Raw genomic sequence first — 57,671 nt, forward strand, 5'->3', positions numbered from 1 at the left:
AACAAACTAGGTACGGTTTTAAGATAATTTTGAGACTGAACTATAAGAAATAGCTAGCTTAACTCTTTGGCGAATAAAACTTTTGAATCATGAACTGTGGATAAGAATGTTTCATATTCATTAATTAATTGAGTGGATTTTATTTCTAATTCTTCTTGTAGTTTGTAATATTTTTGTTCAGATGTAGCACTATGGTTTTTCCAGTGGTAAGGAGGTTGAGACCTAGTCAACGTTGGATCTTCGTTTGGACCTAGGAAATCATATGCTGTTTCTAACCAGTTATCAATGGACGATATTAAAGCTTTTTTCCTTTCTTCCAGTTTATGGTTGTACAATTTAGATTTAGGGCTATCAAAGTCAAGTTTTATGTTATCCAAGTCAAGAATAAAGGCAAGGGGTACACCAGTTATATGTGACTGTTCTAGAGATACTTTTATATTATCAAATGGTATTTTTTTTAATAATTCTTCTATGATATTTTTGTCATATATCTCTTCGGGTGTACTTTTATTAGTTATAGGTAAAGTTGACTTGTGAGGTCTCACGTAAGGGAGTATTCCAAAGACCCCTAAAAGAATAGATAACATTGTTTCTATTGTGCTGAATTCAAAGCCTGATTTATAAATCCGAAAAGAGCAATACAAGACGACGACAGCCCATAATACAGCACCTACAATTTTTGGTATGTTATTCATATTATGAACCATAAAGGTTTGAGTGTGTTAGATTATAAACTAAATTCCTTTCGCCATTTTGTGATCACTGGCTAAGAAAAAATACTTGTCAAAAATCGTCTTAATATATTGATTTAAAATCATAAACTTTGAAGGGAGGGGTTTTAATTCCTGACTAGTTGATTGGGAGGCAAATGCAACTTTGTACTCAATCATTATCTCTACCATCTTATATGTCACACGATGCTAGATATGTGAAAAAATAAAATGGGTGGACTCAAAGTGGACATTGGGCAAACAAAAAGGGCTACACTTTAGTGTAACCCCTTGATTTATTTGGTGGAGCTGGCGGGAGTTGAACCCGCGTCCGAAATTCCTACATCCTCGGTACTACATGCTTAGTCTAATCTTTACATTCGCTTGCCAGCTGCGGACAGACACGCTACTAACAAACTAGCCTGATTAGATTTAACGCTTCAACCCCAGGCAAGGCATCCACGCGATCTCTTTTGGGTTTGACCTCTCTTGATCCCCGTCCTAAGAGCGGAGGCTAGGGAGAGAGGGCGATATGCAGGTTATTAAGCTGCTATTGCGTATTGTTCGTCGTTTGCGACTATTTTTTTGCGGCTTTTTACGAGGCCAACCGCCCCTCGGCATGCACCTTGGGTTTCGCGAATCCCGTCGAATCCAGAATCAGCCCCAAGTATGTTAAAAACAAGTATATCAGAATATTAAACTATAATGCCAGAGATTATCGTCCGGCATTCTTCATAATACGTGCTTTGTCTAATTTCCATTCACGTTCTTTGATATCTGAACGTTTATCGTGCGCCTTCTTGCCTTTTGCTACGCCAATTTTGACTTTGCACCAGGCGTTTTTCCAATAGAGAGATAAGGCAACAACGGTATAACCTTCACGATTGACTCGACCATATAATGAGTCAAGTTCGCGCTGATTAAGTAAGAGTTTGCGTGAACGCATAGGATCACAGACGACATGGGAAGAAGCTACATTTAACGGAGTGATGGTGGCACCAAAAAGATAAGCGTCGCCATCTTTGAGTAAAACGTAACTGTCGCTGATATTTGCTTTACCAGCGCGCAGTGATTTGACTTCCCATCCTTGTAACGAGAGGCCAGCCTCAAATTCTTCTTCAATGAAGTATTCGTGACGGGCTCGTCTATTCATGGCAATGGTTGCCGAACCGGGTTTGTGTGCTTTTTTCTTTGTCATAGTGTATGCATTATACTGAATGCTTTGATGAAAGAAATCTTTTCCCGCAGCATATTTGCTGATTAATGAGTATTTATTGCATTATACGCTGACAGGTTTTTCTTTAATCACGTATAGGTGATATTATTTGCCACAATTGAGCCTTACAGGAAATGATATGCCACAGATTAGTCGCTCTGCGTTAGTACCGTACAGCGTGGAACAAATGTACAAATTAGTCAATGATGTGAGTTCTTATCCGGATTTTCTTCCGGGGTGTGTCGGCAGCCGTGTGTTGAGCATCAGTCGTCATGAAATGACTGCGTCAGTCGATGTTTCCAAAGCGGGTATAAGCAAGACTTTTGTTACCCGGAATATCCTGGCTGATAACCAAAGCATTAATATGCAACTGGTGGATGGGCCTTTTCGTAAGTTGATGGGAGGCTGGCAGTTCATACCTCTGAGTGAAGATGCTTGTAAAGTTGAGCTTCACCTTGATTTTGAATTTACTAATAAGCTGATTGAATTAGCTTTCGGCAAGATTTTTAAGGAGTTGGCCGGAAATATGATACAGGCTTTTACTCTGCGCGCACGTGAGGTTTATAGTGCCTGATATCAATATCGAAGTTGTTTATGCATTGCCTGACCGCCAATATCTGCGTACTGTGAAATTGTCCCAAGGGGCGACTGTAGAACAGGCAATTGTTGCATCAGGTCTGCTGACTTTGCGTAATGATATTGATCTGCAAAAAAATAAAGTTGGAATTTATAGCCGTCCCGTCAAGCTGACGGATATTTTGGAAGAGGGTGATAGGGTGGAAATTTATCGCCCATTGTTAGCCGATCCAAAAGAAATGCGTCGTAAGCGTGCTGAACGGGCTAAAAATAATGCTCAATAATTTGTCAATAGACAGCCAGTCATCTGTATTTTATGACTTGCTGTCTATATCTCTTTGATTATTGAAGATTCTCAGTAAGTGAGTTTTCGTTTTTAATGTCAGTCAGTACACCTTTACTGTCAAACGTCAGTGTTAGGGTTTGCTGAGTCACTTTTTCATGCCCAGGTTGCTGACGAAACACATAAAACCATGTTTGAGTACCAAACGGGTCTTGTAACATGGGTGTTCCTAATGTATAGGCTACCTGTTGCTGGGTCATCCCTTTGTGGATTTTTGATACATTAGCAGGTGTCAGATAGTTCCCCTGATTAATGTCAGGGCGATAAACAACCCGTTCCAGTGTAGAGCAACCCGCAGTCAGCATAACGAATGATACAGCAGCGGCAGTCAACATTTTACAGCGCATGGTAATTACATTCCTTTAGGAGTCAGGATGTTGATAATAATAGACCTTGACGAGATTGAAAACCTCTACAAGTTTTAGCTATGACCCCAAATATCCGTAAAAGTTGTGTCATATTATGCTGCCAGCAGCTCTTTTGCGTTCGCTAGGGTATTTTTTGTGACTTCACTACCTGCCAGAAGCCGCGCCAGCTCTTGTAATCTGGCTTTCTTGTCTAGTAATTGCATTTGAGTTTCAGTTTCTTCACCATCGGTCTGTTTACTGACATAAAAATGTTGGTGACCGCAACCAGCTACCTGGGGCAGGTGAGTGACGCACATGACCTGTGTAGATTCGCCTAATTCACGTAACAGACGACCGACAATTGCGGCTGTCGGGCCACTGATACCCACATCCACTTCATCGAATATCAGGGCTGAAGTTTCCATTTTCTTGGCCGTTATAACCTGAATTGCCAGTGCAATACGGGAAAGTTCACCACCCGACGCGACTTTTGCCAGTGATTGGTGTGGCTGACCAGGGTTAGTGGTGACATTAAATTCAACTTTATCTGCGCCATCAGCATTTAAGTGTTCCGGAGCAAAAGAGACATCAACGGTCAAGCGGCCATGAGGCATGGAAAGCTGATGCATACTGTTAGTAATTAGCTCACTTAACTCTTTAGCGTATTGTTGGCGAACCAGATGCAGCCTTTCTGCTACTTCTAATGCTTGTTTATGGTGCCTGTTAACCTGCTCGCAGAGATGAGCGCAATCATCTTCTTGTTGTGCCAGCAGTTGCTGTTCTTCCCGTAATTGTTGATGTAGTGAGGGAAGCTCTTCCGGTACAACATGGTGTTTACGGGCGACTCTGATTTGCTGCGAAATTTTTTGTTCCAGTTCAAACAGGCGATTTGGATCCATATCCAGTTGATCACCATAGTGGCGGAGTTCATCGCTGACTTCATTAATCTGGATGGATGCTTCTTCCAGCATAGTCAGCAGGTTACCGAATTTATCATCCATTGCGATGAGTTCTGCCAGTTCGTGTTTAGCGTGATTCAGCAGACTGATAATATTTTGCTCATCATTATCACTCAGTAGCAGGAGTGCATTCTGACTGACCGATAATAGCTGACCACGGTTTGCCAGCCGTTTGTATTCATTATCTTGTTCTTGATATTCACCTGGCTGCGGGGCTAATTCATTTAGCTCTTTTAAGTGATATTCCAGTAACTGTTGACGAGATTGCCGCTCAAGAGCCTGTTGCTGGAATTGTGCCAGATCCTGACAGCTTTGGTGCCATTTCTGATAGACCTGTTTCATCTCATTTTGCAGATTGAACTGATTAGCGTAAGTATCGAGCAGGCGTTTTTGGTGACCACTCTCCAAGAGTAATTGGTGGGCGTGCTGGCCGTGAATCTGGATAAGGTGAGCTCCCAGTTCACGTAATTGGGAAAGTGGTACCGCTGTACCATTGATAAAGCCCCTTGAGCGGCCATCTAAAGTTATGGTACGGCGCAGCAAGCATTCATTACTGTCATCAAGTTGACGTTCTTCCAGCCATTGACGGGCAGAAGGTGCATCAGAAAGAGAAAAATGGGCGCAAATATCAGCACGGGAAGCGCCGTTACGTACCATGTTGGTCTCACCGCGATTGCCCAGACATAAACCTAATGCATCAATTGCGATGGATTTACCGGCGCCGGTTTCACCTGTGATGGCTGTCATACCTGACCGGAAATCAATTTCAAGCTCACGAACAATGGCAAAGTTGCTAATAGTTAACTGAGTGAGCATCATGCTTCTCCTGTGTATAAAAACACCTCTGTATTTTCATACAGTATAAACTGGTTTTTTATACAGTAAAGTAGTGGAGCTTGTTTTTTTAGAACATTTTTTTAGACCAGCTTAGTTTTGTGCTTAATGTATTGAAGTAATTATAATCTTTAGGATGGATGAGATTGAGCTTCTGTTTGCTGCGGCTAATAATTACGTCCTCTCCATCCTGTATAGGCAGAACTATCTGGCTATCACAACTGACTTCATAATCGTTGCTGTTTTGGGAAAATTTCAGTCTGATGCTGCTTTCGCTACTGATGACCAATGGGCGGGCAGATAATGTATGCGGGAACATCGGCACCAGGACGATAGCATCCAGGTTAGGTGTCAGAATTGGCCCCCCTGCGGAGAGTGAGTAAGCAGTTGAACCCGTTGGTGTTGCGATAATCAATCCGTCAGAGCGTTGGGAAAAAGCAAAACGCTCATCAATATAAACTTCGAATTCAATCATGTGAGCCACTTTTCCAGGATGGAGCACGACTTCGTTGATTGCGGTACTGATACGGGGTTTCTGGCCGTTTCTTCTGACCAGTGCTTCTAGCAGGAAACGTTGTTCATTCCTGTATTCGCCATCCAGTACTTCAGAAAGTTGTTGCAGAGCATTGTCAGGATCTAAGTCCGTCAGAAAACCCAGATTACCTCTGTTAATCCCAATGACTTTAATATCATAACGGGAAAGAACCCGGGCAGCCCCCAGCATATTGCCGTCGCCACCAACAACCACGGCTAAATCAGCTTGTTTACCAATTTCAGTCAGGCCGCCGGTCTGTGCATCTTTTAAACCAATATCTTTGGCTACCTGGCGATCAACAATGACGCAGTAACCTTTGGACTTTAACCAATGATAAAGCATCTCATGAGTGGCGAGTGCTTCTGGATGACGAGGATGACCAACAATACCAATGCATTTGAATTTTTTATTCATCGTTGTAATTTTCCTTCAGCAAGAGGTTTTGTCCTCACAATATGACGGGTTCCCTTGAATCCCTAGTTTAGATCCCCATAATAAGCTAAGTAGCGAGATTAATGCCAAATACGCGGAGATATTCATGAATAGTAAAGAACAAAAAATGCCTGACGAGCAAGTCTCGGAAGATATGGAAGTTGTATCTGAACAGCAAAACAGTGCGGATAAAGCAGAAACATCAGAGACTGAAAGCGTTGTTGAGCCACGGGTCGCAGAGCTGGAAGAACAGCTCAGACAGGCGCAACAGCGTGAACGTGACGCCATTTTGCGTGCTAAAGCTGAAGTTGAAAATATCCGTCGTCGTACTGAGCAAGATGTGGAAAAAGCCCATAAATTCGCGCTGGAAAGATTTGCTAATGAACTGTTGCCGGTGATTGATAATCTTGAGCGTGCTCTGGAGGCAGCAGATCGCACTAATACTGAAATAGCGCCAATGCTTGAAGGTATTGAACTGACGCTGAAATCCTTCCTGGGGGCTGTTGGTAAATTTGGTATTGAAGTTGTCGGCGACACTGATATTCCTTTTAATCCTGAAGTTCATCAGGCCATGACCATGATGGAATCCGATCAGCATGAGTCGAATCGTGTCATGATGGTCATGCAGAAAGGGTATACCTTAAATGGCCGCTTATTGCGCCCGGCAATGGTAGCCGTATCAAAGTAATTTTAGCTCAGTGTAGATAATCAATGCCGTTCCAACCGGGGCGGCATTTTTTTACTGTAGCAACTCAGGTGTCCAGTTAATTGGCGCCATTCCTTGTTTTTCCAGTAATTCATTGGCTTTTGAAAAGTGTTTACAGCCAAAGAATCCTCTGTGGGCAGACAGCGGAGATGGATGAGGTGCTTTGAGGACATGGTGTTTATTGGCATCAATAAAGTTGCCTTTTTTCTGGGCGTGAGATCCCCAAAGAAGAAAAACTACGCCTGAACGATGCTCGTTAATCGCAGCAATGACTTTATCAGTGAAAGTTTCCCAGCCCAGATTGGCGTGAGAGTGAGCGTTACCACGTTCTACGGTTAATACGGTATTGAGGAGGAGTACCCCTTGTTTGGCCCAACCGATGAGGCAGCCGTGATTTGGGCATTGGAAGCCGGGTATATCGGATACCAGCTCTTTGTACATATTGACCAGTGAAGGTGGCGCAGGAATGCCAGGTTGGACGGAGAAAGAGAGACCATGTGCCTGATTCGGGCCGTGGTAAGGATCTTGCCCAAGTATCACAACCTTAATATCGGCCAATTCGGTGTAGCGGAATGCATTAAATACATCCTGTTGCGGCGGATAAATGGTTTTACCGGCCTGACGTTCTTTAGCGACATAAGCCAGTGTGTCGAGAAAGTAAGGTTGTTTTTTCTCGTTACCGATCACGTCGTGCCATGTGAGAGATGCGGACATAGCAAATCCTTTTTATATAATTACCAGATGGACGTTAGCTTACCGATTTCAAAATCAGAGGGAAACCTTTAATGAACACTAAAGCGAAATTTTTGATAAATATTTCAATGCCGTAAATTATTTTTGAAAATTTATCAAAATAATTTCTTTGTAGTTAGCTATAAAAAATTATTTAAACCATAAGGTTGCAATATATTTATAGTGACTATATGAAATTAATTGAGCTGAATCAATGGATATCCTCATTCATGTTGGTATACAAGCATTAGATATATTGGTTTGTTGCATGAATGTAGAGATAGAAATGATGACTGGTATCCAAGTTGCTGATAAATACTAGGTAGAAATTGATCTGATATCAGAGATAGAAATCACAATTCATTAATTTTATTAACAAAATTTAAACGTTTATTTAACCTTGAGTTATTTCCTGCCGATAGATTAATTGCACCAATTAAATAGCTAATTATTTTCAACTATCGTTAGGGAATTTTATGAGTTTATCAATTGGTATCAATCTATCAATAGGTTCAGATTTTCCTGTTTTAAATAATCTTCAACTTGTTACATCACCTTCTGTTCCAACCGAGAATATTAAGAAAGCGGCCCCTGAAGTCTCTTCGCTCTCAGAAACGACTAAAAAGAACAATAGAATTTATCAATCATTAGTTAATGAACAGAGTATTAACATCAATTTAAAATCAATGACAGGAATTAAAGCAGAACAGATTAATGGTAAGCAATCTCATGAAATTGATTATATGTTGGCTTTGATCTCTGATGATGTCTATATAAAAACCACTATGGGAATTGGTGATTATGTCCGTCTTTCTGATGGTGAGTTATTAAATGCAGGAATAGAACCGGCAAATTTGAGAAATGAAACAACGGGTTTTCAGGCAGGCATTTATCGTAATGGTGATCTCCATATCGTTGCTTTTGCGGGTACTAACGATTTGAAAGATATATTGACTAATTTACGTCAAGGTTTTGGGTTTGATGAAGCGCAATACCATCAGGCTGTTGATTTAGCTCGTACTGCCAGAATGGCGTTTGGGGAAAATATGTTATTTACTGGGCATTCTTTGGGGGGAGGATTAGCCGCAACCGCTGCATTATCAGTTGGAAAACCTGCGGTGATATTTAATTCAGCCGGTGTTTCCGACAAGATGATGAAAAATCTGGGGCTTTCACCACAAGAGGGCAGAAATAGAGCTGAGAATGGATTGATACGGCATTATGTTGTGGAATATGACGTGCTTGATTCATTACAACAGAAACTGCCAGTGTCCCAGCCGATAGGGCATAAAATTTTACTGAAATATAATGGTGATTTGGGAGAATCGAATAAATGGTTGCCTTCTTTGATGCGTGGATTCAATGCACATTCTCTTAAAAAGGTGTTGGAATTATTAACGATATATAAACCTTGGATATCTTTGAATAATGAACAGCAAGAAGAATCGTTGGTGATGATTAACGAACCAAATCTAAGCGTTTCTGTATGATTGCAAAGGGATATTATGAAAATCTGTGAAGTCGTTGAGTTTGAATCTGAATCGAATTTTCAGCAGGATGAAGAAAATATAAATCCGTTGCAATGGGCGATATTCAATCAGCGAATGAATGATATTAATACTTTGCTGAAAGAGGGAGCTGATCCTGCTCAACCGGGTTTACAACAAGAAAGTGCTTTACATACGGCTGCAAAAATCAGCAATCCTGATTATCTCAAATCTTTATTATCATTCTCGCCTGATGTAAATATTATTCATCCTGTCACTTTAGCGACACCTTTACATGCTGCGGTTCAGGTAGGAAGAAAAATACAGGCTGAATTACTGCTGATGGCAGGAGCTAACCCCAACTTGGCTAATCGGGTTGGGGATACTCCGTTACATATTGCTGCTAAAATTAATTCACCGGAACTGGCGTTGATATTGTTGAAGTCAGGTGCTGATCCTAAATTACAGAATAAGCAGCAGTCAACGTTCCAGATCTATTTCAATCTTACACCGCTAAAAGTACGCAGCCATGAGATGCAGGTTGAATATGATAAAGTTAATAATTGGCTGAAAGCTCAACAAATCAGCCGATATTATTTGAAATAAAATATAAACGGGCTGATCTAACTGGCCCGTTTAAAGATTTACTCATCGCTGCTGGTTGGCGCTTCAGATTTTGGATTATCAGAAGGTTTACGGCGCTTGCCGATATTTTTACTATCCCGATGGCGTATTTTTGCTTTTTTCTTCGATTCTTCCGCTTTCTTTTTCTCTTTGCGTTTAGCCAATACTTTTTTCGATGGCTTATTGCTGGTTTTCTCACTTGGTGATTTGGTTGTTGGGCGAAGTTCATCAACAATCCGTGACTTCAGTGGCTCGTTCAGATAACGGCTGATTTTACCCAATAAAACATGATCATGCGCTTCTACTAAGGTAATTGCGGTACCTTTGCGACCAGCACGAGCCGTCCGGCCGATACGATGCAGGTAAACATCGGCGGTGCGTGGTAAATCGAAGTTGAAAACATGGCTGATATCATCAATATCCAATCCGCGGGAAGCAACATCAGTGGCAACCAGAACATTGACACTGCCATCATTCAAACGCTTAACCGCTTCTGTCCTTTTAGCCTGTACCATTTCCCCTTCGAGGAACCAGGCTTTGATACCGGCTTGACGCAGTCCGTCTACAAGCTCATGTACACGTTCACGTTTGCGAACAAAAATAATGGATTTAGTGACATCCGATTGTTTCAGTAAATGGCAAAGCAGGGCTGTTTTGTGTTCCAGATTGTCTGCGCGGTAGTAGAATTGCTGAATTTTTTTGCGTTCACGACGTGACGGCTCTGCATCAATTTCAACCGGATCTTTCAGCAAGCGCTCTGCAAAATCACGGATGGCTTCCCCTTCCAGAGTCGCAGAGAACAGCATGGTCTGTTTGCGCCAACGGGTTTCGCCCGCGATGGTTTCAATATCATTGGCAAAACCCATATCCAGCATACGATCTGCTTCATCAAGGATGAGTGTTTCAACTGCCCGGCAATCAAAGTTTTCTTCTTTGATATATTGCAGCAGACGGCCGGTGGTGGCGACGACAATATCCTGATTCTCGCTGAAAACTTCTGCGTGGTTCATATAGGCCACACCGCCGGTAATCGTAGCAACATCCAGATTGGTATGTGCAGCCAGTTCTTTTGCCTGGTCCGCCACTTGCATTGCCAGTTCACGGGTTGGTGTCAGGATCAAAATGCGTGGCGGGCCAGATTTTTTGCGTGGAAAATCGAGTAAGTGTTGCAGAATTGGCAGCAAGTAAGCTGCGGTTTTACCTGTTCCAGTAGGCGCGGAACCCAGAACATCACGTCCATCCATTGCTGCCGGAATAGCAGCAGCCTGAATTGCTGTTGGGCGGGAGTAACCTTTATCATTTAGAGCATCAAGCAGGCGTTCATCAAGATCGAGCTCAGAAAAGTTTGTTGCAGTCATTATATACCTCTGTTTAGGCCGCCGATTATAAACAGGTTAGACGTATTGTTCATCTATTAAAGCTGTCAATAAGGCAGATAGCTTTTATCGGAACATAATAACCCTTATCCTATGGAGAAATTTTTTTGTGCTGACACAGATGTAGGTTATTAATTTGAAACAGAAACAATCTCTGCGCCGGGGAGGATTCACTTTTAAGCAATTTTTTGTCGGCCATGACCGATGTGCGATGAAAGTAGGAACCGATGGTGTTCTATTGGGCGCTTGGGCTCCGGTTAGTGGCAAAAAAGCAATTTTGGATATCGGCTGCGGTAGCGGGTTAATTGCTTTGATGTTGGCACAGCGTACAGATGAAAATAGCAAAATTGATGCAGTGGAACTGGATACTGATGCTGCATTGCAGGCTCAAGAGAATATAGAGCAATCTCCGTGGCAGAGAAAAATAAATGTTTATCGGCAGGATATCGGTGATTTTGCTGATCGGTATTCACAATGTTATGACTTGATTGTCAGTAATCCACCCTATTTTGAACCGGCTGTTGCCTGCCGGAATGAGGCAAGGGAACAAGCTCGTTATACCAGCTCATTAACGCATCAGCGGTTATTGCAATATGTCGGGAAGTTGATTACATCTGATGGTCTGTTTTGTGTGGTATTGCCGTATGTTATTGGTGAAATATTTGAAACAATGGCATATCAGATGGGTTGGTTTTCTCATCATCGGGTCAACATTCGCGACAGGCAAGGTAAGCCATTACACCGGATGTTGTTGGCATTTTCCCGCAAGGAAGAAACGGGCTTAATCAGTGAATTGATCATTCGTCAACCAGATGGTGTATATACACGGGAATTTCAGCAACTCGTCACGGATTTCTATCTCTATTATTGAAAGAACCACGCCGAAGCGTGGTTTATGCTGGCAAGAATTAAGGTGTCAAAATTGTTGGTTTCGATTCTGACAGTAAATCGGGATAATCCAGCGTGAAATGCAGGCCCCGGCTCTCTTTTCTTTCCAGCGCACAACGTACGATTAATTCAGCGACTTGCACCAGATTCCGTAATTCAAGTAAATTGTTAGAGATTCTGAAATTGGAATAATAATCATGAATCTCCTGTTGCAGCATATTAATACGACGCAATGCGCGCTCCAGGCGTTTGGTTGTACGTACAATACCAACGTAATCCCACATAAATAGACGTAATTCGTGCCAGTTGTGTTGAATGACGACTTGTTCATCTGAATTGTCAACACGGCTCTCATCCCAGAAAGGGAGTTCTGGCACTTCTTCAATTTTTTCAATTTGTTGTTGGATGTCTTCCGCAGCAGACCAGCCATAAACCAGACACTCCAACAGGGAATTGGATGCCATACGGTTTGCACCGTGCAGGCCAGTATAGCTGACTTCACCGATAGCATATAAGTTGTTGAGGTCAGTGCGGCCCTGATGATCGACGACTACGCCGCCACAAGTGTAATGCGCGGCAGGAACGATTGGAATGGGTTCTTTTGTCAGATCAAATCCCAGCGTCAGCAGTTTTTCATAGATCATCGGAAAATGCTGGATAATGAAATCAGTTGGCTTATGGCTGATATCCAGAAACATGCAGTCAGCACCAAGGCGTTTCATTTCATGGTCAATAGCCCGTGCGACGATATCGCGGGGCGCCAGTTCAGCGCGCTCATCAAAATCAGGCATAAAGCGACTGCCATCCGGTCGTTGCAGATAAGCGCCTTCGCCTCGCAGGGCTTCTGTCAGCAGGAAATTACGCGCTTGTGGGTGAAAAAGACAGGTCGGGTGAAACTGGTTAAATTCCAGATTGGCGATACGGCAGCCCGCGCGCCATGCCATTGCTATGCCATCACCGGATGAGATATCGGGATTTGTCGTGTATTGATAGACCTTAGCTGCACCACCGGTTGCCAATACAACAATCTTTGCGCGATAGGTTTCTACCTGTTCCTGCTGGCGGTTCCAGATATAAGCGCCGACTACCCGGTTATTACCATCGAATTGGGCTTTATTTGAAGTAATTAAATCAACGGCGTTGCAACGCTCTCTCACTGTGATATTCGGATGAGACATGGCTTTTTCAACCAGTGTGGTTTCGACTTCTTTGCCGGTTGCATCAGCGTGATGCAAAATACGCCGATGGCTGTGTCCACCTTCACGGGTCAGATGATATTGTTTTTCACCATCTTCACGGGTTTCTGTATCAAATAAAACACCCTGATCAATCAGCCATTGCACGCAATGACGAGCGTTGCTGGTGGTAAACTCAACAGCGCTTCTATCGCAAAGCCCTGCTCCGGCGATAAGGGTATCTTCAACATGAGATGTGATACTGTCTGTTTTATCGAATACCGCGGCGATCCCCCCTTGTGCATAATAGGATGCGCCTTCGCTGAGAATACTCTTACTTAATACAGTGACTTTATATTGTGAGGCCAGCCGTAAAGCCAGAGACAGGCCGGCTACACCGCTGCCTATGATAAGTACATCGCTGTAATGTTGCGGGAATAATGATTGCATAGTTGATGATGTATGAAGGAAGATGGGTAAAATCATGTTAGCCTATCAGATAGGATAAAGGCTATGATTGCAACAAAATGATGGCACAAATTGAACTTCGCAGAATTTTACTACTCAAAGCCATGCTTGCTTAGAAAAATGGGACATCATGGTTGGTTCAATAAATATAAATGTGGAGCTTTGCTTCAGGAGATTTAACCTCGGATGAGCGAGCAGTTAACGGATCAAATGCTGGTTGAGCGAGTGCAGAAAGGTGACCAAAAGGCGTTTAACCTACTGGTAATCAGATATCAGCATAAAGTAGCGAGTCTTGTATCCCGCTATATTCCGCAGGGTGATGTTCCTGACGTTGCGCAGGAAGCATTTATTAAAGCATATCGGGCATTGTCATCATTTCGTGGCGATAGTGCTTTTTACACTTGGTTGTATCGAATAGCAGTTAACACTGCTAAGAACTATTTGATTTCTCAAGGGCGGCGTCCACCATCCAGTGATTTGGATGTTAATGACGCAGAAAATCATGAAGCTTCAAATGCACTAAAAGAAATTTCGAACCCTGAGAATTTAATGTTGTCAGAAGAATTAAGGCAGGTGGTTTTCCGAACCATTGAGTCTCTTCCCGAAGATTTGCGAATGGCAATAACACTAAGGGAATTAGATGGGTTAAGCTATGAGGAAATAGCTGCTGTTATGGATTGCCCGGTAGGTACTGTTCGTTCCCGTATCTTCCGTGCAAGGGAAGCCATTGATGATAAAATTCAACCACTGATTTAAAATTAAAAATAGTGGAACAATACTGAAGGGTACTTTGGCATGCAAAGAGAAAAACTTTCCGCACTGATGGATGGCGAAGCTCTTGATAGTGAAGTCGTTAGTATTTTATCTAAAGATTCTGCTATGCAGAAACACTGGGAAAATTACCACCTGATACGTGATGCATTGCGTGGTGATGTGACTGAAGTATTGCATATGGATATTGCGAGCCGGGTCGCATTAGCGCTTGAAAAAGAGCCTGTTCATTTTAACCCTGGGGCTGTTCCTGAATCTCAGCCTCAGCCAGAGAGTTGGCAGAAAATGCCATTCTGGCAAAAGCTTCGCCCTTGGGCGAGTCAAATTACTCAAGTGAGTGTTGCCGCATGTGTTTCGCTGGCAGTATTGATAGGCGTGCAACAGTACAATAGTCACAATGTTGTGGATCTTGAATATCAATCTGATACGCCGGCATTTAACACATTGCCAATGATGGGATCCGCTTCTCCGGTGAGTCTGGGAGTGCCTTCCGGTGGTGATATGTTTGGCAATGATCAGCGTATGCAGGTGCAGGAGCGTAATAAACGCATTAATATCATGCTGCAACAATATGAGCTCGACCGCCGTGTGCATTTTGAACAAAATGATGGACGGAGAATTTCACCACCGGTTGCTATTCCGGTTCCCGGAACACAATCTTTAGGAACGCAACAGCAGTAATGAAACATATCTGGTTCTCCGTCTCTTTGCTGGCGGGCAGCCTGTTTACTCCTTTACAAGCCTCGGCGCAGTTCAGCAGCGCTGAGGCTTTGTTGCAGGAAATGGGTCATGCCACTCAATCCCTGACTTACGAGCTTGCTTTTATTAATCTCAGTCAGCAGGCTATTGTCTCAGTTCGTTATCGTCACGCCATTATCAATGGTATTCCAATTGCCCAAATCATGCAGATGGATGGTTCCCGCAGGGAGATTGTCCAGCGTGGTAATGAGATCAGTTATTTTGAACCTGGATTGGATGCTTTCAGTATTAATGGTGATCATATTATTGACTATTTACCTGCCGTTATTTTTGCTGATTTCACTCAGTTGAAAAAATACTACAATTTCATCGACGTTGGCCGTACTCATATAGGCGACAGACCTTGTCGGGTTGTACGCATCACTTCCAAAGATGAAGTGCGTTATAATTATATTTTACTGATCGATGAAAAATCGCATTTGCCGTTACGTATTGATTTACTTGATCGTGATAGTGAAACACTTGAGCAATTTCGGGTTGTTTCCTCCATAATAGGTGGCGATATAGATAATGCAATGAGTATTATTACCCATCTGAATATGCCACCCATGCTGGTCATTCCATCGTCAGAGAAAGTGGTATTCAACTGGAAAGTAGAGAAATTGCCGGATGGTTTCACCGAGGTTTCACGTAACCGGCGTAAACTGTCAAATACTGACTCGCTTGAATCCATCATGTTCAGTGATGGTTTATTCAGTTTTTCAGTGAATGTGACTAACGCTGATAAAACCGGTAAGTTGGAACATCCTCTCCGTCGCGGGCACCGAACGATCTATAGTGTAATACGTGGAGCTAATGAGGTGACAATTATTGGTGAATTACCACTGGCAACTGCCAAGCGTGTCGCCGCGGGTGTCGCATTTATAGGAGCTAACTGATGGTCAAAGAATGGGCGACAGTAATCCGCTGGCAACAGGGGAGGGCATTATTACGTTATGGTTCCTCTTCTGGTTGTGGCAGTTGCCAAGCACGCGCGACATGTGGTTCTTATTTACTGAATAAATTGGGGTCTGATGGTATACATCAGCTCGAACTTGAGATTTTACAGCCGTTGCAGCCAGGGCAGAAAGTGGAAGTCGGGATCCCTGAAGGGAGCTTATTGCGTTCAGCGTTGCTGGTTTATTTGACACCACTTATTGGGTTATTCCTGGGGGGCGCACTTTTTCAGTTATGGGTAACCAATCAATTATGGGTGTTTTGTGGTGGTGCTTTGGGAGGTGTGTTAGGGTTCTTCCTTGCCCGCAAAATTGCGACTTATTGGGATAATCAGCAGGAATATCAACCCATCGTTTTACAAATAGGCTTGCCTCCTGATGCAATTCATATTCAGCATTAGGAATAAATCTGGTTTAATCATCCAAAACTTTTAATTTACTGACTCATATTAAAGCCACAGGCATGACTAGGTTTTCGTAGATTTGGCATGTAGAATACAGCCTTTCCGGCCATTGGCCGGCCTATAAACCGTCGCTTTATGTCCCTCTGTGTGTCCATTAGGCGAATGATTCAGAAATATCAAGGCAGAAAAATATTTATAATGAAGCAAATACGAAATTTCTCCATTATTGCTCACATTGACCACGGTAAGTCGACGTTATCTGACCGTATTATTCAAATTTGTGGTGGTTTAACAGATCGTGAAATGGCAGAGCAAGTGCTGGATTCTATGGATCTTGAGCGTGAGCGTGGTATCACCATTAAAGCACAAAGTGTCACTCTGGATTACAAGGCGGATGATGGCCAACTCTATCAATTGAACTTTATCGACACCCCGGGGCACGTAGACTTCTCCTATGAAGTTTCTCGCTCGCTGGCTGCCTGTGAAGGGGCGTTGCTGGTGGTTGATGCCGGACAGGGCGTGGAAGCCCAGACGCTGGCTAACTGTTATACCGCGCTGGATATGGATCTGGAGGTTGTTCCTGTTCTGAACAAAATCGATTTACCGGCGGCTGAACCTGAGCGTGTGGCGGAAGAAATCGAAGATATCGTCGGTATTGATGCTACCGATGCCGTGCGTTGTTCAGCCAAAACGGGTGTTGGCGTACAAGACGTCATTGAGCGTTTAGTTAAAGAGATTCCGGCCCCGGAGGGTGATTCTGACGCGCCATTACAGGCACTTATTATCGACTCATGGTTTGATAACTACCTTGGTGTTGTCTCCCTGGTTCGGATTAAAAACGGTACCCTGCGTAAGGGTGACAAAATCAAGGTGATGAGTACCGGTCAGGTGTATAACGCTGATCGTCTTGGGATTTTCACACCTAAGCGTGTTGACCGCGATGTACTGGGGTGTGGTGAAGTGGGCTGGCTGGTGTGTGCGATTAAAGACATTCTTGGTGCACCCGTGGGGGATACATTGACGCTGGCCCGGCAACCAGCGGAAAAACCACTGCCGGGATTTAAGAAAGTCAAGCCACAGGTTTATGCCGGGCTGTTTCCTATCAGCTCTGATGATTATGAGGGATTTCGTGATGCATTGGGCAAGCTGAGTCTGAATGACGCATCTTTGTTCTATGAACCGGAAAGCTCGACTGCACTGGGTTTTGGTTTCCGTTGTGGTTTCCTTGGTCTGCTGCATATGGAGATCATTCAGGAACGTCTGGAGCGCGAATATGATCTTGACCTCATTACCACTGCGCCAACGGTTGTTTATGAAGTAGAAACGACCAGCCACGATATTCTCTATGTGGACAGTCCATCTAAACTGCCGCCACTGAATAATATTGAAGAGTTGCGTGAGCCGATCGCCGAATGTCATATGTTGTTGCCCCAGGAATATTTGGGGAATGTCATTACGTTGTGTATTGAGAAACGTGGGGTGCAAACTAACATGGTTTACCACGGTAAACAGGTTGCACTGACTTACGAAATACCGATGGCTGAAGTGGTTTTGGACTTCTTCGATCGATTGAAATCCACATCCCGCGGTTATGCTTCACTGGATTATAATTTCACTCGCTTCCAGGCATCTGATATGGTTCGTGTGGATGTGTTGATTAATGGTGAGCGGGTTGATGCATTAGCGTTAATTACTCACCGTGACAATGCGCAGTACCGTGGCCGGGAACTGGTAGAGAAGATGAAGGAGCTCATTCCTCGTCAGCAGTTTGATATCGCCATTCAGGCTGCGATTGGTAATCACATTATTGCTCGCTCAACCGTGAAGCAATTACGTAAAAACGTCTTAGCGAAGTGTTATGGTGGTGACGTCAGCCGTAAGAAGAAGCTATTGCAGAAACAGAAAGAAGGTAAGAAACGCATGAAACAAGTGGGTAACGTTGAGTTACCACAAGAAGCTTTCTTAGCCATTCTTCATGTTGGTAAAGACCATTAATAAGCTTGTAAGGAGTCTAAATGGCTAACACTTTTGCCCTGATCCTAACGCTGGCAACGTTAGTCACCGGCATTATTTGGTGTATTGATCGTTTCAAATGGGCGCCAGCGCGTAAGAAAAAACTTATCAGATTGCAGAAGCTGACTGAAGGTACAATGGATCAGGAGCATCTGGCTGAGACTATTAACAAGCCAACATGGGTAGATACTTGTTCATCTATTTTCCCTGTGTTAGCCGTGGTTCTGATCTTGCGTTCTTTTGTTTATGAGCCATTTCAGATCCCATCGGGTTCTATGATGCCAACTTTATTGATTGGTGATTTCATTCTGGTAGAGAAGTATGCATACGGATTGAAAGATCCCATCACGCAAACAACATTGATTAAGACCGGTGAACCAAAACGTGGTGATATCGCAGTATTTAAATATCCGTTGGATCCAAGTTTTGACTATATCAAACGGGTAATTGGCTTACCGGGCGATAAAATTATTTATGATCCGGTAAAAAAAGAGCTGCGTGTTTTCTCTGGTTGTAACAAAACAGAGAATTGTAAGGAAGAATTACCGGTTTCTTATGGTTCACTGTTCCCAAGTGAATGGACAATGCAGCAGTATGGCGTTAATTCCAAGGGTGAAAGCCTGAGAAAGATAGGTGTTTTCCAAATACCGGTTGAAGAAACATTACCACCTTACAGTCGGCGGCAAGGTGAGCGGATTGAGAATTTGGGAACGGCGACACACCATATTCTGGAGATTCCGGGTTTACTACCGATGCCTAATTTCCGTCAACCTGGGTTGCCAGAGGGCGTGTGGATTGTACCCGAAGGCCACTATTTTATGATGGGTGATAACCGTGATAATAGCGCGGATAGCCGTGAGTGGGGCTTTGTTCCTGAGAAAAATCTGGTTGGCCGCGCTTCAGCGATTTGGATGAGTTTTGAGAAACAGGAAGGGGAATGGCCTACTGGAGTTCGCTTTAGCCGCATTGGTGGAATTAATTAATATTTCTATATTAGCGAAGCATTAATTTTACTCACAGTGTAGAATATCCTCTCAAACTTAATAACTGGCTCCCCTAAGGAGCCAGTGCAAACGCAACAGTTTTGTCAGAATTTCCTGTAACAGGTCTGTTGCGTGTGCGTTTTTATTTGACGAATTCTGACCTATATTTGGTAGCACATGAATCCCATCGTAATTAACAGATTGCAGCGTAAGCTGGGGTACACTTTTGATCAGCATGATCTGCTGGTACAAGCGTTAACTCATCGTAGTGCCAGCAGTAAACATAACGAGCGGCTGGAATTTCTTGGTGACTCAATTCTGAGCTTTGTCATTGCCAATGCACTGTATCATCGCTTTCCTCGTGTAGATGAGGGGGATATGAGCCGGATGCGCGCCACATTGGTGCGTGGTAATACTTTGGCTGAATTGGCAAGGGAATTTGAATTAGGTGAATGTCTGCGTTTGGGGCCGGGTGAATTGAAAAGCGGCGGCTTCCGTCGTGAATCTATACTGGCTGATACGGTTGAAGCACTGATTGGTGCTATTTTCCTTGATAGCGATATTCAGACCATTGAAAGAATTATTCTGAGCTGGTACGAAACCCGCCTGAATGAAATCAGCCCTGGTGACAAACAGAAAGACCCGAAAACCCGTTTACAGGAATACCTGCAAGGGCATCATCTGCCCCTGCCATCATATCTGGTTGTTATGGTTCGTGGTGAAGCCCATGACCAGGAATTTACTATTCACTGTCAAGTGAGTGGTATCGAACAGCCGGTTAAAGGAACAGGCTCTAGCCGCCGCAAAGCGGAGCAGGCGGCGGCTGAGCAAGCATTAAAACAACTGGAGCTTGAATGAGCGAACAAGAAACCTATTGCGGATTTGTTGCAATAGTCGGACGGCCTAATGTGGGTAAATCCACATTGCTGAATCAGCTTTTAGGTCAGAAAGTATCTATCACTTCCCGCAAACCGCAGACTACCCGTCACCGTATTATCGGCATCCACACCGAGGGTGCTTATCAGACCATTTATGTGGATACTCCGGGATTGCATATTGAAGAGAAACGGGCGATTAACCGGTTGATGAACCGTGCGGCCAGTAGTTCTATCGGTGATGTGGAGCTGGTCATTTTTGTTGTTGAAGGGACTCACTGGACCTCCGATGACGAAATGGTCGTGAATAAACTGCGTAGCTTGCATTGTCCGGTTTTACTGGCTATCAATAAAGTGGATAACGTGACTGATAAAGCCACCTTGTTGCCACATATTGGTTTCCTCAGCAAACAGATGAACTTCCTTGATGTTGTACCGATGAGTGCTGAAAAAGGCATGAACGTAGATACGATCGCAAAAATTGCGCGCGGACATATGCCGAAAGCAACTCACCATTTTCCGGAGGATTATATTACGGATCGCTCCCAGCGTTTTATGGCGTCTGAAATTATCCGTGAAAAACTCATGCGTTTTCTCGGTGATGAATTGCCCTATTCTGTCACGGTTGAAATTGAGCAGTTCGTGGTGAATGAGCGCGGTGATTACAAGATCCACGGTTTAATTCTGGTTGAGCGTGAAGGCCAGAAGAAAATGGTTATCGGTAATAAAGGCAGTAAAATTAAAACGATTGGTATTGAAGCCCGCCAGGACATGGAAAGATTATTTGATGTTAAAGTCCATTTGGAACTGTGGGTTAAAGTTAAAGCGGGTTGGGCTGATGACGAGCGGGCATTGCGCAGCTTGGGTTACGTTGATGATTTGAAATAAGGGCTCACCTGTGGACGGTTGGCAGCGTGTTTTTGTTCTTCATGGGCGTCCTTACAGTGAAACCAGTCTGTTACTGGATCTGTTTACTGAAAATGAAGGACGGATCAGTGTATTGGCAAAAGGTGCACGCAGCCGTCGTTCCAATCTTAAAGGCTGCTTGCAGCCATTTACCCCGTTACTGGTTCGTTGGAGTGGACGCGGGGCAATTAAAACGCTGCGTGATGCCGATCCTATATCTCTTGCCCTTCCCCTTACCGGCAGCGTGTTATACAGCGGTTTATATATCAATGAATTGTTGTCAAGAGTGCTTGAACAGGGAACGGCTTATCCTGCTTTATTCTTTGATTATCTCCGGTGTTTGCAGATTCTTGCTGCCAGTGAATATACACCGGAACATGCATTGCGCCGGTTTGAGCTGGCGTTGTTGGCAAATCTTGGTTATGGCGTTGATTATCTTCATTGTGCGGGAAGTGGCGAACCCGTGGATGATACGATGACTTACCGTTATAGAGAAGAAAAAGGATTTATCGCCAGTCTGGTTGTTGATCACTACAGTTTTACCGGGCGTGAATTAAAATCACTGGCCGCCCGTGAATTTCCTGATTCGGTGGCATTAAAAGCAGCAAAGCGTTTCACTCGTATGGCTTTAAAACCTTATCTTGGTGGCAAGCCTTTGAAAAGTCGTGAATTATTTCGGCAGTTTGTATGTAAAAAGCCTGAAGAGAAAGAAAACTAATGAATTTGTTTCTCTTCATAATGGAAAGTGTAAACTTGTTATCCATTCAATATAACTACAGGAGATAAATATGGCTGAGGTATTGTTAGGTATTAACATCGATCACATTGCGACAGTACGCAATGCCCGTGGCACAGTTTATCCTGACCCTATTCAGGCTGCTTTTATTGCAGAGCAGGCGGGGGCGGATGGTATTACTATTCATTTACGTGAAGATCGCCGTCATATTACTGATCGGGATGTCGAACTGCTGAATGAAACTATTCAGACCCGGATGAACCTTGAAATGGCAGTGACAGATGAAATGGTGGACATCGCCTGTCACTTTAAACCTAAATTTTGCTGTCTGGTGCCTGAAAAACGTCGGGAAGTAACAACAGAAGGGGGTTTAGATGTTATTGGTCAGAAAGATAAAGTGGTTGAAGCGATTAAGCGTTTATCTGATGCGGGTATTCTTGTTTCGTTATTTATCGATGCGGATCACCAGCAGATTGATGCTGCTAGTGAGGTTGGTGCACCGTTTATTGAAATTCACACAGGTGCTTATGCAGATGCAGAAGATGAAATAGAACAAGAAAAAGAGTTCCAGCGTATTAAAGAAGCTGTTACTTATGCTGCTGGCAAGGGGCTGAAAGTTAATGCGGGTCATGGGTTAACCTATCATAACGTACAGCGTATTGCTGCTCTGCCGGAAATTTATGAACTGAATATTGGTCATGCAATAATCGGGCGTGCGGTATTCAGCGGCTTGGCTGCTGCTGTGGCAGATATGAAAACTGAGATACGGAAAGCTCGCCGTTAATGGCTATTATTGGGTTAGGTACAGATATTGTTGAAATTGCCCGTATTGAGGGTGTTGTCGGACGCTCAGGTGAGCGTCTGGCAAAACGCATTCTCAGTGAATCAGAATGGCAGCAATATCAGCAACATGAAAAACCGGTTCGTTTTCTGGCTAAACGTTTTGCAGTAAAAGAAGCTGCGGCAAAAGCGTTGGGAACCGGTATCCGTAATGGGCTGGCATTTAACCAGTTTGAAGTGCTTAACGATGATTTGGGAAAACCCATTTTGCGGCTCTATGGTGCAGCCGCAGAATTAGCACAGAAACTGGGGGTAACCTCTTTGCATGTCACATTGGCTGATGAGCGTCGTTACGCCTGCGCGACAGTTATTCTGGAAAGTTAATTTCAGATTTTATCGGCATGATGCAGTAGCACAAATTTATCCCACAATTGTTCTTCTGTTTCTTGGCGGTCTGGATCGGTAATAATCGTATTGTTTATCGGACAGACTGACTGGCAGGTTGGCGCATCATAATGGCCGATGCATTCAGTGCAACGGTCAGAATTGATTTCATAAATTTCATCTCCCATTGATATCGCCTGATTGGGACATTCTGGTTCACACATATCACAATTGGTACAGCTCTTTTTGATTAATAACGACATTTTAATAAATTAACTTATTTTTTGTTTTAAATCAGTGTGTTATTGATGGTTTTTATTCCTTGCTATTACACACTTCTTATATTTCTATACAGCATAAATTACATTGAAAAACCAAGTCTAGCAACACTAAACCACAACACATGAGATTTTTTATCTTAGAAAACCTTTATGTATGAGCTTTATTACCCGGTTAGCTATATACCCTTCATCTTTCAAGTTGCTGCTTTGTTGGCTGCGTTCACTTACCCCAGTCACATAGTTATCTATGCTCCTGGGGATGCGTTCACTTGCCGCCGCGCTGCAACTTGAAATCTATTGGGTATATAAAGGAATTTCAATAATGTGCAAGGTCACCAATATTTCATGGGCTAATAAGTCTTGGGGGAGAATAGTTCGAATTATAACAGAATATTTATGGCTGTAGTATTAGCAATAATAAAATAATTAAGACCGAGCACTATCCTGATCCCGGTCTTTTTGTTAATTACGATAATTTTGTAATTGACTAATAAAATTCCTATGCTTTATCAAGATAATTCTAAAGTCTGAGATAGATAACAACTATGAATGTTGAAAGTTAGTTATCTGATACCCCTACTACGAATATGCGTACAGGCGGAAGGCTTGTACTGCGAGATTGCCAATGTGATATTATTACTAGGTTTTCTTTATTGATTTTTAATATATCAGCTCCTTCACCATATTTAGCACCACCGGTAAATCCACCCATACTTGAAAGTATAGCATGAGGTTCATAAGAGTATGCAATTGGGTATGTGATAGTGAATTTCTCCTCGTTAGCTAAATTTTGAGCCTTTGTATATACAGATTGGAATAAGATATATTTTCTCTCTAATCCGTTCAAAAATGGAATTTTAAAAGTCATGAAATTATCCCCTTGTGTAAACAAAGGAGTACCTGCCAATAATAATTCCAATAAACCGAGATTTTTCACAAACTCATTTTTATTGGGAATATCTGCACCATTTTGGTTTTTGGCCAATCTGCCATTAGCATTATCATTTACATCGGAAACAAGCTTCTGAGTTGCTGTGAGTGTATTGCTATTACCAATCACATCTGTAAGCTGAATAATACCTTTCTGTGTTAATGAGGCATCAGGAATTTTTGTTGTCGTTTTTTGTTCCAATGCTCTATTCAATTGGGCGGTGAGTTTTTCTATATTTCCATCATCCAGAACATCATTGCCAGATTGTGTTGCGATAAAGTTAGCGACGACAGATGATATTGTTGATGACTGACGTAATGCTTTATTTAACACATGAATAGTAATACTTTCTGGTGGAAATCCAGTATTTAAAATTTCGTTCTCTTCATATCTTTCTTGGCTCACAACATTAGCATTATCACTAATAGAAAAAGCCTTAAAATCATTTTTTGGACTCATGTTTTTCCCTCAAATTAAATAGTGTATTCTATAATTAACATATTGAATTGTTATAAAGATAACTTTTAGAGGTTCATAGTCTAGTTCAGGAAAAGAATAATGAAATACTTTTATAACTTAGGAGATTAACTATTTATGTGTAGTTGATGATAATAAATTACCAAACCTTTTTAATCTGAAATATATCCCGGGCGCATTCTATTAATCAGGATAGGAAATTGCATGGTTGGGAAAAATATGAATATATTATTGGCATAGATAAAAATAGACTCGATATTTATAAGTGTACCAAAATGTGAGATTTTAATATTAATTTATTGATAATGACAAGTAATCAGGAAATGCCCGATCACTAATCGGGCATTATCATTAATTTTTCGACCAACGCACAATTAAAAGCTGGCATTAACACCTAAACTGAAAGAGTAGGTATGATTCTGAACATCTCCGTCATTGCGTGATATTGACGCAAAAGTGCCCCAATCCTTTGTAATAACAGCATTCATACCAATAGTGTATTCACGCCAATGGGTATCCTGTTTTTGGCTTTCGCTAACGAAAGAGGTCTGGGTTGAGTTGATAGCACTACGAATCTGATAACGCTTATCACCAAACTGGTGGTTGAACCGAACTTCGGCATAGGGGTTAAAATAGCCAAAATTAGTGTCAAGACGCCAGCCTAGCGTGCCAACCTGAGAGTCATAGCGCTGTTCACCAAAATGCATGGCAGTGCTGTTATTACCCGATTCACGATAACCTTTGACATAACTTTTATCCCAGGCGTATTGGATGATCGGGCTGGTCGTGACGGCAGATGTCAGTGGAATATCCCAACCGGCGGTAATACGTCCGCCCCATTGATGGCCGGAAGTCGAGGCATTTTCTTTACGTAACCAATCATTGAGCACGATACCACGAGTAATGTCCTCATATTTCATGTCCAAATAGTGAAGATCACCACTAATCCAACCTTTATCGTAGTAACGCCACAAGCCGTAAGCGGTGAACACATAGCCGCGACCATCATAGTGGAAATTATCGGCTGGAGAAGAATTATCCTGATAACGCGAGATCATGCCACCCAACAGAATATTATCCATGATCTGATAGTCACTACCCAATGTCAGCGTATGGTTGTGATTACCACTATAACCACCGAATACACCTAGTTTACCCTGTTCGTTACCCACATTACGCAATTGCTGTAAACGGCCGTCAAGAGAAGCAAGTGCCCCTTTGACGGGCACATTGTTAGCGTTTGTCAGTAACATAACCCGATATGGAGCATTGAGGACTGAAACAGTGTATTGACTAACTATATGATGTGCTTCTGGGGTTGGATGAAAATCATCAGCGAATAAAAAGGGTTTACTGGCATCAAAGCCGGTATCTTTAGAGCGACAGGAACCCGCATTAACACCCTGAGCGCAAGCGTAACCTATGGTGTTGAGAAAACCATAGCGTAGAGGATTAGCGATAACTTCATGTAAGAGGGCATTAACATCAACGCGAACAATATTGCCATTTTCTTGGCTAAGAGCCATATCTTCTAATTGATTATAGTTATCAACCAATTTTGAAGCGTTACTACTTAATTCGTTATAACCATCAATCAATTGCTTAGTGGTCTCCTCAGCTTTTTTGGCGTCACCTCCTGAAACATCGGATCCGATCTGTTTGAAAACACCATGGATAACTTGAAGACGGGTGTCTTTATCAATTGTGGGATACCCGTTGACTACTGCATGAATTTTAGCCAGATCCTTAGAAGTAGCTCCGCCTTTAGAGAGAACAAACTCCATAATCTTCGGAGTCATACCCACATCAGGAACCGTAGGCACGATCACCAACCCAGCTCCCGCATTGAGAAGCGCATGTACTTGTGATGAAGCCGCCATCGCGCTCTCAGTAATAATCTTTTGCGCATTAGCCGGATTTCGTAATGCAGCGTCAACATCATTGCCACCAATCCAATGAACATACATGCCATTAGGATCAGCACGGTTACCGTGGCTTGCCAGATAACCCATGATTTGATCCTGAGTGTTATGTTTATTATTTAAATCAGCAACAGCAGTCGCGCCACCGGCAGCGTAATTAGTGCCCCCTTTCTTGGAGTTGACCAGCTCAATCCCTAATTGTTGAGCGATAAAATCGTTATACAATTTACTTTCAGTACCATTAATACCATCTACTGTGTACCGACCATTATTTCCGCCATCGCTTAAGCTATCGCCAAAGACATATAGGTTGTTATAAGCGTGTGCGTTCGAAATTGCACTTATCGAAAGTGCCAACATACCTGGTGCAAATATAAATGACCTTTTCATTAATTATCCTCAAGAAATAATTTTATATTTATCATTGAACTGGCTGTTCAACTGAAATGATCAATCCAAATAGAAACTGCGTTCATAAGATATGACGCAATCCTACCCTTGGTTAACCAATACCTCATTATAGTTAGTAAGAGAGGATACTCTGTATTATTTTTTTTACATCTTTAAAGTTTCGTGCTATTTGACAGTTCAATTGACCAATTTGGTTAAAATTCAACTAACTATAAAAAGTAATATTAGACCAAATAGGCTCAACGCACTTCCTCGTTTCATGAAATAGATCACGAAACAGACAGAAGAAAATTCTGGGGAAGATAATTAGCTAGATCTGGGTAATATCTGAAGCGATTCATCACAATAAATGTGATAGAGTCAGTCCATTATCGGTTTAGAAAAATAGTTAAAATAAAAGATTAAGAAAAATGAATATAAAAATTCAGCAAGCAATAAAGACTGATTTCAGTAAATTGATCGAAATATGGGAAGCCTCTGTACGGGCAACACACGATTTTTTATCTGACGAAAATATTAATGAATTACGTCCACTGATTCTGCATACCTATCTGCCAACACTGGCTGTTTATAAAGCGATAAATGACAAAAACCAAATTGAAGGCTTTATGGGTGTTGAGCAGAATCGGATTGAGATGCTGTTTATCTCCCCTGATTCTCGTGGTAAAGGTATCGGCAAAGCACTCCTGAATTTTGGTATCACTGAATTAGGTATCAATGAACTGGATGTTAATGAACAAAATGCTCAGGGAGTGGGTTTCTATCAGCATCAGGGGTTTAAGGTTTTCAACCGCTCAGAAACTGACGGCCAGGGTAATCCTTTCCCGTTATTACACATGAGAAAACAAGCATGAGGAGTCTCCTCCTCAATGCAAATTAAACTCTATCGCTAAGGTATGATCCCTCGGTAGGCCAGCCGGTTTTACCCCTACAGACCGGGCTTGTTGGATAGCCGCAAGTGCAGCCCGATCCAATTCATCAGCGCCAGAACTCCGCACTAATTGAGGGTTCGTCAGATCGCCGCTGTCCAGTAAACTAAAGCTTACCTGAACAATACCCTGTTGTTTCATCTTCTTCGCCCGACGTGGATAGCGTTTGTGTTTTTCAATTTCACGACGTAAAGCAGACTGATAGCCTTGTAAATCATCAGCACCCAAACCCGTCATCGGTTGACTGGTTGTTGCCTGACGTGCGCCAGCTTGTGAATCCACAACATCTTTCCCTGCTACCTGAGAACTGTCCGTTGCTTGCTCCGTTTCCGGTTTACGCCCATGCTCCGCCAGTTTTGGCTGGAGATCTTTTACTGGCTCTTTTTGTGGCTTGTTCCTCGGTTTGGCATCTGCATGTTCTTCCGGCGGTTTCCGCTGTTCTCGTTTCCGTGGCCTGTCCACTGGCTTATTGAGCGCTATTTTCGCCTCAAGCGGCGATTCCGCTACCACCACTTCGGGGGGAGGCGGGAGAGGTTCCTGCTTCGTAGGCTGCTCCTGCCCAGCAGGTGCAGCCGAAGCAACCATTTCTATTGAGATACTGATTATTGGCGAATTTACTGACTGATTATTTGCGCTATCATCACGTAATAAATGAGATGCCATAAACACGATGACACTTGCATGTAACAGCAAAGAAGCAAACAAGCCAATATAAATACGATTTTTCATCATAATTCAAGCCACCTATCCGCTCGTTATCTGCGGAGATTAACCTTCTTACAGGCAGGTTAATCTCCCGTCAAGAGTCAGAACTGACTGGTGACACTAAGCTTAAACGTCCGTCCGGGCGCCGGCATCATGGAGCGGGTTAACGGGTCCAGATAATAGCGATCGGTTAAGTTAGTGCCGGATAATTCAACGACAACATTTGGTGCAACCTTATAATTAATATAAGCATCTACGGTCATTACCGGATTCCAGCGCATCGGGTTATTATTTATCCCTTTATAAGTGCCCGGCATTTTTTTCATCAACCATTTTTCATCCTTATTCTCTACACTACTGTGGTACAACACCCGGCTCCCTATTTCTAAATCTTCATCTAATAACCGGCCACCAATATTCAGATTAAGAGAATAACGAGGAGGAATAGTTGTTCTTAAAAAACCACCGGGAAAACCGCCATCAATACATTCTGGAACACCAAATTGATTGGTCGAATCTAACATACCCGCTGAGGTTTTATCACAAACTTTATTTTTAAGATTATAAGACAGGCCAAACTGGGTAAAGAATCCCCCGTTGTCATAACGTCCTTGTACTTCTAAACCCGATAATTTCTGTTTATCTAATTGAGTAAATTTAAAGTTACTATCACGGTCAAAAACATTCTCTATGACTGTATTGTAATAAGCGAATTTAATATCCGCATTATGCTCCGCCCCTAACAACTGACTTAAATCATGAACATAACCCACTTCAACCGTTTTACTACGTTCAGGTTTAAAAGCGCGGGCCGGTTTATCAGTAAAACCAGAGGAAAAGCCGACGGTATCTTCAAAAATACTCGGCATACGTACCGCTTCGGCATAACGCGCATAGATACGTACGTTATCACTCACATAAGCCGTTGCTGAAAATACCGGTGCCCAGGCATAATCCTTACGTTTAGGTTGTTTAGACCAACGTTCCTGTTCACTTTTTTGTTTATAAACTAAACCACCATCACCATTACTCAATATTTCCCCAGAGCTATCAATATAACGGCTATTAGATTGGGCATCACTATATTCATATTTATATACCTCTTGGTTAGTCATAGGATCAATAACACGCTCATTCATATCAAGCTCCCCATTAAAATAGGGGTTATCTTGTTTATATAACTTACCGTCATCACGATATTGCCAAAGTACATCTACCGGTATCATAGGACGAGAAATTGAATCTCGCTCTTTTGATTCAGAAAAAATTTTTTCGCTATATTCGTTAAATTCATCATCAGTTAAACACTCAAAGCATTCATTAAATTTTTTCAATAATTCAGCTTCGCGTTCGGTAAGTGTTCTCATATATTGCAAACCCATACCAATCTGTTTCTTATCCTTACTATACCGAAGATCACGGGCAGCTAAACGCTCATTTAAAAAATCATCCTTAGACCAATAGCTTACTCGTTTAGCACCAGCACTTAACGCCAACCACGAGGTAGGGCGCCAGTCGAAATTAAAGGCAATATTGTTTTCCTGACGGCGCCCTTTTCTTGGCAATGAACGAAAATTAGAGAAACTCTTTGCTTCATAATCATCATGCGAACCCAAACGTTCCCGTTGCAGATTGGCCGACAATGTTAAATCCAGATTTGCAGTCAGCGCAAAAGCATTGGAAAGATCAACGCCCCAGCGATTATTATGCGCATTGGTAGCAGCGGTATCAACCAAACGGCCATCTTTACTCGGATCTCTTTTCTGTTGATTCTTATCCCAGACTTCATCCCGATCCCGCGGTTCACGTGGATATCCCCCGGCAGTATTAGTATTGCTAATAGTACGGGTAATCCAGAATTTCATATCAAAATCAACCCATTTGTTCTCATCCGGCTTCCATTTATAATCCACATTAAATGCCTGCTGATGTACATTAGCTAAAGGCCATTGTGGTACAACATTATCCTCAGCCCGCACCCAGCCAAGACGCGAAGGCATAATCTCTCCGTAAATCGTTTTAGTATCGCGAATGCCAAACCCGATAGTCTGCTGATTAGCCAGACGCCAGGTATTTTTAAGTAACCAAGATTCCATTTCACTGGAAGTATTCGGCACCTCATTACCAGGACGATATATACGTGCCACAAAAGGCAGATAAGGATCATACGCCCTGGTACCGCCCTCAAGGATATCTTTATCCTTATCACTGATCGGCGCATCATAGCGATGAGCACCTCCTTTGCCGGCAAAATAGTTGCCTTTACTGCGATAACTATAGGCAGCCATTAAATCAAAATATTCCTGCCGGGTACCTATCGCCAGACGTATTGCATTATCTTTCAGACCAAGCAATTTATTATCTTTTGAGGTTTTTGGGGTAATTTCTAACGCGGGATCAACATAATTAAACCCCTTAGTAAAACCAGGAATATCTCGATAATCTTGTCCCAATTGCAGATTAGGTGCACGCTCCTTTACCGCATTACTACTGGTTTCTAATTTCAGGTTAATCCCGAAGCGCTCATCTGCCGGCACCACATCATCAATGCCCAACGTTTTTATTATTACTGCTCCACCTATCGAGCCTTTTACTCCGCGAGTCAGTGATGGGCCTTTTTCTATTTCAATGCTGCTAATCAAGTTAGGATCAATGTAATTACGATTATTAGCACCGTTATAACCCCGCCAGGTCGTAATCGCCTGTTCAGTACCATCAATGGTGACAGGAACCCGCCCTTGCCCCTGAATGCCGCGAATATTAGGATCTAATGCACCGCTGTTTCTGGAATCACCACTAAATACGCCGACTGCACTTTTTAAAACATCCGCAGGTGAAGCGCCCTTATAGCGCTCTACCAGATCCTTACCCAGGTAAATATTGGTAATATCTTTATCGTAAACTGCATCATAGCCTGCCTGATCTTTTTCGCTGGTAGCTGAAACGTTAATTTTGCCCAAGTCTGCCTTATTTTCAGCAGGCTGTTTCGGTGTATCTGCATCAACACGGTAAGGTATCATACTGTAAGTTAATACCATCACCAATGTTATTTTACTGTATTTATTATTTAATTTATGCATAGTGATTATCTGCCATAGTACGGATTTAAATAACCTATTACTTCAATCAATATCAAAAATATTTTTCAAACTTAATTAACACTTCGTTTTTGTTATATGAGTATAGCCAATCGACATTGCTATTGTTTTTTCTGTACCGATAAGTGATTACCGGAGTTAAGCCAAAAACATCAAATTTAGGCATACTGAGGATGGCCGAATAGAGTTGTTCATTGTCTTTACGGCGTGCACTTAATGGTACACTGTAATCTCCAAACTGCCTCTGTCGTAATGCGGTAAATACCACCGCATTAATTCCCGGATACAACTGGGTAGAAATACCCGCTCGTATGCCTTTCTGTTGATAATCATCCGTTTTCTCAACACTGGTTTTATTAACCCAATCACCACCAGTAAAGGTAATTGTCTGATCAGTTAAATAATAAGATAAGGTGGCATAAACAGAAGTCATATTACCGTCATTATGATTATAAAGTTTATGATAACGAAACTGTTTATATTCACCTTCAAGATTCAATGCCAGATTTTTTGATAGAATATTCATCCATTCAGTTTTCATTCCTGTGGTGCGATAACGAGAATGATTACCAACATGATTAAACTCAATAATTGGACCTATCAGAAAATCATTTTTCTGTGCCTTATAGTTATATCCCAAATAAGCGGAAGTTGTATTTTCATTTTCATCACTATGATTACGATAACTTTCACCATAAGTCATTGAGCGCAAGGATATACCATGGTGACCACTTAACTGATATATCTTACGTAACGTAGCATCATAACTGATACCATTTGCCTTCTTTGCCAAAGGCAACTTACGTTCAACTATACAACTGCCATTTTCAGCATATTCCTTGCAAACAGGAGGCTTATTTGGTGACATATTAGTATTGTCGTTAAAAATATATCCTACGGCAAAAGACCCACGCCAGGCATTACGCAATTCAATCGCATCCTGATAGCTGGTTATATTCTTAATGACTGCTGGTGGTAATTTATTTTCGTTGTCGTGATTTGCCGCAGAAATCTCATTAAACAGTAAACCTGCCTCTTTATTTTTCTGGTTCTCATAATAGACCCTGGCTAACTCCAATTTAGCACGGGTAAAATCAGGTTGCTGGTGCAAAATAGCCTGATAATGCTGTTCTGCCGCTACTAAATTACCCTGCGAACGGGCAAGATTCGCCTGAGCAAAATGTACCAATTGCATGTCATGCCTAGGTAACTTCTGATACATCAACAAAAAGCGCTCTACATCCTTCACTTGTTGATGATTAATAGATAAATACAGCGCCTGACCAACCTCATTCACATTATTCTCAACACTGAAAGTTTGACCATTAAGGACTATCGATAAATGATCAGTATTCTCATTCACAGTTTCATCAGTAACAAGTTCTTTTTCTTGATCCTGCAAATTTCGCTGTACGTTATGCCACAATCTTCTGCCAGCATCTTCATCTGCCAGAACCAAAGAGGGATAAATAAACAAGCAACTGATCAGTATGGTAAAACGGATAATGGGGATATTTAACATCGGAATATCACTGCTTAATAGTCGGACCAATAAATAAACAAAATAAGACAAAGCCCATATGAACTTTGCCTTATTCAATCAATACAAGCTCATATTATGGATTTTTAGTCCCACCAAAGGCGGTATCTTTACTATGATCCGAATTAAATTTAGCCACACCTGCTAAACTCGACGCATTATCACCAAAGAAGTGACCGTTGTTTGTACCGACAACATTTCCAGCGGTTGCCCTACCCACAAATGAGCCATCTGCTCTAATTCTGGAATCAATACCAACAGTCAATGCGCTATTCGCTATTGAACCAGAAAGTCTTTTCTGGCCGAAATCAGCAGTGAATGTCCCTTGCAGAGCATTGCTGCCACTATATTGGTTAATCCCTTTAACTGTATAGGTCGCTATGCCACCAGTTGGTAAATTGGTTGTCACGTCTTTACCGGAATAATAGGCAGTATGAGTCTTATCGTGTACCTGACCGGTTTGTGACCATTCACCAAAATAGACATCAGCATTAGCCACTTTGCTAAAGTTAAATACCCCCATGCCTTTATGGCTACTCGATCCAGGCACAGAAATCTTATGAATGCCATTCGCATCCGCCTCGACATAACGAGCAAGACTTGCAAAGCTGGTAATTTGACCTCTAGCAACAGATTGCACCCCAATTCCAGGCTCCCCACCTGGGGTCGGATGACCACCACCACGCGGTTCAGTTACACCGACTGTAATACTTTGATTCTTAGGATTAAAACTTTGGGTTTGTCCAGAACCAGGCGCAGCTATTGCTTGTGTTACTAATCCACATGTACCTAATACTGCAATTAACACTTTAACTTTGTTCATAGCATATTCCTTATGTTAACTAATTAAATGTTAGAGATTGCTTATTACATAGTTTTAGTACCGTCCGAAGACTGCCGCGCATATTAACGTACTTTTAATAAAAAATGAAATGATAATCATTATCATGAAATTATTATGTGAACTTGTATAAAATGGCAATAAATACACCTAACCATTTAATTATTAAATAAATATTTACCATAACCTTAGTATAATAAGGGAAGTAATCTTAGGTGGATAAAACTAATAATAAGTGTAAAAAAATTAATACACAGTAATATATTCATTAGTTATAATTTTATTTTGAAATTAATTTTCACATTACTATTTTATGCGTAACTAATATAATGCCAATTAGTGATCCAAAATTAATCAAAAAACATTTAACAATTTAAAACAAAAATCAATAAAAGATAATTTATCTTATTGATTTAAATAGGAATAAATTATTATAAAGAATTGAAATATAATTTACATAAAACTTTCACTAATATATTATTTACTAAAACCACTAAAATAGATATATTACCAACACGAATTAAAATATCATTACACCATTATCTCCCTCTTATAATGGGTTTAATAACCATAAATTTAAAAAGTAAATTTTTATTCACAATGAAAATTTTTTATGAAATAAATTTTCAAATGACAATATTGATACTATTTTTATCTTATATGAAAGAATTGAATAAGTTATTTACATAAGTTCATAAAATTCCCTACCTTTTGGTAGGGAATTTACGTAGGTCAGATAGCGTTTAGGCTGATATAAACATCATTCAGGCTCTTTGTATCCTTGCTGTATCAGTATTATGTCCCAATGCTCTAAAATATATTTAGATTCGTTATCTCCCATATCAGCCATTTTCTGAAAATATATTTTCGATTTCTCTAAGTCTTGTAGAACATTACCATCACCATGTAAGTAAGTGACAGCTATATTGTTATATGCTTTTATAAACCCCAAACTTCCTGCTCTTTCATAAAGTTCTATTGCCTTTTTTGCATCCTGTTTGTCACTATCTCCAGATGTATAAGTGCCACCCAACCAATATAAAGCCAACATATGGTTTTTATCCAAGCCTAAAGCTTTCTCATAATAATATTTAGCCATTTGATAATTTCTTTCAGATCTTGCTAATGCACTATCACTATATAGTCTCCCCAACAGAAAATTGGCATCCGCACTCCCTTTCTCTGCCTGTTTTTCTAAGTTATGGAACTCTTCAACGGTTCTAGGTGTTTTCAAAGTGATTTCCTTATCCTCATAATTCATTCCTGTAAACACCGTTTTCGGAATATATTTCTCTATATTTTCCGCATATACATTAGAAGCCAATAAAACCATCATCAAAATAATATACTTCATGATATTGTCCTAAATTATTTACTGGGATATTCTGTGGCTGAATGAGATCATTTTGAATATTTTCAGGAATAATATCTTCATTTTTAGCTGTGAAGTTTTCCCTCTGGTTGATTAATTTATTAATTTCATTATCCTGAGAATAATTCCTATTTTCCCCTTGTTTAAACCAAATATCAATAATATCTGTATTTCTACCATCACTCCAATTAACAGATGACGCTAAGCCATGATAGTTCCCTTCAGAATCAAAATGTTCAATTTCTCCATAGTCCAAATTAATGGACTCAATTCCAACCTCCTCCATACTTTTCAATTCGCCTTGGTCTGTATAAGCATCTTGGTTTTTATCTTGCCATATCTTTAGCGAAGACCACAATAAATCATTAGCATCCAACACACCATCTTTATTAGAGTCTAAATCCAGTAAAGCCTCAAAGCCATTTTTCGCTTTCTTACCAGAAGAAAGTATGGTCTCCTCTCCAAATAGCTCACTTCCATTGTTGATTATACCATCATTATTCTTATCAATAACCAATAAACCATCATTTTCATTTACCCAACCAGTTTTAGTTTTATCGCCATTACCTCCAAAATCAAATTCGATACCTGAATCAATGGAAATTGTCTTAACACCATCTCCATTGAGATCTATCACTATTGGTGTTCTGTATCCATCAGCAATATGCTTTATGTATTCAGCAACACCATTAGGAGTTGAAGACAAGCTCAAATTTATTCCAGCATTTTTAGCCAACTCTTTAACAAAATGAATACAGTTAAAAGCCCCGATATGATAATCCGGAGGCTTTATCTTACCTTCTTTATAATCTTTAACTGTTTGGTAAAGTCTGGTCACGTTTTGATAATGTGGATAATTTCCTGATATAATTGTTAGACTAGATGCTTCTGGATAATCAATACGATCATTGTAAGAAATATTGTCCTTTGGCGTCCAAACACTATCTCCAATACTTAACCCTATAGTGATAGATTCAAATCTATCGGTATTATCATTAAAACCCGTTACCGTCATAAAAACATGACCAAACTTTGATTCAGAGCCATCCTTTAATTTTGATCCTCTTGGGGCTGCATGGATAGTGACTGAATTAGGATAATAAATAGCTTGATCCAGAGAGTCTATCTGTGTAGTTATAGACATATCTTCTATTTTCTTAACAACATAATGCTTAGGGGTATAATTTTTCATTTTTGACATGTTTCTTTAGTCCTTAGGTTATTCTTTAAAAGAATAGTTTTTTGACGAAATATTATAAATAACTATTTATCACTTCATAATTTATAGCTCAAAATAAATTTACCATACCAAATTTCCTGCAAGTAGAAATAGCCAGACTTATTAATATTAAAACAATAAGTCCTATATGTCTTATATTTATTCCGAATAACGATTCTATTATCATCCAATCGTCTTCAATAAATTTTAAATTACTCCATAATAAGAAAATAAACATCCTATAAATAAATCATTTAATTTATTAGCCAACTATAAATCCAAATAAAAACATTAAAAAATCCATTTGCTATAAAAATAATCATTTAGACAATAAAGATTGATAATCACAGATGATAATAATAACCAGGAAATATAGACACGAGTCACCATAAAAGTGACTCGTAAGAGATAATCTAAAATCACAGTGAATATAATATACCCTAAAATATCATAATACATATTAAGAAGTTAATTGAGAAACTATCGTTCTCGTCCTCACCTTTAATATAATAGACAGTAAAATAGAGTTGACAAAAAGACCTAAAACCAAACCATACCAAAATCCTACAATCCCCATGCTATCGGTTACCCAGTTTGTTAAAGCCAAAACAAACCCTAGTGGTAAACCAACTAACCAATAGCCAAATAAAGGCGCGTAAAATACCGATCGGGTATCATGAAAACCACGCAAAATACCCGCTAAAGAGGCCTGAAAGGCGTCGAAGAACTGGAAAAAACAGAATAGAAAAGCCAGGCTAAGTGCAATTATTATAACTGAATCATCGTTAGTGTAGAGTGCAATCAATGGCGCCGCGAAAAAATATATTATAAAGCCAAAAATTGCAGAGACAGATAATATCAAAGAAATCGAAACTTTTATAACACCCATTAATGATGTCCTATCTCTCTGCCCAATATAGGAGCCCACTCTTACGGTCGTCGCGGTCGAAAATCCTGTGATGACGGTGTAAATGATAGTGACGATATTAAGCATAATATTATGTGCGGCAACAGTTTGAGTGCCTAAAGGTGCGACGGACACAGCAACCACATCGAGAAAAACCATTTCAACAAAGAAAGCCAATCCACTAGGAATGCTAATATAAAAAGTCCTCAGTAAATCTTGATATTTTGGGAATTTTAAACGAAACCGATATCGCCGATATTCCTTTTTCAGTAAAAAATAAACAACTAAACATACAGCACTTAGGTTATTAATAATTGCCGTTGTAATACCCGCACCAATACCGCCCATTTCTGGCAAACCAAATTTCCCGTAAATAAGCATGTAATTTAACGGTATATTCAGTAATAAGGCACCAGAAGATAGATACATAGCGACTTTCGTGTCTTCTAAGCCTTGCAAAAATGAACGAAAAACATTAAATATCATCACCCCGGGAACACTAAATGCCATAGCAAGAACATAGCCCCGTGTGATAGCTAAAATATCATCATCTAAGCCTATAAACGAAAATAGTTCGCTAATTAACATTAATAATAAAATTATTGGTATTGAAAGTATCATCGATAGAAACAAATAATTTCTAAGGCTTTCTTTGACCCCTTCTTCATTACCTTGCGCTTTGTGCTTTGCGACATCTGCCGCGAGCATGATAATAGTCCCGTATCCCAATACAAATATAGGGAACCAAATACTACTTCCTAACGTTACTGCCGCTAAATCAGCGGTAGCATAGTGACCAGACATCACTATATCAACCACACCCATTGCAGTACGTGCTATTTGCGCAATAATGATGGGAAAAGAAAGTAAGAACAGTTGTCTTAATTCCTGCCAGTTTGAAAATTTAGACATAAAAATACCGTTAATTTATTGATTAGCTCCAATGTTGATCATACTAACAATAAATTATAACTAAAATCATGCAGAAAAATTTTAAAAAATTTAAAATTATGGGCATACCCTCTATTTTTGTTCAGGAAATAGAGGAAAATAAATCAAGTAACCTAACGAAAACGAACTACTTCACAAGAAATTTTGTGATCTTTCTAAAAGATTAGATATTTATTTAAGTCTTTTGTTCTCATTTTCCATTTTAATAGTTAATGTTACTCGACTTAAGTAGCTTCTGTTTTTTGTGATAATGTCCACATAATTAAAAAATAGCGACACCCGATATATCACTGAGTTAGTAACATTTTTAAATTATTTATTTGATTAATAAAGAATTAGCGGAAATATAATGTCTAATAATAAAATCTTTATTGTTTTAGCGATACTAGCGATGGGGCTTTACACAACTTCAACCGATAAAACGGCTTCTCAACCTGTCAAAACTACGGTGCAAATTCATCCTCAGCTTGGTCAAATTTGCCAGGCAACCGCATCTATCCTATTTAGTCAAAAGACAGAAATCATCAAGATATCTTCTGGGGATAACGATAAGATGGCGTATATGCACTATATTCGACCCAGTGATAATTCCCTGTGGAAAGCTAAATGTCACTTAAATGGCGATCATGTCGCATGGGCTTCCAATAACGTCGATAACATTGGCTGTTGGAGAATTGAAGAAAATGACGAAAAAATCACATTTTCTATCACTGGAAATTCCCTTAAGCTGATAGATATCTATTCCGACGGTTCATCAATCAAACAAATGTACAAGTTAAATTCCTTGTGAACGGCAGTAAGTGGAGCTGTAGTTTTGATAAAAGCCGCTTACATCTATTCATCAAAGATACATGTAATCTTACCGATATAGAGAAGAGACCGAAAATGAAACCAGAAACTCTTGCGATCCACGGCGGATATTCACCCGATCCAACCACCAAAGCCGTTGCTGTCCCTATTTATCAAACAACATCCTATGCATTTGATAATACTCAACACGGTGCCGATCTGTTTGATTTAAAGGTCGAGGGAAATATCTATTCCCGCATTATGAACCCGACTAATGACGTACTGGAAAAACGGGTTGCTTTACTTGAAGGCGGGATAGCTGCATTGTCGGTCGCATCCGGTATGGCTGCTGTCACCTGCGCTATTCAATCCATTGCTGGAGCCGGGGATAACATTATATCTGTTGCCAAGTTATATGGCGGCACCTATAACCTGCTGGCTCACACATTGCCCCGGTTCGGTATTGAAACACGCTTTGCCGACCATGATGATATTGCAGCATTGGAATTACTGATTGATGACCGGACCAAAGCGGTATTCTGTGAATCCATTGGTAACCCGGCAGGTAATGTTGTTGACCTGAAAAAGTTCGCAGAAGTGGCTCACCGTCATGGCGTTCCTTTAATCGTTGACAATACCGTTGCCACACCTGCGCTTTGCCGGCCCTTTGAGCATGGCGCCGATATTATTATTCACTCCCTGACCAAATACATGGGAGGACACGGTTCTACTATTGGCGGCATCATTGTTGATTCCGGTAATTTCCCTTGGGAAAAACACAAGCAACGCTTTGCCATCCTGAATAACCCGGATCCCTCTTATCACAACGTCATCTATACCGAGCAGTTCGGTAAAGCCGCATTTATCGGTCATTGCCGTGTTGTACCGTTACGTAACATGGGTGCCGCGTTATCGCCTTTTAATGCTTTCCTTATTTTGCAAGGGTTGGAAACGCTGGCATTAAGAATGGAGCGTCATACTGAAAATGCCCTGAAAGTAGCTCATTACCTGCAAAATCATCCTCAAGTTAGTTGGGTGAAATATGCAGGATTGCCAGACCACCCGGAACATGAACTGGCACAGCAGTATATGAGTGGGAAACCATCAGCCATTCTTTCCTTTGGTATTAAAGGCGGACAGGAATCCGGCGCCCGATTTATTGACGCGTTAAAATTGATTGTGCGCCTGGTCAATATTGGTGATGCAAAATCACTCGCCTGCCATCCAGCCTCAACGACTCATAGCCAATTAAATGACGAGGAGTTAATTAAAGCAGGTGTACCACACGACATGATCCGCCTGTCAATCGGTATTGAACATATTGATGATATTATTACCGATCTTGCCCAAGCTCTGGATGCATCGAAATAATCTAGCGTTACAATATACCCCGTTCTGATGAACGGGGTTGTATTCACCAGCTATAACTATTTTTTTACTGTATCTATTTCAATTATTTTCCTTTAATCAATGTTGCTGATTTTTATTTCCTTTCATTTTCACCAACTAAAACAAAAAGCAGGGGATAACAAATTAAATCGGTCACCCTGTCGCTAATATTCGATAAAGTGACTTATCCCTACAAAAACGTGTAAAAACGTGTAAAAACGTGTAAAAACGTCCAAGTGTCAACTATTCACGTCAAAAAATACAAGGAAAATAGATGAAAGTTCAGCTAGCCTATATGTTGTTATTAAGCTCATTGTTCTGCGGGTACGCTTCGGCAAAAATCCCAAATGAATTTAGCCCCACGCCATCATTCGAAGATAATTTCAATGGCACAACACTCAATACCCAAAAATGGGATTACCGTGGTTTGGGTGTCAGAAATAATTGTATTAATACTCAATCAGCAGTTATTGTACGGGATGGATATTTAACCATAAAAACCTATTCTGATAGTTCTTCTGGCAAGCTACAAAATTATTGCGGCATGATTTCAACACAAAAAAGTTTCCTACAGTCATATGGCTATTGGGAAGCCGCTGTCAGATTTAACCGTGCCGAAGGTAATCAGGTCGCATTCTGGGTACAGTCACCGACAATGGGTAAGGATCTGACTAGTGCAGAAAAATCAGGCGTCGAAATTGATATATTTGAACACTTAGCTGAAGCTAAACAAGATCAATATAATCATGCTATTCACTGGAATGGTTATGGCAGCGCTCATAAACAATGGTCAAAGAAATCGTCTATGAGTAAACTTGCTGATGGTAAATTCCATAAATTTGCTGTGGCATGGACACCAAATGGTTACACATTTTATGTTGATGATGTTCCTCAATATTTGTCTGGTCTGGAGCAAGTCCCCATTTCAATCGCAAATCAATATATTATTTTAAGTTCTGAAGTACCGCGAAGTTATCCAGCTCAGGGTTACGATCCGATAAATAAAACAACCGCCACATTCGATGTTGATTATGTGAAAGTTTATCCGTATATAGGTAATAAGAAATAATAATCCCTATTGTATTATTTGCCTTGAATATTAAACAAGTATTGGCGTCCAGTTACTGGACGCCATTTTTTCATTAAAATGTTACATTCATTTTAGCCCATATCGTTCTGCCCGGTTCATTTACTGAGGTGTTTGATGAATAACCAAAGGTGCTATTACCTGCAAGGTTGAGGTGTTCGCTGTATTCTTTATTCAGAATGTTGTCGATACCTGTGCTGACTTTAACATTTTTGTTGATCTTATAGGCGACGTTTGCAGAAAGCACGCCGAAGCCCGGACTGTCTTTAAAATCTTTGCCGACAACATTTCCTTGATCTACAGCAATCCGATGCTGGCTGCTAACCAATCGCCACAAACCGGTACTGCTCCAATCACCACGTTCATAAGTCAATCCGAAACGGGCTTCCAGAGGTGGGATCTGAGGCAGTGGCTTGTTATCCGTGGTATTTTCACCCCAGGAATAAGCAAGGCTGGCATCCGTTTTCCAATGATCTGTCAGTTGATAGCCAAAGCCCATCTCTCCACCCATAACATTGGCATTAACATTATCAGCCTGGCTGATGCGGGCATTGGTTGGGCTATATCTAAACAAAATGAAATCATTCACACGCCCTACATAAGCTGACACCCAGCTATTAAAGCGTTCTCCCGTATATTGCGCCCCAATATCAAGCTGGGTAGTTTTTTCGCTTTTCACGCCATCAAAAGCACTGGCGCTGCCTGCCGGACCGAGTTTAGGCGAAAATAGCTCCCAGTAGTCCGGGAAGCGCTCGGTATAACCAATACCGGCATAAAACATCAGCGGAACATCAGCGACAGTATGCTCTAAACGCATAAAACCACTTGGCAAAGTATCATTTCGTTCTTTTTCGCTATTGCCGGCAAATTTTTTCACCAGACTGCGATCAAGACGGGCACCGGTTATCAACTCGCTCTGCTCTGTGGCGTACCAAGTCAACTCGCCAAACAAACCATAGTTACGGAATTGAGCATCCTTTTGCCACACGCTGCCTGATTTATTACGATGGGTATTAGTTTGAGTATCCGCACCACTTTCCAGCTTGAAATCTTGCCACAGCCAGGTGCCCATAGCTCTTCCTCCCACGACACGGCGATCCAGTTGCATCGACATACCGCTGTTCATATTCATGTGCATGCCACACATATGCTTACAGGTTGAAGAAGGCATACTCATGTTCGGAGAACGCAAGGTGATATTGTCCATAATATGGTTGGTGTAGTTGTAGTAAACCTGGGCTTCAACCTTATCAAGGACCTCACCGAGGTTAGATTTCTCAAAACGCACGCCGAGGCTTTCACGTTTAAATTGTGAACCATCCATACTACGCCCCGCATAGCGGGCTTCTCCATCACCTTTCCCGGCGGTCAATTCGAGCAACGTATCTTTATCCGGCGTCCACCCCAGCGCCAGATCACTATTCCACTTATCCCAACGTGAAGGGACACGATACCCACTGCCATCTTTATAATCATGTGAACGGGAGGTATTTCCCATTAAACGTAAATATCCCAATTCATTGCCGACACTGGCATCAACATTGCCATCCCAACGACCATTTGAACCGGTCAACCCGCTGGCATTGAACTTCACCCCCGGCTGATTAAATTTAGGATGTTCACGCTCAAACCTGATGGTCCCGGCGGAAGCACCTGGCCCCCACAACACGGTTTGAGGCCCTTTAATCAGTGTCAGCAAATCATAACTTTCCGGTGAAATATAAGATGAAGGCGCATCCATCCTGCCAGGGCAAGCCCCTTGCATTTCTGCGCCATCAGTCAGGATCTTAAGCCTTGAACCAAACATTCCCCGAAATACCGGATCACCATTGGTGCCTCCATTACGGATTTGTGAAAAACCGGGTATGGTTTTCAGATAGTCAGAGCCATCACTTGCCGGAACTGGCTGACGAGGTGTTTTTGGTGAAGTGACAATCGTCAAAGGTGAATATAAAGGTGCAGTGACGGTAATCACATCGCCATCATTGGTTTTTGGGCCATTCGCATGATCGTGCGAATCTGATGTGATTTCAGCCGCATATCCATTAAAAGCAGCCAGCAGAAAAAGCGGCATTGCTGAGCTAATACAACGGGCCAGCGTATTTTTTTTATAAAAAGAATTTTTTTCAAACATCATCTTTCCTTAATGTGCATCCGCGCTCCGAAGCGATATTGCTATCAAAAGCGGAATACGTTATAGAATCCAACCAAACAGTTTTTGGTATAAGCAAACTTTTCCTGGCTAAGAAATTAGCGGGACAAAGCGTTTTATTATGTTTAAACCGATGAAATTAGATCTGTTCAGGCGGAGCGCGAGGCAACGAATCAGAAAAGATGAAATGCGCAAGGAGGAGAGTTACAGGTTGAACCGGTGGTGACCGTGAAGTCAGCGAAGTTGACCAGAATAACGGTGTATTCGCCAAATCCAGCATCGGTACATGGATAAGAAAGACGCAGTATCCACAGGCAATATCATCCAGCATTGACATGCCGCCACCAGCATGCATACCCATCTGCATTCCATCATGATGGGTAGTGCCCGGTGATGCAGAAGAAATGTCAGAATGAGACATATCCTTGGGCATATCATCGTCAGATGACATCACCGTATGACAATCGGCCACTCTCGATGAATGAGACTCACCAATGCGCGCATGTTCCAGTGACCGGGAGATCACTGGTGCAATGGACAACATCAATATCGCGAATATACCAAGCCAGGCTGACAAGCGGCTCCGCGATGTGTAAATCTGGATCAGCGACAAACCAAGCCTATTCTGTAGAGAACACATTCAGGGAGGGGATTGTACGTATTTAACAGTCAAATGTTAAAACACTTTATGCAGGAATGTCGCTTTGGCGACAAAATTTGATGTTTCCGTACAATTTCTTTGGTTTTTTACCTGTAACGACTTCAAAACATGAACAGTTTGGTGAAATTGCATCCAACAAGCCAGACTCACATTAGCTGATCATCGACTGGTCAAAAAATTGTGTAACAGGATTATAGGTTAATTCCTGCATTTTCCAGAATTAATCCGTCACCGATATTATCGATAAATTACTAAGAAAAAATGGCATCAGGAACCTTGTTGATGTAGCACCCAGCGTAGATATTCCAGATTTCTCAATAAAGTGTTAATTACTTTGCTTGAAAAATGATATAAATAAAGCGGCTACCGCTGTTAACATTATTGAGCCAAAAACAACAAAATCAAGCCAGTTACAATCTAGCCCAATGGAACAACGAGACCTAATCTTATGAACGATCTCACTCGTACTTCCTGTGAAGATTATTATACTAACAATTATAATTGATTCATTACGTTGTCTCATCTTACTTAATTTTCTAATTAAAAACACACAAACAAGTAAAACCAGCACAGTGACAATTACATCAGGTAACATTTTTAATCTCAATTATTTAATATATAAATTCATTATTATCATATCCAGCTAAATTTCACCATGGACAGATAGTTTCATGCTGTTTTCTCGTAGCGTATTGCAATATGCCGATCTCCTTTAAGAAAACCGAAACAGCGTTCGAGAACATTACGGTCCCGATAAACCTGTTCATCAAATTATGCTCAATCATCAGAACTTCCTTTTATACGGAATAGTGCTCTTTATTCTCAATTTCCGCAGATAACCGAGGAATTTGCCTCCAGAATAGCCTTTATCTGTCAACTAACTATCTGATAACGTCCATTACAGTTACTAAGTGACGTCATTCCTTATAATTACAGTAAAACTCTCCTAAACTAATTCAGACTTGTTGACATTTACAAACTCAGTTTTTACAAAAGCTCAGGAGCTTATTTTCCTTTCTTAGGAGAAACTCCAACTAACCCTAATCCGCTTTTCTTAAGTATTTTAATTAGTTGATTCTATCCTAAATAACTTATCATCTTGAGATAGTCTGAGAGTGAAATACTTTTCTTGGTTAAGTTCTGGTGGTAGCTTGTCTTTCAAGATTGAAGCCACATATTGGACATGCTTATGCTCTCGCTCAACTAACATAGCAATTTTCGTTAGTTGATTGTCATGCATGAGCTCCTTCTTATCGTTTAGAAGAAAGTGATAGCATGGAATCCCCTCTTTATCCGCAAAAAGAGTATAGGCTATATCGAAACAGGTAATCTCACCCTGCTTTTTACCCGAACTAAAGTTTGTATTGAATGAACTGAATTTATATATTCTTTGCCCAGTTCGAGTAGTAGTTCGGTCAACCTTTAGTGCATATTGCTCTCCATAAAGCTCCTGAGAAATAGAAGAAAAGTACTTATTTAACTTATTAAGCTGCATTTGAATTGCAGCCTCAAAATCTACAGAAAATAATTTTTCATCAATTTCATTAAGAGATTTATTTAAATTTCTAAGGGTTGTATCAACAGTTAATATTTGCTCAACAATTGTCTCAAACTCCCCCATTCGCCGGTGTTTTTCATTTAACTCTATAATTAAGGATTCCAATTCTTCTAAAGAGCCGCTCTTACTAATTTTTGCGACTAAAGCCTGCTCTTCGTTTAATAAACTTGTTAACTCACTTTCCCTAACAATTAGTTCCTGCTCAAGTGCTGGAACCTCTTTAGCTATATAACGTACCTTCTCATCTACCATCCGATTATGAAATTCTAGCAAGTCCTCGAACGACTTTTGTATATTTGATAAACGTTCAGTTACCTCACCATAGAGCACTTTCAATTGATTAGTATCAATTTCAGTATGGCTGGAGGCTATCTCTCTGATTGCTTCATCAATCAAATTCCGACGAAGTTTTAGCCTACTAATAGCTGAACTAGATACATTAATTTTGTATTTAATCTCATCAAGTGTCTCAAGATCACTTTCAAAGTTAGGATTGATATAAAATGCCGACTTCTTCTCATTTAATTTATCAATCTCGGTAGAAAGCAAAGCCATAGAAGCTTCATATGCAGATCGAGTTTGTTTCGACTCAAGCCTGTTCTTAAAGGACATCTCCATACGAATGCTTGCTAGGAGATTCTGCTTTGTATCACCTTGATCAAAACTACATCCCAAGAGGAATAAATAAAGAGTTTCATATTCATCGTCACGAGTAAATTCACTCAAAGTACGAAGCGTGTTTGTAATGCTCAACTCTTTGTATCTAATATTATGAGAAATAATTTGTGCGAAAGTTGGCTTTTTACCGAAATGCCCAGGAAAAAGTTGCTCAGTAAGTGCCGCCTCAAATTCATCAGCAGTTTTTTGATGCCCATTGATCCTGCGAATAATTTGCTTACGCGGAAGAAAATTCCTCTCAATAACAAGCTCCTCAGCGAATGGGTTATCTAAGTCCGCAGTAAGAGTAAGAGTAACTAAGACAGCTGTGTTAATGAGAAAATTCTTAACAAGCGCATATTCGCTCTTACGATTTTCTGGGTCAGTATAAATTCCTTTACCGTTTGCCCCCAAACAGAAATCAATCAGCATTAATACTGTTGTCTTACCAACATTGTTCCCAGTGGTCTGCTCTGGCCCTGAGAGAGTCTCATCTACGATGAGATTTAAACCAGCGTGAAAAGGAATGTGACGAATTACACCTTCAGAGTTGGAAATTTGAAGTGATTTTAAGAACATGGCACAATATTTCCGTTATCGTTATATGAAATCAAGTCTGCAAGAAATAGCCAATCTAACGCTAAAACGAAAATCTGCATCGACATATCACGTAATTTGCGAGACTCCACAAAGAGATCCATCATACTAACCTCTTTATACTGTCTTACAGCCTGAAGCACATAAGCTCCATTAAAATAAAGGCTATTAGTAGGATGAATGTCTTTAGGCAACAACATTTTCTATGACCTTAGGATTCTTAAAAATACGGCATCTAATGAATGCATCAACAGCAATGACATTCACACAAAGTTCTAGCTCTTCCAGGGGCATTGATACATAATTAGCACTTTGCTTGACTACTGTGACAGCTTGATCAACTATCTTAAAGAATAGTTCATCAGCTGAGTATGTAGTACACAACTTAATGTAACTATTACGTAGCGAATCAAGAACAGATTTACTCTTATTTTGACCAGCCACATCAAACTCTGTATAAATACGGCTTAGTCTGCTGTGGTGAGTTTTGTACTCCTCGACAACCATAGCCGCTGTATTAAGATTGTTAAAAACCAATTTTTCATCAACATTAAATGGAATCGGTTTGTCCACACTCGGCATATCGGAAAGATTTTCTTTCGCTAATATATTTATCACAGCTGCAATGTTCGTTTCAGTGAGAGGATTCTTCACGTCTACCGATGACAATTCCTTGCTTAGAAATTCATAGACTGCTTGCTGTTTGACAATATCTAAATGGAGAATATGATCTAGTAGCGATCTGACATCATGTATGTCAAATATAGGTTCAAACACTAATGAATGAGGATTCTTATAGGAAAGTCCTCTTAACGCACTAGCATCCTTTGAAATAGAAATGAATTTAAAGTTATACCCTGTATATGTTATAAGGTTCTTGGATAGAGCAGACTCAATTTTTTGTTTAGTTGCCGTCGAAGAAACCTGTAACACAATTTTTCGAACAGAGTCAATCAGGTCGATACCTTCAACATTGTGAGTATACCGATTAACATTCTTCAGAGCATACCCAAAGAGCAGATTAAAAAAATGAACGTAAAAGCCTTCGCAATGAAGATGCAAATCGAGTAAGTTCAACTTTCCACGTAACTCGACTCGAGTACATAGAAATGAAAGCTTTTCTTCACACAAATTGAAGTAGGTTGAGCGATTCATAATCTATTGAATACTCCCGAACTTTTTAATGTTCCATGATTTTAATAAAAATCAGCATGTTACTATCAAGCATCCGCTGGTAGTCTGTGATTCTGACATTGAAGATGCTGGCGGGCAAGAGAAAACAACTTCTTGTGATTGCGTTGTGCTGGCCCATACAGCCTTTGCTGGCTGTAAAGTAGCTACAAAACACCCAGCATCTGTATGCTATATAAACAACGAAATACAATGACTCCAGTGAGCGATTTCACCACTCAATGATCCGTTCTTTATGTTGCATCCGCGATCACACGGAGTCTGTAACTCAACCTCCTTTGTTGCAAATGTGGCAGCTCAAGTAACTCAGGATAACGGTTTTGATATGTCTTAGACTTTACGCACCAAGTATTAACCAGAACAACAAATAAATACTACTTTCTCTAATGCCACAACAAAGGCAGCAGTCAGTGAGCAGGAAAGCGGTGATGGTACAAACGTAGATACCGTAAGTTAAGAGAAGTAATTCATAAAAGAAGCATCTCCATTTCCAAGAAATCAACAAGGAAAAAATAAAAGCATCTCAGTATTATGGAAAACTATTCACCGAAAAACAGCTTCCCGAATGACCTCCAGTGAAGCCGGATTTTCAATCAGAGAAATATCACCAGGCTCACGCCCTTCACATATTGCCTGCATAGTTCGACGCAACATTTTTCCTGAACGAGTCTCGGGAAGCTGGGACACGAAATATACCCGTGCCGGGCGGCCCACGCTGCCAATTTGTTTGTTCACCAAGCCCATCAAGGCCTTTTCCAGAGAGGAAAAATGTTCAGCATTCTGGATTTCCCTCCCATCCTTGAGAACGACAAAGGCAACTAGTGAATACTTTCTCACTATTCGTTTCTGTTGAAAGCATGATGAGCGCTTTGGCGTCAGGCTGGCTTTCCAGCCAGCGATCCAGTGCGTTGTAACATAGGTTGGTTTTTCCCCCGCAAAACCAGCGGGCAAAGGGAGGGTTACTGTGATCCAGAACCTGTTCAAAAGGTTGTTGCCAGAAAATGCGTTTAGCCTGTTCAGCCCAGAAAGAGTTGGGATCATCAATGGATTGCTGATAAAAAGTTTTGAATAACATAATCTCTCCTGGTACTGCGTAAAATGATAGAGCAGCACTCAGGGAGAGTGACCGCCGATGGCATTTCAGATTAGATAACGTACAAATCAAGGTATTCGTTTACCGGCATGTTTTCCAGTAGCTGACGGTCAAGGGAAACAGACAGAATTTTCCTCTGTTGTGTTTCAGGAAACTGGCGTGCCAGGTTGGTTCTGAATTTTTCCAGCAATAATGGCATGCCTTCTTTACGGCGGCGAGCATGGCCGATAGGGAATTCGACTTTGACTTCATCAAGCTGGCTGCCATCTGTAAATGTAACGGTTAATGCGTTAGCAATAGAGCGTTTTCCCGGATCGTGGTAATCACGGGTAAAATTGACATCTTCAACACACGCCATTTTTTCCCGCAGTGCATCAATACGGGGATCTGCCGCAACGCTATCTTCATAATCCGCAGCGGTGAGACGGCCAAAGATCAAAGGAACCGCAACCATATACTGAATACAGTGGTCTCTGTCCGCAGGGTTGTTTAACGGGCCTTGCTTATCAATAATCCGAATACAGGCTTCATGAGTACGAATAGTGATTTTTGCGATGTCATTGATGGTCTTGCCAGCGTCTTTCAGTTGTTGACGCAAGCTTATTGCCGCTTCCACAGCCGTTTGTGCATGAAATTCCGCCGGGAAAGCGATCTTGAACAACACATTTTCCATCACATAAGAACCATAGGCACGTTGGAATTTGAAAGGCCGCCCATTGAACAAGACATCATAAAATCCCCAGGTCTTTGCAGTTAATGCCGAGGGATACCCCATCTCACCCTTTTGTGCCATGAGAGCCAGACGAACCGCGCGGGATGTCGCATCACCCGCCGCCCAGGATTTACGTGAACCGGTATTAGGGGCATGACGGTAAGTTCTCAGCGACTGCCCATCAACCCAAGCGAGCGATACTGCACTCAGGATCTCTTCCTGACTCAACTCCAGCATTTCAGCAACAACGGCGGTCGAAGCCACTTTTACCAGAACGACGTGATCCAACCCGACTTTATTAAATGCATTCTCCAGTGCAAGGCATCCCTGAATTTCATGCGCTTTGATCATGCCCATCAAAACGGCTTTGATCGTGAGCGGCTTTTTGCCACAAGCAACCGCATTTCTTGATAACCAGTCAGCTACTGCCAATATGCCGCCAAGGTTATCGGATGGATGTCCCCATTCAGCCGCCAGCCATGTATCATTAAAATCCAGCCACCGAATCATCGTACCAATGTTAAACGCCGCCTGTACGGGATCAAGCTGGAACTGCGTTCCTGGTACACGCACACCATTAGGCACAACCGTCCCCGGTACAATAGGCCCCAGCAGTTTTTTACAGGCCGGGTATTCCAACGCCTCCAACCCACAGCCTAACGTATCCAGAAAACAGTAATAGGCCGTTTCATAAGCGATGGATGATGTGATCGGGTATGCCATAACATAATCCACGATATCCACAATCACCTGATCATATTCAAGACGGTTGTTTACAACAGAGGTAGACATAATAATTCCTTGTAAAAAAAACATGAATGCAGGAAACACCGCACCAAAAATAACGTTATCCACGCTCACCAATTGGCGTAAATACCCGATTTTCCGGCCCGGTATAATTGGCCGAAGGGCGGATAATTTTGTTATCAATACGTTGTTCAATGATGTGAGCAGCCCATCCCGATGTGCGAGCAATCACAAACAACGGTGTAAACATCGCCGTCGGTACGCCCATCATGTGATAGGAAACCGCAGAAAACCAATCAAGGTTCGGGAACATTTTTTTATTAGCCCACATCACAGATTCCAGTCGATCCGCAATATCAAACATTTTGGTTGTTCCGGCCTCTTTGGAAAGTTGCAGAGCCACATTTTTAATCACTTCGTGACGGGGATCTGAAATGGTGTAAACCGGATGACCAAAGCCGATAATGACTTCTTTCCTTGCCAGACGCTCAAGGATATCTGCCTCTGCTTCGTCAGGATTTTCATAACGCTGTTGAATTTCAAAAGAGACTTCGTTTGCTCCACCGTGTTTTGGCCCTCTCAGTGCACCAATCGCCCCGATAATGGCGGAGTAGATATCCGTGCCGGTTCCTGCGATAACCCGGCTGGTAAATGTCGAGGCGTTAAACTCATGTTCGGCATAAAGGATAAGGGATATGTGCATAGCTTCTTCCCATGATTCACTGGGTTTTTTACCATGCAGGAGATGAAGAAAATGCCCGCCTATCGACTCATCATCGGTTTCTACCTCAATACAGCGTCCGTTGTGGCTATAGTGATACCAGTAGAGCAACATGGAGCTAAGAGAGGCCAGTAATTTGTCAGCAATATCACGCGCACCCGCAAGATTGTGATCGTCTTTCTCAGGCAATGTGCAGCCAAGAACAGATACACCTGTACGCATGACATCCATCGGATGAGCGGCGGCGGGCAATGTTTCCAGTGCTGCCTTGACGCTACCCGGCAGACCTCGCAGTGCTTTTAATTTCGCTTTATAGGCGGCGAGTTCAGCACGGGAAGGCAATTTTTCGTGGATCAACAGGTACGCGACTTCTTCAAATTCACACTGGGTTGCAAGATCGAGAATATCGTAGCCACGGTAATGCAGATCGTTACCGGTTTTTCCAACTGTACAGAGTGCAGTATTACCCGCACTGATCCCCGAAAGGGCAACAGATTTTTTAGGCTTGAAAGCAGTTGACTCAGTAATCGTGTTCTGTTCGCTCATTGGTCTCACCTCTACTGTTTTTTATGCCATATAACGTGATGAAATTGGGTGGAACTGTCCGTCATTGAGATTTTTTCTGGGAGAAAAGCGCATCCAGTTTTTGTTCAAAATCGTAGTAGTTGATACTTTCGTATAGCTCGTTGCGAGTCTGCATCATGCTGATCACATTTTTCTGTGTCCCTTCGCGGCGAAGTGTAGTGTAAACCTGCTCGGCTGCCTTATTCATTGCTCGGAAAGCAGAAAGCGGGTAAAGCGCAATGGAAACATCCACACTTTTCAACTCTTCGGTAGTAAACAGTGGCGTCGCACCAAATTCAGTGATGTTGGCGAGTATTGGTACCCCGGTTGTTGACGCAAATGTTTTATACATGCGCAATTCCGTGATCGCCTCGGGAAACAGCATGTCTGCCCCAGCTTCGATATAGGCTTTAGCCCTGTCAAGAGCCGCTTCCAAACCTTCAACAGCCAAGGCATCAGTGCGGGCCATAATGACGAAATTCTTATCAATACGGGCATCGACTGCGGCCTTAATGCGATCAACCATTTCCTCTTTGGACACAATTTCTTTATTCGGGCGATGACCACAACGCTTCGCACCGATCTGATCCTCAATATGCAACCCCGCAGCGCCGGCTTTAATCATTGAGCGCACGGTGCGGGCCACATTAAAGGCAGAAGAACCAAAACCGATATCAGCATCCACGAGCAATGGCAAATCACAGACGTCCGTGATACGGCGGATATCTGTCAGCACATCGTCCAGCGTTGAAATCCCCAGATCAGGCATACCCAATGAACCCGCCGATACACCGCCGCCAGAAAGATAAATGGCTTTATAGCCCGCCCGTTTCGCCAGCAACGCATGGTTGGCATTGATGGCGCCAACGACCTGTAATGGAGATTCAGCTTCTATAGCCTGACGAAATGCCAAACCGGCAGAGGAAAACGGCATACATAACCTCATTGTTATTAGAATGAAATACATTTGTTATAAAGCAATGTGTGTGCCAACCAAGTAAAGAATGGCTAATAAATTTAAAAATAAAGATAAGATTGAAATTAACATATTGTTTTTAAATAAAAAACAACATTAAGCACATTGGTTAATCTTGTAGGAAAGCATCATTGATACAAAAATGTTCTTGTTTCATAATGAATCAATTTTGTTTCACAAAATATAATTGAAACATTTTTGAAACATAGAATTGTTCTGGTGGGAAAAATAAAAACAGCACACAAAATATTAGGAGACCGGAATGGCAGAAACATCATCAGCAGGGCGTGATAACAGCGACAAACCGATCATTTGGACGGTATCCATTTCCCGCCTTTTTGATCTATTCCGTGACATCACGCCGGAGTTCGATCATCAGGCGAATATCACGCCCATCCAACTTGGCTTTGAAAATGCGGTTCAGCATATTCGTAAACGGCTGACAATCGAACGTTGTGATGCAGTGATCTGTGCCGGCTCTAATGGCGCCTATCTGAAAAGCCGTTTATCAGTGCCTGTTATCATTGCAGAGGCCAGCGGATTTGATTTTATGCAGGCACTGGCCCGTGCACGACAAATCAGTTCCCGCATTGGTGTTATCGCCTATCAGAATACATTGCCTGTGCTGGAAGAATTTCAGCAACGGTTCAACTTGCGTATTGAGCAGCGCAGCTACATCACGGAAGAAGATGCTCGGACTCAGATCAATGCATTAAAAGCTATCGGTATTAAAGTCATTGTTGGTGCCGGGTTGATTACCGATCTCGCCTATGAGGCTGAACTTGTCGGCGTCTTTGTCTATTCTGCGGATTCTATTCGCCGGGCATTCCATGATGCACTGGATATCGCCAGAATGACCAAGTTTAGTCAGGCTTCAATTTCGGCTTATCCAATACAGGAAACCCTGCGCACCCGCCACACCCTCAATGATATCCGGGGAAATTCAGCCGTGATGGAGCACGTGCGCAACACCATCATGTTATATGCCCGCTCGCCTGCCACGGTTCTGATACAGGGGGAAAGCGGTACAGGGAAAGAGCTGGTGGCACAAGCTATTCACCATGAATATGCTCTCCGGTATGGTCCGGTTGCAGGTAAACATCAGCGCCCGTTTGTTGCCGTTAACTGTGGCGCCATTGCTGAATCCCTGCTGGAAGCTGAATTGTTTGGTTATGAGGAAGGGGCTTTCACCGGCTCACAGCGTGGAGGACGGGCAGGTCTTTTTGAAGTTGCCCATCGGGGCACACTATTTCTGGATGAAATTGGTGAAATGCCACTGCCTCTTCAGACGCGGTTATTGAGAGTGCTGGAAGAAAAATCTGTCGTCAGAGTGGGAGGACATCGCCCTATTGCTATTGATGTTCGGATCATTTGCGCCACACATTGCGATTTGGATACCTGGGTTCAGGAAAGGCGTTTTCGGACTGATCTATTCTATCGCCTGAGTGTATTGAGGATCAATATTCCCGCTCTCAGAGAAAGGGGCAACGATATTGGTACATTGGCGCTGGAATATTTGCGACGGGCGTTTGCCGCATTGAATTTGCCGGTATCGCAGTCAAGAGTACAAGAGCTTTCTGCTTGTCAGGAGGCATTGCAAACCTATCATTGGCCCGGTAATGTCCGGGAACTGCGTAATCTTATGGAGCGAATTGCGTTATACCTCAGCGCCCATACTGAGCATATATTGACACCTGAATTGATATTGGCTCTTTCACCGGAGCGCCAACCTGCACTTAAGCTGATAGAAAAAAGTACAAGGCCCTCTCTGGCGCTGCAATCTTCACTTGTTACCCCACCTTCAGCTCATGAAACCCTGAAACGGTTTTCCGGCAATCGCCATGCGGCTGCGGAATATCTGGGGATCAGCCGTACTACGTTGTGGCGACGATTGAAACAGGAAATGGCCGGGAATTAATGGTGATGCAAAACGAGAACTCAACATTTTTATCAAAACGCTATTTATAATATGCTTCTGCTATCCCTGACTGTTGTCTATTGAGTCGGCAGATCAAAGCAAATCTTATAGTTTGAATAACATCAGGGAATCGGGTTGTTTGAGGAGAGTTACCCATCGTAAAGTAACGAGACACCTATCATCATTACAGTTGGGATAGCCAATTCATCTAATTACGGAGCTAACAAAGCATGTCCCCAATATCGTTTTACATCGCGATTGTCATCGCACTCATGTCAATCTTTACGCTTATATTCCTCGCTAGGAAGTTAAAAACTATAAGACAAAGACTTTCTGCAAAAGATGCCATTATTGAAGAATATAAAATCCGCTTCAGTGACTACTTTGATGTTGATGAGGAGTGCAAAAAACTCATTTCCGATACCGAGAATGAGAGAAATCGCATTGAATTTGACGCAACTCAACGTCTAGCCAAGATCAATGATGATGTTTTTAAGGCTGAACACACCAAATCTGAAATTGAGACTGATATTCAGTCAATTCGCGATAGTTACCGCAGCAAGAAAGAAATCTATGACAACCTGGTGCGTCAGTTAGCTATCTATAATGAAGATTTTGAACTTGCTGAATTGGGTTTTTATCAACCCCATTTTGACTTCGATGCGAGTGAGAAATTTAAAGAAAAAATTCTCGACAATCGAGACAAACAAAAAAATATACTAAAAAACAAGGGGATATCCAGTGCAATTTATTGTTCAACTGAATGGACCGTTGGCGGTTCACGGGCAGAAGGTAAGAAGCTAGCTACCCGCGCAATAAATATTACAGCCCGTGCCTTCAACAATGAATGTGATGCAGCGATTGCCAACTGTACTTGGAAAAATGCTACAGCAATGGAGGAGCGTATACGTAAAGCTTTTGATGCTATTAACAAGTTGAACGAAACCAACCAGGTCCACATCAGCCGTAACTACTTGGCTCTCAAACTGGAAGAACTTCGCCTGACACATGAATTCCGTCAGAAAAAACAGCAGGAAAAAGAAGAGCAACGTGAATTACGTGCTCAAATGGCTGAAGAAAAGCGGGTTCAAATGGAGATCGAACGCGCGATTCGGGAAGCAGAGGCGGAGGAAGAGCGATACGAACGAGCGCTCGATAAAGCGCGTAAAGATCTGGCTAAAGCCAGCACTGAACAGCGAGCCAAATACGAAGAGCAAATTTCTAAATTGGAGGCCGAAATTAAAGAGGCAGAAGAAAAAGGTCAAAGGGCACTCTCAATGGCACAACAAACTCGCCGAGGTCACGTATATATCATATCTAACATAGGTTCTTTTGGTGAGGATGTTTATAAAATAGGTATGACTCGTCGCTTAGACCCACAAGATCGTATTGATGAATTGGGTAGTGCTTCAGTGCCATTCTTATTTGATATCCACGCAATGATTCGTTCTGAGGATGCTCCTACCCTAGAAAAAGCGTTGCATGATCGCTTTGATAGCCACCGCGTTAACGCTGTTAACCGCCGCAAAGAATTTTTCAATGCAAGCCTGAATGAGATCAAAGCTGCCGTGACAGAATTTGCTGGCAACGATGTAGATTTCGTCGAAACTGCTGTAGCTAAAGATTACTACGAAACAAAAGTAATGCGTGAACAAGAATTGATAAAATCTGGATCACAGGATGGTAAGAAAGTGACTAACACTAAAATCCCTGAATTCGCAGATGCTATCTGATCCATACTATTAAGAACCATGCTGGTGGTTCTAACCTCTTTATCAACGATAGAAACACCAGCTTGAACGCTACCTTAGATATAAAACCCAGAAACGGCAGTCAAATCTAATAATATGTGAGTAGACCTAATTGAGGCTGATTGAGGGACTGGAAGTCACTCTCAGTTATCTCAATGATATCGGGAAGCATAGCATCTATTTTTTCATGTGCGTCAGGTACAATGACAGCTATGATTTGAAATGTATCCGATCGCTCCCAATGCCTAGCATAAACAAGATAGTTATTGCTTACGCGCAGACTGCCTTATGTCCGAGCTCCAGAAGCCTTCTCCAGGTGCCTTTATGTGAATCTTGAGGATTCCTGATGATTGGGCATTTTGGTTTCTTTCAAAACCGCCATTTCTTCCTAACCTTCCCGAAACGGATCCTCCGTTTAGATAAAGCGACAGTTCCCTTGCATATCCTTGAATTGTTGTATTAGAGGCTAATGACGCGTGAATAGTGACGTTTGCCATTAACGCCACCCCGATGTTTTAATCCTAAGTAGTCTCCTAGACGCTGATAATGCCATAGCAAAACTTTCTTCAG

Annotated in this window: 52 protein-coding genes, 1 other RNA gene and 3 pseudogenes (1 of these 56 running past the window's edge); 23 read left to right on the forward strand and 33 right to left on the reverse strand. The window is 41.6% G+C overall.

Annotated features, from left to right (window positions below):
• Positions 1-53: 53 nt before the first annotated feature.
• The 3 genes from LGZ99_RS10185 to smpB all read right to left on the reverse strand — a co-directional run bounded on the left by LGZ99_RS10185 (position 54) and on the right by smpB (position 1,908).
• Positions 54-695 carry a hypothetical protein gene (locus LGZ99_RS10185; protein WP_152552744.1) on the reverse strand — a complete coding sequence of 214 codons (642 nt, stop codon included), beginning with the start codon at positions 693-695 and terminating at the stop codon, positions 54-56.
• Between the two features lie 316 nt (positions 696-1,011).
• Positions 1,012-1,375: a transfer-messenger RNA gene (gene ssrA / locus LGZ99_RS10190) on the reverse strand.
• Positions 1,376-1,425: 50 nt separating this feature from the next.
• Positions 1,426-1,908 carry an SsrA-binding protein SmpB gene (smpB, locus tag LGZ99_RS10195; RefSeq protein WP_015833415.1) on the reverse strand — a complete coding sequence of 161 codons (483 nt, stop codon included), beginning with the start codon at positions 1,906-1,908 and terminating at the stop codon, positions 1,426-1,428.
• 157 nt (positions 1,909-2,065) lie between these two features.
• On the opposite strand from smpB, the gene LGZ99_RS10200 reads away from it, so the two are divergent.
• Both LGZ99_RS10200 and LGZ99_RS10205 read left to right on the forward strand, forming a co-directional pair.
• Positions 2,066-2,500, forward strand: a complete 435-nt coding sequence (locus LGZ99_RS10200) for a type II toxin-antitoxin system RatA family toxin (RefSeq protein ID WP_021324740.1) — start codon at positions 2,066-2,068, stop codon at positions 2,498-2,500.
• A complete protein-coding gene (locus LGZ99_RS10205) occupies positions 2,493-2,786 on the forward strand; it encodes an RnfH family protein (RefSeq protein WP_036839363.1) in 294 nt (97 codons plus the stop codon). The genes LGZ99_RS10200 and LGZ99_RS10205 overlap by 8 nt, the downstream gene beginning before the upstream one ends.
• A 58-nt stretch (positions 2,787-2,844) precedes the next feature.
• Here LGZ99_RS10205 and bamE read toward each other — a convergent pair whose 3' ends face one another.
• The 3 genes from bamE to nadK form a co-directional block, all read right to left on the reverse strand.
• On the reverse strand, positions 2,845-3,192 hold the full coding sequence (bamE, locus tag LGZ99_RS10210; RefSeq protein ID WP_021324742.1) for an outer membrane protein assembly factor BamE: 348 nt from the start codon (positions 3,190-3,192) through the stop codon (positions 2,845-2,847).
• 113 nt (positions 3,193-3,305) lie between these two features.
• Positions 3,306-4,967, reverse strand: a complete 1,662-nt coding sequence (gene recN / locus LGZ99_RS10215; protein WP_023043484.1) for a DNA repair protein RecN — start codon at positions 4,965-4,967, stop codon at positions 3,306-3,308.
• A gap of 88 nt (positions 4,968-5,055) precedes the next feature.
• Entirely contained in the window at positions 5,056-5,934 is an 879-nt protein-coding gene (gene nadK, locus LGZ99_RS10220; RefSeq protein ID WP_023043483.1) for an NAD(+) kinase, read from the reverse strand.
• A 124-nt stretch (positions 5,935-6,058) separates the two neighbouring features.
• Here nadK and grpE point away from each other — a divergent pair, with 124 nt between their 5' ends.
• Positions 6,059-6,640 carry a nucleotide exchange factor GrpE gene (gene grpE / locus LGZ99_RS10225; protein ID WP_036839365.1) on the forward strand — a complete coding sequence of 194 codons (582 nt, stop codon included), beginning with the start codon at positions 6,059-6,061 and terminating at the stop codon, positions 6,638-6,640.
• Between the two features lie 51 nt (positions 6,641-6,691).
• Here the strand turns inward: grpE and ung are convergent, their stop codons facing one another.
• Positions 6,692-7,372: a uracil-DNA glycosylase gene (gene ung / locus LGZ99_RS10230; protein WP_036839373.1), complete on the reverse strand. Its 681-nt coding sequence runs from the start codon at positions 7,370-7,372 to the stop codon at positions 6,692-6,694.
• Positions 7,373-7,866: 494 nt separating this feature from the next.
• Between ung and LGZ99_RS10235 the strand changes: the two genes are divergently transcribed.
• On the forward strand, positions 7,867-8,880 hold the full coding sequence (locus LGZ99_RS10235; protein WP_021324747.1) for a Tle-like phospholipase domain-containing protein: 1,014 nt from the start codon (positions 7,867-7,869) through the stop codon (positions 8,878-8,880).
• Between the two features lie 15 nt (positions 8,881-8,895).
• A complete protein-coding gene (locus LGZ99_RS10240; RefSeq protein ID WP_021324748.1) occupies positions 8,896-9,483 on the forward strand; it encodes an ankyrin repeat domain-containing protein in 588 nt (195 codons plus the stop codon).
• A 38-nt stretch (positions 9,484-9,521) separates the two neighbouring features.
• Here the strand turns inward: LGZ99_RS10240 and srmB are convergent, their stop codons facing one another.
• Entirely contained in the window at positions 9,522-10,859 is a 1,338-nt protein-coding gene (gene srmB, locus LGZ99_RS10245) for an ATP-dependent RNA helicase SrmB (protein WP_023043480.1), read from the reverse strand.
• A 154-nt stretch (positions 10,860-11,013) separates the two neighbouring features.
• On the opposite strand from srmB, the gene trmN reads away from it, so the two are divergent.
• Positions 11,014-11,748, forward strand: coding sequence for a tRNA(1)(Val) (adenine(37)-N(6))-methyltransferase TrmN (gene trmN, locus LGZ99_RS10250; protein ID WP_128575532.1), 735 nt, complete (start codon positions 11,014-11,016; stop codon positions 11,746-11,748).
• A gap of 37 nt (positions 11,749-11,785) precedes the next feature.
• Here the strand turns inward: trmN and nadB are convergent, their stop codons facing one another.
• Positions 11,786-13,390 carry an L-aspartate oxidase gene (gene nadB / locus LGZ99_RS10255; protein WP_262979104.1) on the reverse strand — a complete coding sequence of 535 codons (1,605 nt, stop codon included), beginning with the start codon at positions 13,388-13,390 and terminating at the stop codon, positions 11,786-11,788.
• Between the two features lie 204 nt (positions 13,391-13,594).
• On the opposite strand from nadB, the gene rpoE reads away from it, so the two are divergent.
• The 11 genes from rpoE to acpS all read left to right on the forward strand — a co-directional run bounded on the left by rpoE (position 13,595) and on the right by acpS (position 22,954).
• Positions 13,595-14,164: an RNA polymerase sigma factor RpoE gene (rpoE, locus tag LGZ99_RS10260; protein WP_021324753.1), complete on the forward strand. Its 570-nt coding sequence runs from the start codon at positions 13,595-13,597 to the stop codon at positions 14,162-14,164.
• A gap of 39 nt (positions 14,165-14,203) precedes the next feature.
• Positions 14,204-14,860, forward strand: coding sequence for an anti-sigma-E factor RseA (rseA, locus tag LGZ99_RS10265; protein ID WP_021324754.1), 657 nt, complete (start codon positions 14,204-14,206; stop codon positions 14,858-14,860).
• Complete coding sequence (rseB, locus tag LGZ99_RS10270; protein ID WP_262979091.1) at positions 14,860-15,816, forward strand: sigma-E factor regulatory protein RseB; 957 nt, start codon at positions 14,860-14,862, stop codon at positions 15,814-15,816. The genes rseA and rseB overlap by 1 nt, the downstream gene beginning before the upstream one ends.
• The gene (gene rseC, locus LGZ99_RS10275; protein ID WP_036839377.1) at positions 15,816-16,274 is read left to right on the forward strand and encodes a SoxR-reducing system protein RseC; all 459 of its coding nucleotides are present in this window, start codon (positions 15,816-15,818) and stop codon (positions 16,272-16,274) included. Before rseB ends, rseC begins: the two co-directional genes overlap by 1 nt.
• A gap of 201 nt (positions 16,275-16,475) precedes the next feature.
• Complete coding sequence (gene lepA, locus LGZ99_RS10280) at positions 16,476-18,272, forward strand: translation elongation factor 4 (protein ID WP_021324756.1); 1,797 nt, start codon at positions 16,476-16,478, stop codon at positions 18,270-18,272.
• Between the two features lie 20 nt (positions 18,273-18,292).
• Positions 18,293-19,273, forward strand: a complete 981-nt coding sequence (gene lepB / locus LGZ99_RS10285) for a signal peptidase I (protein ID WP_036839378.1) — start codon at positions 18,293-18,295, stop codon at positions 19,271-19,273.
• Between the two features lie 177 nt (positions 19,274-19,450).
• Positions 19,451-20,131 carry a ribonuclease III gene (gene rnc / locus LGZ99_RS10290; RefSeq protein ID WP_021324758.1) on the forward strand — a complete coding sequence of 227 codons (681 nt, stop codon included), beginning with the start codon at positions 19,451-19,453 and terminating at the stop codon, positions 20,129-20,131.
• A complete protein-coding gene (gene era / locus LGZ99_RS10295; RefSeq protein ID WP_021324759.1) occupies positions 20,128-21,036 on the forward strand; it encodes a GTPase Era in 909 nt (302 codons plus the stop codon). The genes rnc and era overlap by 4 nt, the downstream gene beginning before the upstream one ends.
• A gap of 10 nt (positions 21,037-21,046) precedes the next feature.
• Positions 21,047-21,772 carry a DNA repair protein RecO gene (recO, locus tag LGZ99_RS10300; RefSeq protein WP_021324760.1) on the forward strand — a complete coding sequence of 242 codons (726 nt, stop codon included), beginning with the start codon at positions 21,047-21,049 and terminating at the stop codon, positions 21,770-21,772.
• 70 nt (positions 21,773-21,842) lie between these two features.
• Positions 21,843-22,574, forward strand: coding sequence for a pyridoxine 5'-phosphate synthase (pdxJ, locus tag LGZ99_RS10305; RefSeq protein ID WP_023043476.1), 732 nt, complete (start codon positions 21,843-21,845; stop codon positions 22,572-22,574).
• Complete coding sequence (gene acpS, locus LGZ99_RS10310) at positions 22,574-22,954, forward strand: holo-ACP synthase (protein WP_021324762.1); 381 nt, start codon at positions 22,574-22,576, stop codon at positions 22,952-22,954. The genes pdxJ and acpS overlap by 1 nt, the downstream gene beginning before the upstream one ends.
• Positions 22,955-22,956: 2 nt before the next feature.
• Here acpS and LGZ99_RS10315 read toward each other — a convergent pair whose 3' ends face one another.
• The 3 genes from LGZ99_RS10315 to LGZ99_RS10325 all read right to left on the reverse strand — a co-directional run bounded on the left by LGZ99_RS10315 (position 22,957) and on the right by LGZ99_RS10325 (position 26,955).
• Positions 22,957-23,217, reverse strand: a complete 261-nt coding sequence (locus LGZ99_RS10315; RefSeq protein ID WP_036839380.1) for a YfhL family 4Fe-4S dicluster ferredoxin — start codon at positions 23,215-23,217, stop codon at positions 22,957-22,959.
• A 577-nt stretch (positions 23,218-23,794) separates the two neighbouring features.
• On the reverse strand, positions 23,795-24,625 hold the full coding sequence (locus LGZ99_RS10320; protein WP_235184760.1) for a phage tail protein: 831 nt from the start codon (positions 24,623-24,625) through the stop codon (positions 23,795-23,797).
• A gap of 392 nt (positions 24,626-25,017) precedes the next feature.
• Positions 25,018-26,955, reverse strand: a complete 1,938-nt coding sequence (locus tag LGZ99_RS10325) for an autotransporter domain-containing esterase (RefSeq protein ID WP_036839382.1) — start codon at positions 26,953-26,955, stop codon at positions 25,018-25,020.
• Between the two features lie 437 nt (positions 26,956-27,392).
• On the opposite strand from LGZ99_RS10325, the gene LGZ99_RS10330 reads away from it, so the two are divergent.
• On the forward strand, positions 27,393-27,830 hold the full coding sequence (locus tag LGZ99_RS10330; RefSeq protein WP_036839444.1) for an acetyltransferase: 438 nt from the start codon (positions 27,393-27,395) through the stop codon (positions 27,828-27,830).
• A 12-nt stretch (positions 27,831-27,842) separates the two neighbouring features.
• On the opposite strand, the gene LGZ99_RS10335 is transcribed toward LGZ99_RS10330, so the two are convergent.
• From LGZ99_RS10335 to LGZ99_RS10365, 7 genes are all read right to left on the reverse strand, one after another.
• Positions 27,843-28,637 (reverse strand): energy transducer TonB, encoded by a 795-nt coding sequence (locus tag LGZ99_RS10335; protein WP_036839384.1) that lies wholly within the window; start codon positions 28,635-28,637, stop codon positions 27,843-27,845.
• Positions 28,638-28,711: 74 nt separating this feature from the next.
• Positions 28,712-31,690 (reverse strand): TonB-dependent receptor domain-containing protein, encoded by a 2,979-nt coding sequence (locus LGZ99_RS10340; protein WP_036839386.1) that lies wholly within the window; start codon positions 31,688-31,690, stop codon positions 28,712-28,714.
• 52 nt (positions 31,691-31,742) lie between these two features.
• Positions 31,743-33,230 (reverse strand): surface lipoprotein assembly modifier, encoded by a 1,488-nt coding sequence (locus tag LGZ99_RS10345; RefSeq protein WP_036839389.1) that lies wholly within the window; start codon positions 33,228-33,230, stop codon positions 31,743-31,745.
• A 94-nt stretch (positions 33,231-33,324) separates the two neighbouring features.
• Positions 33,325-34,071 carry a Slam-dependent surface lipoprotein gene (locus LGZ99_RS10350; protein WP_036839390.1) on the reverse strand — a complete coding sequence of 249 codons (747 nt, stop codon included), beginning with the start codon at positions 34,069-34,071 and terminating at the stop codon, positions 33,325-33,327.
• Positions 34,072-34,849: 778 nt separating this feature from the next.
• Positions 34,850-35,443: a tetratricopeptide repeat protein gene (locus LGZ99_RS10355; protein WP_021324772.1), complete on the reverse strand. Its 594-nt coding sequence runs from the start codon at positions 35,441-35,443 to the stop codon at positions 34,850-34,852.
• Entirely contained in the window at positions 35,403-36,662 is a 1,260-nt protein-coding gene (locus LGZ99_RS10360; RefSeq protein ID WP_051769487.1) for an SPM autocatalytic domain-containing protein, read from the reverse strand. Before LGZ99_RS10360 ends, LGZ99_RS10355 begins: the two co-directional genes overlap by 41 nt.
• Before the next feature lie 478 nt (positions 36,663-37,140).
• Positions 37,141-38,499 carry an MATE family efflux transporter gene (locus LGZ99_RS10365; RefSeq protein WP_023045960.1) on the reverse strand — a complete coding sequence of 453 codons (1,359 nt, stop codon included), beginning with the start codon at positions 38,497-38,499 and terminating at the stop codon, positions 37,141-37,143.
• 388 nt (positions 38,500-38,887) lie between these two features.
• Between LGZ99_RS10365 and LGZ99_RS10370 the strand changes: the two genes are divergently transcribed.
• The 3 genes from LGZ99_RS10370 to LGZ99_RS10380 all read left to right on the forward strand — a co-directional run bounded on the left by LGZ99_RS10370 (position 38,888) and on the right by LGZ99_RS10380 (position 41,785).
• Positions 38,888-39,328: a hypothetical protein gene (locus tag LGZ99_RS10370; protein ID WP_023045961.1), complete on the forward strand. Its 441-nt coding sequence runs from the start codon at positions 38,888-38,890 to the stop codon at positions 39,326-39,328.
• Positions 39,329-39,423: 95 nt separating this feature from the next.
• Complete coding sequence (locus LGZ99_RS10375) at positions 39,424-40,698, forward strand: bifunctional O-acetylhomoserine aminocarboxypropyltransferase/cysteine synthase (protein WP_036839391.1); 1,275 nt, start codon at positions 39,424-39,426, stop codon at positions 40,696-40,698.
• A gap of 292 nt (positions 40,699-40,990) precedes the next feature.
• The gene (locus LGZ99_RS10380; protein ID WP_023045963.1) at positions 40,991-41,785 is read left to right on the forward strand and encodes a glycoside hydrolase family 16 protein; all 795 of its coding nucleotides are present in this window, start codon (positions 40,991-40,993) and stop codon (positions 41,783-41,785) included.
• 73 nt (positions 41,786-41,858) lie between these two features.
• Here LGZ99_RS10380 and LGZ99_RS10385 read toward each other — a convergent pair whose 3' ends face one another.
• The 11 genes and pseudogenes from LGZ99_RS10385 to prpB all read right to left on the reverse strand — a co-directional run bounded on the left by LGZ99_RS10385 (position 41,859) and on the right by prpB (position 53,390).
• Entirely contained in the window at positions 41,859-43,940 is a 2,082-nt protein-coding gene (locus tag LGZ99_RS10385) for a TonB-dependent copper receptor (RefSeq protein WP_262979092.1), read from the reverse strand.
• A gap of 154 nt (positions 43,941-44,094) precedes the next feature.
• Entirely contained in the window at positions 44,095-44,532 is a 438-nt protein-coding gene (locus LGZ99_RS10390) for a DUF2946 domain-containing protein (RefSeq protein WP_262979093.1), read from the reverse strand.
• 756 nt (positions 44,533-45,288) lie between these two features.
• Positions 45,289-45,384: pseudogene (locus LGZ99_RS10395) on the reverse strand (IS5/IS1182 family transposase); the annotation flags it as partial.
• Between the two features lie 295 nt (positions 45,385-45,679).
• Positions 45,680-47,410: a DUF2326 domain-containing protein gene (locus tag LGZ99_RS10400; RefSeq protein WP_262979094.1), complete on the reverse strand. Its 1,731-nt coding sequence runs from the start codon at positions 47,408-47,410 to the stop codon at positions 45,680-45,682.
• Positions 47,401-47,628: an ABC-three component system middle component 6 gene (locus LGZ99_RS24680; protein ID WP_315903491.1), complete on the reverse strand. Its 228-nt coding sequence runs from the start codon at positions 47,626-47,628 to the stop codon at positions 47,401-47,403. The genes LGZ99_RS10400 and LGZ99_RS24680 overlap by 10 nt, the downstream gene beginning before the upstream one ends.
• The gene (locus LGZ99_RS10405; RefSeq protein ID WP_262979095.1) at positions 47,615-48,583 is read right to left on the reverse strand and encodes an ABC-three component system protein; all 969 of its coding nucleotides are present in this window, start codon (positions 48,581-48,583) and stop codon (positions 47,615-47,617) included. Before LGZ99_RS10405 ends, LGZ99_RS24680 begins: the two co-directional genes overlap by 14 nt.
• Before the next feature lie 579 nt (positions 48,584-49,162).
• Positions 49,163-49,438 (reverse strand): annotated as a pseudogene (locus LGZ99_RS10410) (AMP-binding enzyme); the annotation flags it as partial.
• Between the two features lies 1 nt (position 49,439).
• Positions 49,440-49,694, reverse strand: a pseudogene (locus LGZ99_RS10415) (acetyl-coenzyme A synthetase N-terminal domain-containing protein); the annotation flags it as partial.
• A gap of 70 nt (positions 49,695-49,764) precedes the next feature.
• Positions 49,765-51,216 (reverse strand): bifunctional 2-methylcitrate dehydratase/aconitate hydratase, encoded by a 1,452-nt coding sequence (locus LGZ99_RS10420; RefSeq protein WP_262979098.1) that lies wholly within the window; start codon positions 51,214-51,216, stop codon positions 49,765-49,767.
• A 55-nt stretch (positions 51,217-51,271) separates the two neighbouring features.
• On the reverse strand, positions 51,272-52,438 hold the full coding sequence (gene prpC, locus LGZ99_RS10425; RefSeq protein WP_262979099.1) for a bifunctional 2-methylcitrate synthase/citrate synthase: 1,167 nt from the start codon (positions 52,436-52,438) through the stop codon (positions 51,272-51,274).
• A 61-nt stretch (positions 52,439-52,499) separates the two neighbouring features.
• The gene (gene prpB / locus LGZ99_RS10430; RefSeq protein ID WP_036839409.1) at positions 52,500-53,390 is read right to left on the reverse strand and encodes a methylisocitrate lyase; all 891 of its coding nucleotides are present in this window, start codon (positions 53,388-53,390) and stop codon (positions 52,500-52,502) included.
• A gap of 304 nt (positions 53,391-53,694) precedes the next feature.
• On the opposite strand from prpB, the gene prpR reads away from it, so the two are divergent.
• Together prpR and LGZ99_RS10440 are read left to right on the forward strand one after the other, a co-directional pair.
• Positions 53,695-55,350 (forward strand): propionate catabolism operon regulatory protein PrpR, encoded by a 1,656-nt coding sequence (prpR, locus tag LGZ99_RS10435; protein WP_036839410.1) that lies wholly within the window; start codon positions 53,695-53,697, stop codon positions 55,348-55,350.
• 230 nt (positions 55,351-55,580) lie between these two features.
• Entirely contained in the window at positions 55,581-57,083 is a 1,503-nt protein-coding gene (locus LGZ99_RS10440; protein WP_023044727.1) for an SNIPE associated domain-containing protein, read from the forward strand.
• 106 nt (positions 57,084-57,189) lie between these two features.
• Here LGZ99_RS10440 and LGZ99_RS10445 read toward each other — a convergent pair whose 3' ends face one another.
• The 3 genes in view from LGZ99_RS10445 to LGZ99_RS10455 are tightly spaced (each overlapping or abutting the next) and all read right to left on the reverse strand, a layout consistent with a single transcriptional unit that may run on beyond the window.
• Positions 57,190-57,381, reverse strand: a complete 192-nt coding sequence (locus LGZ99_RS10445; protein ID WP_152552747.1) for a type II toxin-antitoxin system YafO family toxin — start codon at positions 57,379-57,381, stop codon at positions 57,190-57,192.
• On the reverse strand, positions 57,365-57,598 hold the full coding sequence (locus LGZ99_RS10450) for a hypothetical protein (RefSeq protein WP_051769493.1): 234 nt from the start codon (positions 57,596-57,598) through the stop codon (positions 57,365-57,367). The genes LGZ99_RS10445 and LGZ99_RS10450 overlap by 17 nt, the downstream gene beginning before the upstream one ends.
• Positions 57,598-57,671, reverse strand: partial view of a hypothetical protein gene (locus tag LGZ99_RS10455; RefSeq protein ID WP_023044728.1) — the end only. It continues 517 nt past the right edge of the window; only the last 74 of its 591 coding nucleotides appear in the window; its start codon lies off the right edge, out of view — the gene reads right to left on this strand; the stop codon is at positions 57,598-57,600. Before LGZ99_RS10455 ends, LGZ99_RS10450 begins: the two co-directional genes overlap by 1 nt.

The organism is Photorhabdus temperata (assembly GCF_025384845.1).
Classification (GTDB): Bacteria; Pseudomonadota; Gammaproteobacteria; order Enterobacterales; family Enterobacteriaceae; genus Photorhabdus; species Photorhabdus temperata.

What these genes read in the sequence shown, in the direction of transcription:
- LGZ99_RS10185 (WP_152552744.1), bottom strand. Translation starts at nt 695, where the DNA reads ATGAATAACATACCAAAAATTGTAGGTGCTGTATTATGGGCTGTCGTC.
- smpB (WP_015833415.1), bottom strand. Translation starts at nt 1,908, where the DNA reads ATGACAAAGAAAAAAGCACACAAACCCGGTTCGGCAACCATTGCCATG.
- LGZ99_RS10200 (WP_021324740.1), top strand. Translation starts at nt 2,066, where the DNA reads ATGCCACAGATTAGTCGCTCTGCGTTAGTACCGTACAGCGTGGAACAA.
- bamE (WP_021324742.1), bottom strand. Translation starts at nt 3,192, where the DNA reads ATGCGCTGTAAAATGTTGACTGCCGCTGCTGTATCATTCGTTATGCTG.
- recN (WP_023043484.1), bottom strand. Translation starts at nt 4,967, where the DNA reads ATGCTCACTCAGTTAACTATTAGCAACTTTGCCATTGTTCGTGAGCTT.
- nadK (WP_023043483.1), bottom strand. Translation starts at nt 5,934, where the DNA reads ATGAATAAAAAATTCAAATGCATTGGTATTGTTGGTCATCCTCGTCAT.
- grpE (WP_036839365.1), top strand. Translation starts at nt 6,059, where the DNA reads ATGAATAGTAAAGAACAAAAAATGCCTGACGAGCAAGTCTCGGAAGAT.
- ung (WP_036839373.1), bottom strand. Translation starts at nt 7,372, where the DNA reads ATGTCCGCATCTCTCACATGGCACGACGTGATCGGTAACGAGAAAAAA.
- LGZ99_RS10235 (WP_021324747.1), top strand. Translation starts at nt 7,867, where the DNA reads ATGAGTTTATCAATTGGTATCAATCTATCAATAGGTTCAGATTTTCCT.
- LGZ99_RS10240 (WP_021324748.1), top strand. Translation starts at nt 8,896, where the DNA reads ATGAAAATCTGTGAAGTCGTTGAGTTTGAATCTGAATCGAATTTTCAG.
- srmB (WP_023043480.1), bottom strand. Translation starts at nt 10,859, where the DNA reads ATGACTGCAACAAACTTTTCTGAGCTCGATCTTGATGAACGCCTGCTT.
- nadB (WP_262979104.1), bottom strand. Translation starts at nt 13,390, where the DNA reads ATGCAATCATTATTCCCGCAACATTACAGCGATGTACTTATCATAGGC.
- rpoE (WP_021324753.1), top strand. Translation starts at nt 13,595, where the DNA reads ATGAGCGAGCAGTTAACGGATCAAATGCTGGTTGAGCGAGTGCAGAAA.
- rseA (WP_021324754.1), top strand. Translation starts at nt 14,204, where the DNA reads ATGCAAAGAGAAAAACTTTCCGCACTGATGGATGGCGAAGCTCTTGAT.
- rseB (WP_262979091.1), top strand. Translation starts at nt 14,860, where the DNA reads ATGAAACATATCTGGTTCTCCGTCTCTTTGCTGGCGGGCAGCCTGTTT.
- rseC (WP_036839377.1), top strand. Translation starts at nt 15,816, where the DNA reads ATGGTCAAAGAATGGGCGACAGTAATCCGCTGGCAACAGGGGAGGGCA.
- lepA (WP_021324756.1), top strand. Translation starts at nt 16,476, where the DNA reads ATGAAGCAAATACGAAATTTCTCCATTATTGCTCACATTGACCACGGT.
- lepB (WP_036839378.1), top strand. Translation starts at nt 18,293, where the DNA reads ATGGCTAACACTTTTGCCCTGATCCTAACGCTGGCAACGTTAGTCACC.
- rnc (WP_021324758.1), top strand. Translation starts at nt 19,451, where the DNA reads ATGAATCCCATCGTAATTAACAGATTGCAGCGTAAGCTGGGGTACACT.
- era (WP_021324759.1), top strand. Translation starts at nt 20,128, where the DNA reads ATGAGCGAACAAGAAACCTATTGCGGATTTGTTGCAATAGTCGGACGG.
- pdxJ (WP_023043476.1), top strand. Translation starts at nt 21,843, where the DNA reads ATGGCTGAGGTATTGTTAGGTATTAACATCGATCACATTGCGACAGTA.
- acpS (WP_021324762.1), top strand. Translation starts at nt 22,574, where the DNA reads ATGGCTATTATTGGGTTAGGTACAGATATTGTTGAAATTGCCCGTATT.
- LGZ99_RS10315 (WP_036839380.1), bottom strand. Translation starts at nt 23,217, where the DNA reads ATGTCGTTATTAATCAAAAAGAGCTGTACCAATTGTGATATGTGTGAA.
- LGZ99_RS10320 (WP_235184760.1), bottom strand. Translation starts at nt 24,625, where the DNA reads ATGAGTCCAAAAAATGATTTTAAGGCTTTTTCTATTAGTGATAATGCT.
- LGZ99_RS10325 (WP_036839382.1), bottom strand. Translation starts at nt 26,955, where the DNA reads ATGAAAAGGTCATTTATATTTGCACCAGGTATGTTGGCACTTTCGATA.
- LGZ99_RS10335 (WP_036839384.1), bottom strand. Translation starts at nt 28,637, where the DNA reads ATGATGAAAAATCGTATTTATATTGGCTTGTTTGCTTCTTTGCTGTTA.
- LGZ99_RS10340 (WP_036839386.1), bottom strand. Translation starts at nt 31,690, where the DNA reads ATGCATAAATTAAATAATAAATACAGTAAAATAACATTGGTGATGGTA.
- LGZ99_RS10345 (WP_036839389.1), bottom strand. Translation starts at nt 33,230, where the DNA reads ATGTTAAATATCCCCATTATCCGTTTTACCATACTGATCAGTTGCTTG.
- LGZ99_RS10350 (WP_036839390.1), bottom strand. Translation starts at nt 34,071, where the DNA reads ATGAACAAAGTTAAAGTGTTAATTGCAGTATTAGGTACATGTGGATTA.
- LGZ99_RS10355 (WP_021324772.1), bottom strand. Translation starts at nt 35,443, where the DNA reads ATGAAGTATATTATTTTGATGATGGTTTTATTGGCTTCTAATGTATAT.
- LGZ99_RS10360 (WP_051769487.1), bottom strand. Translation starts at nt 36,662, where the DNA reads ATGTCAAAAATGAAAAATTATACCCCTAAGCATTATGTTGTTAAGAAA.
- LGZ99_RS10365 (WP_023045960.1), bottom strand. Translation starts at nt 38,499, where the DNA reads ATGTCTAAATTTTCAAACTGGCAGGAATTAAGACAACTGTTCTTACTT.
- LGZ99_RS10370 (WP_023045961.1), top strand. Translation starts at nt 38,888, where the DNA reads ATGTCTAATAATAAAATCTTTATTGTTTTAGCGATACTAGCGATGGGG.
- LGZ99_RS10375 (WP_036839391.1), top strand. Translation starts at nt 39,424, where the DNA reads ATGAAACCAGAAACTCTTGCGATCCACGGCGGATATTCACCCGATCCA.
- LGZ99_RS10380 (WP_023045963.1), top strand. Translation starts at nt 40,991, where the DNA reads ATGAAAGTTCAGCTAGCCTATATGTTGTTATTAAGCTCATTGTTCTGC.
- LGZ99_RS10385 (WP_262979092.1), bottom strand. Translation starts at nt 43,940, where the DNA reads ATGATGTTTGAAAAAAATTCTTTTTATAAAAAAAATACGCTGGCCCGT.
- LGZ99_RS10400 (WP_262979094.1), bottom strand. Translation starts at nt 47,410, where the DNA reads ATGTTCTTAAAATCACTTCAAATTTCCAACTCTGAAGGTGTAATTCGT.
- LGZ99_RS24680 (WP_315903491.1), bottom strand. Translation starts at nt 47,628, where the DNA reads ATGTTGTTGCCTAAAGACATTCATCCTACTAATAGCCTTTATTTTAAT.
- LGZ99_RS10405 (WP_262979095.1), bottom strand. Translation starts at nt 48,583, where the DNA reads ATGAATCGCTCAACCTACTTCAATTTGTGTGAAGAAAAGCTTTCATTT.
- LGZ99_RS10420 (WP_262979098.1), bottom strand. Translation starts at nt 51,216, where the DNA reads ATGTCTACCTCTGTTGTAAACAACCGTCTTGAATATGATCAGGTGATT.
- prpC (WP_262979099.1), bottom strand. Translation starts at nt 52,438, where the DNA reads ATGAGCGAACAGAACACGATTACTGAGTCAACTGCTTTCAAGCCTAAA.
- prpB (WP_036839409.1), bottom strand. Translation starts at nt 53,390, where the DNA reads ATGCCGTTTTCCTCTGCCGGTTTGGCATTTCGTCAGGCTATAGAAGCT.
- prpR (WP_036839410.1), top strand. Translation starts at nt 53,695, where the DNA reads ATGGCAGAAACATCATCAGCAGGGCGTGATAACAGCGACAAACCGATC.
- LGZ99_RS10440 (WP_023044727.1), top strand. Translation starts at nt 55,581, where the DNA reads ATGTCCCCAATATCGTTTTACATCGCGATTGTCATCGCACTCATGTCA.
- LGZ99_RS10450 (WP_051769493.1), bottom strand. Translation starts at nt 57,598, where the DNA reads ATGGCAAACGTCACTATTCACGCGTCATTAGCCTCTAATACAACAATT.